Here is a 54919-nt window from a genome sequence, read left to right as displayed (position 1 = left end):
TTCGCCGAGAGTGGGAACGCGGATTTCGGTAGCCATTGTGCCTGTTCCGTTTCTTCTCTGTCTGTTCTGTGTGCCGAGTTCTGTCTTTATGTTTTACGCAATTCCGGACGGAAAACCGCTCACACTTTTCCTGGAATTGCTCTATTCGCCAAGCGCGTCTTCGAGCAGGGCGGCGAGCTGCGCCAAATGCTTCGACATCAACCCGGTCGCCGGAGATGCCGCCGCAGGACGTCCGGTGTAGCGCACCCGCTGATGCTTGGCGTCGATATGCGCCAGCACCCATTCCAGATACGGATCGATGAACGACCAGGCGCCCATGTTCTTGGGCTCTTCCTGGCACCACACCATCTCGGCATTACGGAAACGCGACAGTTCGGTGATCAGCGCCTTGGCCGGGAACGGATAGAGCTGTTCGACGCGCAAGAGATAGATGTCGTTGATGCCGCGCTTCTCGCGTTCCTCGTACAGGTCGTAATAGACCTTGCCCGAGCACAGCACGACGCGGCGGATCTTGGAATCCTTGGTGAGCTTGATCGTCTGGTTCTGCAGCAGCTGGGCATCGTCCCACAAAAGCCGGTGGAACGAGCTTTCGCCCGAAATCTCCGGCAGCGTCGACACTGCCCGCTTGTGGCGCAGCAGCGATTTCGGCGTCATCAGGATCAGCGGCTTGCGGAAGTCGCGCTTCAGCTGCCGGCGCAATATGTGGAAGTAGTTGGCCGGCGTGGTGCAGTTGGCGACTTGCATATTGTCTTCGGCGCAAAGCTGCAGAAAGCGCTCGAGCCGGGCCGAAGAATGCTCCGGACCCTGGCCTTCATAGCCATGCGGCAGCAGGCATACCAGGCCTGACATTCTGAGCCACTTGCGCTCGCCCGACGAGATGAACTGGTCGAACACCACCTGGGCGCCGTTGGCGAAATCGCCGAACTGCGCTTCCCAGAGCGTCAGCGCCTTCGGCTCGGCCAGGCTGTAGCCATATTCGAAGCCAAGCACCGCCTCTTCCGACAGCATCGAGTTGATGACTTCGTAGCCGGCCTGTGCCGCCGACAGATTGTTGAGCGGGATGTAGCGGGTCTCGTCCTTCTGGTCGTAGAGCACGGAATGGCGCTGCGAGAAGGTGCCCCGTTCTGAATCCTGGCCGGAGAGCCGGATCGGATTGCCGTCGAGCAGGATGGCGCCGAAGGCCAGCGCCTCGGCCGTCGACCAGTCGATGCCTTCGCCGGAGTCGATCGCCTGGCGGCGGTTTTCGAGGAAGCGGATGATGGTCTTGTGCGCCTCGAAACCCTTCGGCACCTCGGTCAGTTTCTTGCCGATGTCCTTCAGCACCTTGACCGGCACCGCGGTTTTCCCGCGGCGCTGTTCGTCCTGGTTGTCGGCGGTGCGCAGGCCGGACCAGGCACCGTCCAGCCAGTCGGCCTTGTTAGGCTTGTAGTGCTGGCCGACTTCCCATTCGGATTCCAGATGGGCGCGCCAGTCGGCCTTCATCTTGTCGAGTTCGGCCTGGCTGATGTGGCCCTCGGCGATCAGCCGCTCGCCATAGATCTGCACCGTCGTCTTGTGGTTGCGGATGTTGGCGTACATGATCGGCTGGGTGAAGGCTGGCTCGTCGCCCTCATTGTGGCCGAAGCGGCGATAGCAGAACATGTCCACCACCACCGGCTTGTGGAACTTCATGCGAAATTCGATCGCCACCTTGGTGGCATGCACCACCGCTTCCGGGTCGTCGCCATTGACGTGGAAGATCGGCGCCTCGATCATCTTGGCGACGTCGGACGGATAGGGCGACGAGCGCGAGAAGCGCGGATTGGTGGTGAAGCCGATCTGGTTGTTGATGATGAAATGCAGAGTGCCGGCGACGCGGTGGCCGCGCAACCCCGACAGGCCGAGGATTTCGGCAATCACACCTTGGCCGGCAAAGGCGGCATCGCCATGCAGAAGCAGCGGCAGCACCTTGGCGCGCTCTTCCAGCGGCACGATCTCCTCGCGGCTGCGGCCGAACAGATAGTCCTGCTTGGCGCGCGCCTTGCCCATCACAACCGGATCGACGATTTCCAGATGCGAGGGATTGGCGGTCAGCGACAGATGCACCTTGTTGCCGTCGAATTCGCGGTCCGACGAGGCGCCGAGATGGTACTTGACGTCGCCCGAGCCCTCGACCTCGTCAGGAGCGGCCGAGCCGCCCTTGAACTCGTGGAAGATGGCGCGGTGCGGCTTGGCCATCACCTGGGACAGCACGTTCAGCCGGCCGCGATGCGCCATGCCGAGCACGATCTCCTTCATGCCGAGCTGGCCGCCGCGCTTGATGATCTGCTCCAGCGCCGGGATCAGGCCTTCGCTACCATCGAGGCCGAAGCGCTTGGTACCCTTGTACTTGACATCGATGAACTGCTCGAAGCCTTCGGCCTCGACCAGCTTCTGCAGGATCGCTTTTTTTCCCGTAGCGGTGAAGGAAATCTCCTTGTCGGCACCCTCGATGCGCGCCTGGATCCAGGCCTTCTCCTCGGGATCGGAAATGTGCATGAACTCGACACCTAGCGTCGAGCAATAGGTGCGGGTCAGGATCTCCAGCATCTGCCGGATGGTGCCGAATTCGAGGCCGAGCACATTGTCGAGGAAGATCGGCCGGTCGTAGTCGGCTGCGGTAAAACCGTAATTTTCCGGCGACAGCTCGTTATAGTCCTCAAGCGGCTTGGCGATGCCGAGCGGGTCGAGATTGGCGTGCAGATGGCCGCGCATGCGGAAGGCGCGGATCATCATGATGGCGCGCACCGAATCGCGCGTCGCCTGATGCACGTCGGCATCCGATAGCACGACGCCATTGGTGACCGCCTTGTCCTTGACCTTCTTTTCCAGATGCTTCTCGACGATGCCCCAATTGCCGTCCAGCGCCGACACCAGTTCGCCATTGGCCTGCAGCGGCCAGGACGGCTTTGCCCAGGAAGCGCCCTTGGCGTTCTTGCGCACATCGCCGGCGTCGTCCTTCAGCCCGGCGAAGAAATCCTGCCATTCGGGGTTTACTGACTCTGGATCATCCTCATAGGAGGCATACAACGCGTCGATATAGTCGGCATTGCCGCCATACAGGAAAGAGGTGAGCGAAAATTGGTCGTTGGCCTGATCTTGTCTTGCCATTTTTGTCTGCGGAGCCTGGCTCCGTCTCCTTTTCAAAAGCGAATAGTGAGTAGCGAATAGCGAGTAGGGATTTTTTCCGGGTCGCGCCGTTACTCTCTTTTCCCTATTCGCTATTCACTACTCGCTACTCACTTAGCCTTTGATCGCCTCGACCAGGGTCGTGCCCAGACGCGCCGGCGATGGCGATACCTTGATGCCGGCCGATTCCATCGCCGCGATCTTGTCTTCCGCGCCGCCCTTGCCGCCGGAGATGACCGCGCCCGCATGGCCCATGGTGCGACCGGCCGGCGCAGTGCGCCCGGCGATGAAGCCGGCCATCGGTTTCCTGCGGCCGCGCTTGGCCTCGTCCTTGAGGAACTGCGCGGCGTCTTCCTCGGCCGAACCGCCGATCTCGCCGATCATGATGATCGACTTGGTCTCGTCGTCGGCAAGGAACATTTCGAGCATGTCGATGAACTCGGTGCCTTTTACGGGGTCGCCGCCGATACCGACGGCGGTGGTCTGGCCGAGGCCGACATTGGTGGTCTGGAACACTGCCTCATAGGTAAGCGTTCCCGAGCGCGAAACAACGCCGACCGAGCCCTTGCGGAAGATGTTGCCGGGCATGATACCGATCTTGCATTCGTCGGGGGTGAGCACGCCGGGGCAGTTCGGGCCGATCAGCCGCGAGGTCGAGCGGTCGAGCCGCGCCTTGACCCTAACCATGTCCATCACCGGAATGCCTTCGGTGATGCAGACGATCAGCGGGATCTCGGCTTCGATGGCTTCGAGGATGGCTTCGGCGGCGCCCGCCGGCGGCACATAGACCACCGAGGCATTGGCGCCGGTCTTTTCCTTGCCCTCGGCAACGGAACCGAAGATCGGCAGGTTTTCGCCCTTGGCGCCGGTCCAGGTCTCGCCACCCTTCTTGGGATGGATGCCGCCGACCATCCTGGTGCCGTGATAGGCCAAGGCCTGCTCGGTGTGGAACGTGCCGGTCTTGCCGGTCAGGCCCTGAACCAGCACCTTGGTGTTCTTGTCGATGAGAATGGACATCGGAGCCCTTTTCTAAAAACCGTTGATCGAGGAAGGCGAAACGCGCCGGTAGACGCCGCTCACCATGTCTTGCCAGCTGTCGCTGCCGGCAGGTTTGAAATGCAGTCGCATCCGGTAGGCATCGGGAGTGTCGAAAATATACGTCACGCGCGCTGAGCCGCGCGGCGATGACCGCTCCAGAATCAGTTCTGCGCCGTTCCATGCACCTGTGGCCGGCAAGGCCGGCATAAAACCCATGGAATCGAACTGGTGCATCGTGAAGAGCCTGTTTGGCTGGTCGAAGCCGAACACGCTGTGCGAGCCGAACGAGACCGTGCCGTCGCGGCGCTGGCGATAGCGCTGCACCACGAACAGGCCGCCGAACTGTGGCTCCGCCAGCACTTCCGACGTCGCCGGTCCACCATCGGCCCATTGTGTTTCCGCCACCTCTTCCTCGCCGCGCCACGCGCCGACCAGCGCCTGCAGGCGTTGGTGATCGGCCGAGAGCGAGGAGAAGGCGTTCATGGTCAGAGCCGCTTCAGGTCGGAGACGGTGAGGTCGCTCTTGGCGTTGCCGGTGTTGAGCGTCGTTGCCGGCTCGAACATCAGCACCACCGGCTCGGCGGTCAGCGACCGCGGCCGATGCTCGACGCCCTTCGGCACGACGATGAAATCACCCTCGCCGAGTTCGACCGGACCGTCACGGAAATCGATGGCGATCTTGCCCCGCAGGACGAGGAAGGCTTCGTCCTCATGCTCATGCGCGTGCCAGTCGAAGGTCTCGCCGAACTTGGCGACCTTCGCCTGGCTGTCATTGACGTCGCCGGCGATATGCGGATCGAAGACCTTGGTGATCGTTCGATCCGCCGCCTCGACCAGGTTTATCTTGCGCGGAGGCATTCGCCTTCAGCCCTTCACCGCCGCCACGATCTTCTTGGCTGCGTCGTCGAGATCGTCGGCCGACACGACGTTGAGGCCGCTGTCGTTGATGATCTTCTTGCCGAGTTCGGCGTTTGTGCCTTCGAGGCGCACCACCAACGGCACTTCCAGGCCGACTTCCTTGACCGCGGCAATCACGCCCTCGGCGATGATGTCGCACTTCATGATGCCGCCGAAGATGTTGATCAAAATGCCTTTGACCGCCGGATCCCGGGTGATGATCTTGAACGCCGCCGTCACCTTCTCCTTCGACGCGCCACCGCCGACATCGAGGAAGTTGGCGGGTTCGGCGCCGTAGAGCTTGATGATGTCCATCGTCGCCATGGCAAGGCCGGCGCCGTTGACCATGCAGCCGATATTGCCGTCGAGCGCGACATAGGCGAGGTCGTATTTCGACGCCTCGATCTCCTTCTCGTCCTCTTCGGTGGTGTCGCGCAATTCCATCAGTTCGGGGTGGCGAAACAGCGCGTTGTTGTCGAACGACACCTTGGCGTCCAGCACGCGCAGGCGGCCGTTTTTCATCACGATCAGCGGGTTGACCTCGAGCAGGCTCATGTCCTTCTCGACAAAGGCCTTGTAGAGGATCGGGAACAGCGTGCCGGCATCCTTGGCGGCATCGCCGGTGAGGCCCAGCGCTTCCACCAATATGTCGACGTCGATGGTCGTCACGCCGGCCAGCGGGTCGATGGCGCGGGTGATGATCTTTTCCGGCGTGTCGTGGGCGACGCCTTCAATGTCCATGCCGCCCTCGGTCGAGACGACGAAAGCGATGCGGCCGACCGAGCGGTCGACCAGGATCGACAGATAAAGCTCGCGATCGATGTCGGCGCCGTCCTCGATATAAAGGCGGTTGACCTGCTTGCCGGCCGGGCCGGTCTGCTTGGTGACCAGCGTGTGGCCGAGCATCTCATTGGCGTTGGCGACGACGTCGGCCACCGACTTCGCCAGCCGCACGCCCCCCTTGGCGTCGGGCGACAGTTCCTTGAACTTGCCCTTGCCGCGGCCGCCGGCATGGATCTGGCTCTTCACCACATAGAGCGGACCGGGCAGCGCTTGTGCCGCGGCTTCCGCCTCGCTTGCCTTGAACACCGGCACGCCCTCGGCCACCGGCGCGCCAAAGCTCTTCAGCAGCGCCTTGCCCTGATATTCATGGATGTTCATCTGGATGGTCTCCGGATCGGCTGCTTGGGGGGATCACTTCGAGGCGAGGTGCGGGGCGATCTTGACGCAGGCCTCGGTCAGGCCCTGCACCGTCGCCACCGAGGCGTCGAACATCTTCTGCTCGGCCTTGTTGAGGTCGATCTCGATGATGCGCTCGACGCCGCCGGCGCCGATCACAACGGGAACGCCGACATAGGTGCCCTTGACCCCATACTGGCCCGAGAGATGCGCCGCGCAAGGCAGCACGCGCTTCTTGTCCTTGAGGTAGGATTCGGCCATCGAGATCGCCGAGGCGGCTGGCGCGTAGAAGGCCGAGCCGGTCTTCAAGAGGCCAACGATCTCGGCGCCGCCGTCACGGGTGCGCTGGACGATCTGGTCGAGCTTTTCCTTCGAGGTCCAGCCCATCTTGATGAGGTCCGGCAGCGGAATGCCCGACACCGTGGAATAGCGGATCATCGGCACCATGGAATCGCCGTGGCCGCCGAGCACGAAGGCGGTAACGTCCTCGACCGAGACCTTGAATTCCTCGGCTAGGAAATAGCGGAAGCGCGCGCTGTCGAGCACGCCGGCCATGCCGACGACATGGGTCTTGGGCAGGCCGGAAAACTTCTGGAGCGCCCAGACCATGGCGTCGAGCGGGTTGGTGATGCAGATGACGAAGGCCTTGGGTGCATATTTCTTCAGCCCGGCGCCGACCTGTTCCATGACCTTGAGGTTGATGCCCAGCAGATCGTCGCGGCTCATGCCTGGCTTGCGCGGCACGCCCGCGGTGACGATGCAAACGTCGGCGCCCTCGATGCCGGCATAATCATTGACGCCGGTCAGCCGGGAATCAAAACCGTCGACCGGCGACGACTGCGCGATATCGAGCCCCTTGCCTTGCGGGATGCCCTCGGCAATATCGAACAGCACCACGTCGCCGAGGTCCTTGAGGCCGATCATGTGAGCGAGCGTGCCGCCGATCATGCCGGAGCCGATGAGCGCTATCTTGTTGCGTGCCATGTGAGGAAATTTTCCCTTTGTCTGTGACGACGCCCAAATCCCTGGCGATCTGTTGACGGCGTCGAGGAAGAGGCCGGAATGCTATGGTCTCAGCGAGATTTCGCCGCATCCAGTAGCCCCGGTGGAAAATATATTCAATCGATTATTTTCGAGTGAATGATTTCAATCGGTTAGAAACATTGGGATTTACGTAAACGTCAAAGTTTGTAGGCCAGCTTGGGAGATTTTACACAATGAGCGTGGAAATCAGAAGACTATATCCAGGCGATGACGCCCTTGTGAAGCGCATCGCCGAGGACGTGTTCGACGAGCCGGTCCGGGCAGACAGGCTTGCTGCCTACCTCGCCTCATCATCAGGTCATCTCATGATCGTGGCATTGGCCGACGGCGTCGTCGACCAATGCCCCACAATCATCCACCGCCATCCCGACAAGGTCAACGGACTCTACATCGACGAAGTCGGCGTCTCACCCGCCTACCAGCGCCAAGGCATCGCGCGAAAAATGCTCGACGCGATGTTCGCGCTCGGCCGCGAGCAAAGGTTGCGGCGAAGCCTGTGTTGGAACCGAGCCGGACAATGTTCCATCGCGCGGGCTTTATGAAAAACGCAGGGAGGAGCATGGGCAGGCGGAGGCGTTTGTAATGTATGCGTATGACCTTTAGGCGTCGGCGGGACAGCGCCCCCCTCTGCCTTGCCAGGCATCTCCCCCACGAGGGGGGAGATCGGACGTCACGCGACCTTTCGCCAATCTCCAATGGCCGCAGGAATGAGCGGAGCGCCGAAACCGCCAATCTCCCCCCGTGTGGGGGAGATGTCCGGCAGGACAGAGGGGGGCGCGAAGGATCACTACATAATGACCTCTTCGAACCCTCAGACCTGCACTTCCGCCTTCGCCTTTTGCCGTTCCGCCCAGTCCTCCAGCCAATCCCGGCTCTGCATTTCGATCAGCCGCGAGGCCGTGCGCTCGAATTCGAACACCTCGTTGCCGCGCCTGGCCGTATAGAGCTCAGGGGGCGAGGCATCGGCGCTTACCACCAGCCGCGTGTGATGATCGTAGAGCGTGTCTATCAGGAGGATGAAGCGCTTGGCCTCGTTGCGCTTGCCTTCGCCCAGCACCGGCACGTGATCGATGAAGACGGTCGAGAAGCGGCCGGCAATGGCCAGGAAATCGCGTGCGCCGAGCGGCTTTTCGCAGAGGTCGGCGAAGGAAAACCGCGCTGCATCCCCGGCGGCAGCCGGTATCCTCACTTGCCGCCCCTTGAGCGTCAGCGAGGTCTCGGCCGTCAGCGCTCCACGCGTCATCGCCTGCCAGGCCTCGTCGAGCACACGGTCGGCTTCGGCATCCGCCGGGGTGACATAAACCGGCGTGCGGGCGAGCTTTTCCAGCCTGTAGTCCTTGTCGGCATCAAGCGTCAGCACATGGGCGTGGCGCTCGAGAATGCTGATGAAGGGCAGGAAGAGCTGGCGGTTCAGCCCGTCGCGATAAAGGTCCTGCGGCGCGACATTCGAGGTGGCGACCAGAACCACGCCATTGGCGAACAGCGCCGAAAACAGCCGCGACAGGACCATCGCATCGGCAATGTCGGTGACCGAAAACTCATCGAAGCACAGCACCCAGGCCTGTTCGGCAAGCTGAAGCGCGACCGGCGGGATCGGGTCGTCCTCCTTGACGTCGCCGTTCTTGCGCGCCTGCCGGTGCTTCTGGATGCGGTCCTGCACATCGGCCATGAAGTCGTTGAAATGAACGCGGCGCTTGCGCCTGACCGGCAACAGCTCGAAGAACATATCCATCAGCATGGTCTTGCCGCGACCGACGCCGCCATGAATGTAGAGGCCCTTGACGACCTCGCGCGTCTCGCGCTTGCGGGCAAACAGCCAGCCGAGCGCGCTCGACTTGTGCGCCAGCCGCTTGACCGAGATCTCGTCGGTCAGCCGGTCGAGCGCGGCGGCGATGCGCTCCTGCGCAGGATCGCGCTCGATGGCGCCGGTTGCGACCAGATGGTCGTAGCGCTGCCTGACGGTCGCATGGGTCTGGAGGCCGTCACGCAGATGCATCGGTCACGTCGCTTACTTTGAGCGGATTGCTCCAGGAAAGATCAGGGTGTGTTGAGGTTCAGGTCAGGCCGAGCCGAGAATGGTGGCTCCTGAGAACCGGAGCGGAGCGTACTTAAGTACGCACCTGAAGCGCAGGAAGCCGCCGTTCGCAGGCCGGCCTCACCTGAATATCAGCATACCCTGCCTACCTTGTAAGCGATATCGGCAAGCCGTTGGTAGTCTGGCCGTCGAATTTCGAACCGCCCGAGGAATAGAGCCGCGCCAGCGTGCCGCCACTCTCGTCATAGAGCGTCAGCTGCTTGCCGGCGACGTTCCACGATTTGATGCCGTCGATGGGCGGCGGGCAATGCAGCGGCCCGGCGCGGAAGCCGGCGCCGAATTTGGTCTGCGGCGTCGCCACCTTGCAGCTCTGTCCGGACACGCTGGCGTTCCAGACGCCGGCAACGCTCGCAGCGGTAAGGTCGGAGGCTCCGGCCGGCGCCGATCCGTCCGGCGGCAGCGAGGCGACCTGCGCGCCTGCCGGCGCGGTCGGGAATTGCGATGGGTCGGTGGTGCCCGGCGCTGCCGGGGGCGGCAGTTGGCTTCCGCTCACCGTGCCGGCGGGCGCGGGCTGCAGCGGGGCGGGCTGCTGGTCATCCATCGATGAAAAACGCGAGGTCGAACAGCCGCTCGCAACGAGCGCTGCCAGCGATACGGCCATCAGCCCGCTTCTCGAAAAAATCATTCAAACCTCCGTCGGATCCGGCTGGGGGGAAGCCGTCCGCACAATCTCACCCCTCACCAAGATGGAGAAGGTGGCGAAATTTCAACCCGATATGGTTAAAATAGGGTTTGCACCACGAATTGTTGTAAATTTGTCGCAAAATGGCTGGCGGACAAAAGGCATGTCTTCGCTCTAGCGCGGTTCCAACCGGTACATTGGTTGCGAAAGCGGCACCGGAGCCCGCAGCAGGTCGGCGCATCGGCGGTCGAGCGCAACTGCCGGCGCAAAACTGATTGAAGCGCTTGAGGCGCAAGGCCTGGCGCGTGAGCGGTTTCGCGCCTTGCGTCCGGGCGAGGTTTGGGACGTTCCCGAGATCGAGCGCGGCTGGAGTCTGCATTTGGCCGTTTACGGCACTGCCATTTTAGCCGATGGTCTATCGCAATAGGGGGAACAGATGAAATCAATCTTGGCAGTTTTGATCGCGCTGGTAATTTCGACGCCGGCCGCTTTCGCGGGTGAAATCACCGATCGCGCCGCTGAAGCCGAAAAGGCACTGCAGGCGGGTGATGGCGCCGGCGCGCTGGACAAATTCCGCAGCGCCGAGGACGCTCTGTGGCAAGCGATGCCGCTTGGCGTGCAAAATGTGAAGCATATCCTGTCGGCCAGCGGGTTCGGCGCCTACGCCGAGCGCCCGAACCATGTCTACAAGCCGGGCGAAGAGATTGTGCTTTATATGGAGCCGGTCGGTTACGGCTACGGCTCGGATGGGCTCGGCAACAACCAGATCGCGCTTTACGTTGACCTTACCGTGCTTTCCCAGTCGGGCGAGAAGCTGGGAACCGTCGAAAAGCTTGGTCGGGTCCAGCTCGCCTCGCGCTCGCATAACCGAGAGATGTTCTTCAAATTAAACGTCTCCCTGGATGGCGTTCCCCCCGGCAAATACCGCGCGGATTTCCTCATGCACGACGAGAACTCGCCAAAGACGGCGCCTTTCACGACCGACTTCGAGATTGCCGAATAGCGCGCCCAGTCGGAAAGAGCCTCGCGGCAACGGAACCAGAGCGCCGCAGATGCGTTCTTAAGCCGGCTGCAGGCCAGTCAATTTGCGAGGCATTGTCCATGATCAAATGGATCATCATTCTTCTGATCGTTGCTGCCGCCGCCAGCCTGCTCGGCATGCCGGCGCTGGCCGGTGCCGCCGCCACCGGCGCGCGCCTGCTGATCGGCATCGTTCTCGTCATCTTCCTGCTGATCGTACTCGGCGTTTTCGCGGTAACCTAGACGCAGCCCACACTGGTAATTCCCGCCCGTTTCCGCCATATAGCGGCGAAACGTACAGGAATTACCTCAGATCATGGCAGGCACTGCCCCCTTCGCCAAGATGAACGGCATCGGCAACGAAATCATCGTCGCCGACATGCGTGGCCGTGCCGATAGGGTCACGGCGGCGTCGGCTGTCTCGCTGAACGCCGATGCGGCGACCAGGTTCGACCAGATCATGGCGATCCACGATTCGCGCACGCCGGGCACCGCCTTTTACATCGACATCTTGAATTCCGACGGCTCGGGCGCGCAGGCCTGCGGCAACGGCATGCGCTGTGTCGTCCAGGCGCTGGCTGCCGAAACCGGCCAGAAGACTTTCACCTTCGAGACCCGCGCCGGCATCCTCAACGCCGTCGAACATGCCGACGGCACCATCTCGGTCGACATGGGCACGCCGCGCTTTGGCTGGCAGGACATTCCGCTGGCCGAGGAATTCCGCGACACCCGCATGATCGAGTTGCAGATCGGCCCCATCGACGCGCCGGTGCTGCATTCGCCTTCGGCTCTCTCGATGGGCAACCCGCACGCCATCTTCTGGGTCGACAACGATGTCTGGTCCTACGAACTCGAGCGTTTCGGCCCGCTGCTCGAAAACCATCCGATCTTCCCCGAGCGCGCCAACATCACCATCGCCCAGGTAACGTCGCCGGAGACGATGATCATCCGCACCTGGGAGCGCGGCGCCGGCCTGACTAAGGCCTGCGGCTCGGCCGCTTGCGCTTCCGTCGTCGCCGCTGCCCGCACCCGGCGCACCGGCCGCAGCGTTACGCTGATGACGCCCGGCGGCGGCTCGCTGCATGTGGAATGGCGCGACGACGACCACGTCATCCTGACCGGCGCCGCCGAATGGGAATTTTCCGGCAGTTTCGATCCGTCGACCGGCAGCTGGGCCCGCGACACCGAAAGCGCGGCCTGATGTCTGCACTTGCCGATACCAAGGGCCTCAACTCCCAAGGCATAGACGTCGTCACCTTCGGCTGCCGTCTCAACACCTATGAATCCGAGGTGATGCGGCGCGAGGCCGAAAGTGCCGGCCTCGGCGCGCTCAAAGGCGGCGCCATCATCTTCAACACCTGCGCCGTCACCGCCGAAGCGGTGCGCCAGGCCAAGCAGTCGATCAGAAAGGCCCGCCGCGAAAATCCGGCGGCGCGCATCATCGTCACCGGCTGCGCCGCGCAAACCGAACCGCAGAATTTTGCCGCCATGGACGAGGTCGACCTCGTGCTTGGCAACGAAGAGAAGCTGAAGGCCAACTCCTACCGCGCGCTGCCGGATTTCGGCGTCAACGACACCGAGAAGGCGCGCGTCAACGACATTTTCTCGGTGCGCGAGACCGCCGGTCATATGGTGGACGCCATCGAGGGCCGGGCGCGCGCTTTCGTGCAGGTGCAGAATGGCTGCGACCACCGCTGCACCTTCTGCATCATCCCCTACGGCCGCGGCAATTCGCGCTCGGTGCCGATGGGCGCGGTTGTCGAGCAGGTCAAGCGTCTCGCCGGCAACGGCTATGCCGAGATCGTGCTGACCGGCGTCGACATGACCTCTTTCGGCGCCGACCTGCCGGGCGCGCCGAAGCTGGGAAAGCTGGTGAAGACCATCCTGAAGCAGGTGCCTGATGTGAAGCGGCTGCGGCTGTCCTCCATCGATTCGATCGAGGCGGATGATGATCTGCTCGACGCCATCGCCACCGAACCCAGGCTGATGCCGCATCTGCATCTGTCGCTGCAATCAGGTGACGACATGATCCTGAAGCGCATGAAGCGCAGGCATTTGCGCGACCAGTCGATCCGCTTCTGCGAAGATGTGCGCAAATTGCGCCCGGCAATCGTCTTCGGCGCCGACATCATCGCCGGCTTCCCGACCGAGACCGAGGAAATGTTTCAGAATTCGATAAAGATCGTCGAGGAATGTGGGCTGACGCACCTGCATGTCTTCCCGTTTTCGCCGCGCGAAGGCACGCCCGCCGCGCGCATGCCGCAGGTCCGCCGCGAACTGGCCAAGCAGCGCGCGGCCCAGCTGCGCGCCGCTGGTGAGACTGCGTATCGCCGCCATCTGTCGTCGCTTCCCGGAACGCGCCAAACGATCCTTATCGAGCGCGACGGCCTCGGCCGCACCGAAGGGTTCACGCTTGCCGCGCTCGGCACAGGCGCGCCGGGCGAGATCGTCGAGGCAGACATCACCGGCCATGATGGGGCGCACCTGATAGCCTCGCCCCTCACTGCCCGCGCCGCCTGAGACGATTGAAGCATGGCCGGTTTTTTCAAGAACATATTTTCGTTCGGCAAGAAGGAAGTCGTCGAGGAGCGCATCGACGAAACCGCTCCCCTGCCGCCGATCAAATGGGATGCGCTTGAGGCGCTGAAGCCGGCGGCCGAGCAGGTCGGTCCGGCGTTCTTGAAGCGCGAGAAGCCCGAGCCGCCGACGCCCCACCCTCCCCTCGATGGGGAGGGTCGCCACGAAGTGGCGGGGAGGGGTGAGAGCGCCGACGCCGGCGCGCCTCCCCCCCCCCCCCCCCCGGCCCGTGGGACCTCCCCCATCGAGGGGGAGGTAAAGCCTGCGCCGCAGTCGGCGCCAGAAGAACCGAAGCCCGAACCCGCGCCGACCATCCCGCCCGCGCCGGAACCGGTCGTCCCATCCGAGCCGGAACCGTTGCCGGAGCCCGCGCCGGTAGAAGAACCGCAGCCTGAGCCGGAGACACCCGAGCCGCCTGCACCGGAAGAAGTTCCTGCGCCGCCAGCCGTTCCGGAGCCGGCTCCCGAGCCGCAGCCCCAAGAAGTGCCGCCGGTGCCGGCCGAGCCGGAGATCGAACCATCGCGTCCGGAACCGCAGCTGGAGCCCGCTCCCGTCGAAGTGCCGACGCCTGCCGAGACTCCAGCAGAACCGGCCGCCCCGATCGAAGTGCCGCAATCGTCCGCGCCTCCCGCACAGCCTACCTCAGAGGTCAGCGCCGCCCCTCATCCGCCTGCCGGCACCTTCTCCCCGTATAGCCACGGGGAGAAGGACGAGGCGCCCCACCCTCCCCTCGATGGGGAGGGTCGACGCGAAGCGGCGGGGTGGGGTGATGGCGCCGACGCCAGCGCAAATCATCCCCACCCCCAAGCTTCGCTTGGGACCTCCCCCATCAAGGGGGAGGTAAAGCGCACGTCGGTTGAAGCTGTACCCGCGCCGGTCGAAGCCAAGACCATCGTTGCCGAGCTAGCGCCCGCGCCGGCCCCGCAACCTTCGCCACAGTCAAAACCAGCTCCCGGCAAAGTCACCGTCACCAAAAAGGTCGAGCAGAAAGCCGAGCCGCAAAAGGCGCCCGAACCGGCGCCGCGACGCTCCTGGTTCCAGCGCATGCGCGACGGGCTTGCCCGCTCCTCGAAAGAACTCACCGGCAACATTGCCGGCGTCTTCACCAAGCGAAAGCTCGACGAAGAGACGCTACAGGACCTCGAAGACGTGCTGATCCGCGCCGATCTCGGCATGGAAACAGCCTTGCGCGTCACCGATGCGCTCGCCGCCAGCCGCTATGGCAAGGATGTCTCCGACGGGGATGTCCGCACCATCATGGCGGCCGAGGTGGAGAAGGTGCTAGCCCATGTCGCCATGCCGCTGGAGCTCGACCTCTCGCACAAGCCGCATGTCATTCTGGTGGTCGGCGTCAACGGCACCGGCAAGACCACGACCATCGGCAAGCTCGCCGCCAAACTGACCGATGGTGGCCTGTCGGTGATGCTGGCCGCCGGCGATACCTTTCGCGCTGCAGCCATCGAGCAGCTGAAGATCTGGGGCGAGAGGACGAAGTCTCCGGTCATCGCCTCGAAGATCGGCGCGGATGCCGCCGGCCTCGCCTACGACGCTTTCGAACGCGCCAAGGAGGCCGGCTCCGACGTACTGATCATCGACACCGCCGGCCGGCTGCAAAACAAGACCGAACTGATGGCGGAGCTGGAAAAGATCGTGCGCGTGCTGGGCAAGCTCGATCCGGAAGCGCCGCATACCGTGCTGCAGACGGTCGACGCCACCACCGGCCAGAATGCGCTCAATCAGGTCGAGATCTTCCGCAATGTCGCCGGCGTCAACGGCCTGGTGATGACCAAGCTGGACGGCACGGCGCGCGGCGGTATTCTGGTCGCGATCGCGGCAAAGCACAAACTGCCGGTCTACTTCATCGGCGTCGGCGAACAGGTCGACGACCTCGAACCTTTCTCAGCCAGCGAATTCGCCAGGGCGATCGCGGGCGTAGCGTAAAAAGCACGATCCCGAAGAGCTGCAGGCTTTTTTGGACAAGATCATGCGTCAGAAGGAAGTCATGAACCCTCCCATCCTCGAACGCGACCCGTCCGACCCGCGAAAGAAGAAAGAAAGCGTCAATCCGCTGCTCAAGCTGGTGCTGGAACTCGGGCCGCTGATGGTGTTCTTCTTCGCCAATGCACGCGGCGCCTGGCTGGTGCAGAAATTTCCTGTCCTGGCCGAATTCGGCGGGCCGATCTTCGTCGCCACCGGCCTGTTCATGGCGGCGACCGCGATCGCGCTGATCGCCTCCTGGCTGCTGCTGCGCACCTTGCCGATCATGCCGATGGTCTCGGGCGTCGTCGTCTTCATCTTCGGCGCGCTGACGCTCTATCTGCAGGACGACGTGTTCATCAAAATGAAGCCGACCATCGTCAACACCCTGTTCGGCGGCGTGCTGCTCGGCGGTCTGTATTTCGGCCGATCGCTGCTCGGCTATGTCTTCGATTCGGCCTTTCGCCTCGATGCCGAAGGCTGGCGCAAGCTGACTTTCCGCTGGGGCCTGTTCTTCCTGTTCCTGGCTCTTGCCAATGAAGTGGTGTGGCGGAATTTTTCCACCGACTTCTGGGTTACCTTCAAGGTCTGGGGCATCATGCCGATCACCCTGTTGTTCACCTTCAGCCAGATGCCGCTGATCCTGCACCATTCGATCGAGGATAAGGCCGAGAAGGTGGAAGAAGCCGGCAAGTAGAGCAATTCCAGGAAAAGTGTGAAGCGGTTTTCCGTCCGGAATTGCGTCCGAATAAACGGAGACGGCCATGGAATTCGTCACCACGCGCGACGAACTGAGGACGATCTACAAGACCCCGCGGCCGACCGACGCCTCAATGCGCAAGGAACTCCGGGCGCTCGACGGCCACTGCCGCTCCTTCATCGGCAAGAGCCCCTTCGTGCTGATTGGTTCTTCCGACGGCGCCGGAAATTCCGACGTGACGCCGAAAGGCGACAGGCCGGGCTTCGCCCTTGTCCTAGACGACACGACCATCGCCATTCCCGACCGGCCCGGCAACAACCGGCTGGACACGCTGGAAAACATCCTGCTCAACCCTTCGGTCGGGCTGCTTTTTCTCATCCCCGGCATGAACGAGACGCTGCGCATCAATGGCGACGCCCGCATAACCGTCGATGCCGGTTTGCGCGAGCGCCTCACCGTCGACGGCAAGCAACCGCAAAGCGTCGTCGTGGTGAGCGTCAAGGCCGCTTACATGCACTGCGCCAAGGCCTTCATGCGCTCCGAATTGTGGAAGCCGGACAGCTGGCACGACCGCGCGACATTGCCGACGCTCGGTCAGATCCTGTCCGATCAGATGGCGCATGCCGAAACTGCCGACGATTTCGACCGCTCGCTGGACGAAGCCTACAGCAAGACCCTGTGGTAGATTTCGGGTACGATTCGCCATTGCGGTCCTTGCCGGTTTCCCTAGCCCTGTTTCCCCGTGATCGAACTCCTCGCCATCTCCGGCAGCCTGCGCGCCGCCTCGACCAATTCGGCGCTGCTGGCGGCGCTGTCCGCGAACGCGCCTTCGGATTGCCGCGTAACTGTCTATGACGGGCTCGGCCTGCTGCCGATCTTCAACCCGGATGACGAAGGCGAGCGCACACCGGCCGAGGCCATGCGGCTGATCGAGGCCGTCACCAGCGCCGACGGCATCATCGTCTCCTGCCCCGAATATGCCCATGGCGTGCCCGGCGGCATGAAAAACGCGCTCGACTGGCTGGTCTCGCGCGACGCCGCAGTCGGCAAGCCCGCCATGCTGGCCCACGCCTCCGCGCGCTCGCTCTACGCCCGCGCAGCGCTTGCGGAGATCATGCGGACGATGTCGTTCGCGCTTTGTGAGAATGCGGTTCTGGAGATTGCCTTGCTCGGCAAGAAACCGCCGGAGATAGAAGCGATCCTGGGAGAGGACGAGAACCTGCGGGCCATGCGCGAAGCGGTGCAGGTTTTCGCGAGTTTTATACGCGCAAACGTTGCCTCGTCATCCTAGGGCGGAGCAAGGAGCGAAGCGACGCGGCGCAGACCCTAGGATGACGAACGAAAGGGTGCGGCGCACCCCAACGTGCCGCTGTGCTACCCCTTCCGCAACGTCTCGACATCGGTCACACCGACATACCAGTCGCGCGCGTTGACCTCTTCGAACACCACCCAGACGTCGTCATTGCTAAGCCCGGTGGCGTCCATGATCGCCGCCGTGACCTTTTTGGCAATGTCGGCCTTCTTGCCAGCGGGATCAGCGGCGATCACTTCCTTGACGATGCGGATGTTGACGAATGGCATGACGCCTCCCCTTGAATTGTGTCTGATACCGCCGCCGCTGGGCGGCTTCGAAATCCGCTCCGGCGAACCGCTTGGCGGTGGTTCCGCGGCCGCAGCGCTACAGGCGCCGCCGGCAGGCGCAGAAACGCCATCAAGGGCCGCCAGAGAAGCGTTTCCAGCAGCCTCAATACGTCTTCGCCCCGTTCACCATCAGCCGCACCATGTAGAGCGACGTGGTGCCGGCGATGTAGAGGCAGTTCAGCTTGTTGCCGCCGAACACGCAATTGGCGGTCACTTCCGGCACCTTGACCTTGCCGATCAGCGTGCCGTCGGGATCGTAGCAATGGATGCCGTCGGCGGCACTGGTCCAGATGCGGCCGGCCTCGTCGAGCCGGAAGCCGTCGAATAGACCGGCCGTGCAGTCAGCGAACACCTTCCCGCCCGAGACCTTCTTGCCGTGCTTGCCGACGTTGAAGACCCGCATATGCGCGGGGTTCTGCGCGCCATGGGTGCGGCCGGTGTCGACGACATAGAGCTGGCTTTCATCCAGTGAAAAGGCAAGCCCGTTCGGCCGGACCATGTCGGTGATGACGGCCTCGACCTCGCCCGTATCCGGATCGACCCGGTAGACATTGCAAGCGCCGATCTCGCTTTCGGCCTTGTCGCCCTCATAGTCGGTGTCGATGCCGTAGCTCGGATCGGTGAACCAGATCGAGCCGTCGGATTTCACGACCGCGTCATTGGGCGAATTCAGCCGCTTGCCTTTCCATTCGGCCGCGATGGTGGTGACGGAACCGTCATGCTCGGTGCGGCTGACGCGGCGGCCGGAATGCTCGCACGTCACCAGTCGGCCCTGGCGGTCGACGGTGTTGCCGTTGGAATTGCCGGAGGGCTGACGGAAGACGCTGACATTGCCGTCGGTCTCGTCATAGCGCAGCATGCGGTTGTTGGGGATGTCGGACCAGACGACATAGCGGCCGGCGGCGAACCAGGCCGGCCCTTCCGCCCACTGACATCCGGTAAACAGCTTTTCCACCTGGGCGTTGCCGTTGAACAGCCGCGCGAAACGCGAATCCAGAATTTCGTAATAGTCTGCGGTCGCCATGCATTTCCTCCGGGCATCACGTGACGCGCGGATCAAGCCAGCCTGCGGGCGCGATGGCAAGGTGGCGCAGGCGCAATTTGTAAGACAAAAGGTGCCCGGCCGGCATGGCCCGCCAGCCTGTCCGGCCGTTTATGGTGCTGGAGCGCTGTATTAACCCGCTATGCGCCCTGTGCAATGGTGCATTGCAACATCTTCTTTTTGCATCGCACCATTCCTATGTCATGGTGCGAACGACCAAGGGAGGAACAAATTCACCGCTGATATGCGGCACGAAAGGACCCTTGCTATGGCTTTTGACAACCTCTTCTCCCGCGCGCGCACCTCGATGGCCAAGCGCCGCCACTATAACCGCCTCGTCGCGGAAATCGAAAACCTGACGAGCCGCGATCTGGCCGACCTGCGCGCCGACCGCTCGGAAATGCTCTACCAGGTCCACAGGCAGATCTACGGCTGAGCATTTCAGACCTCAGCGGGGCACCGCCCCCTCACCCGGATTGCCAAACCGAATTGCATGAGCAATTCGGGCAATCCGACCTCTCCCCCCGGGGAGAGGAGCTAGCCTGTGCCGATGCTTCCCTCTTCTCCCCCACGGGGAGGAGGGGGCGCGTAGCGGCCCGATGAGGGGGCATGGCGCCAACGTCAGCTCGGTGCCGCGAGCGCCTTTTCAATCTGCGGCAACAGAACATCCCTCGCCGACTCCCCTGTCAGCGGCCCGACATGCTTGTAGGCAATCTTGCCGTCCTTGCCGATGACGAAGGTTTCCGGCACGCCGTAGACGCCCCAGTCGATGGCCGTGCGGCCGGCCTCGTCGACACCTATCGCCTGGAACGGATTGCCGAGATCACCAAGGAACCGGCGCGCGTTTTGCGCTTGGTCCTTGTAGTTTAGCGCGGCCATGACGAAGCGCTTGTCCTGCGACAGCTGCAAGAGCACCGGATGCTCTTCCCGGCACGGCGCGCACCACGATGCAAAGACGTTGACCAGCGTTACCTTGCCGGCGAAGGCTTTCGAATCCAGCCCGGGCAGGTTTGACCCTTCCAGCGCCGGCAGGTTGGTCTGCGGCGCCGGCAGGCCGATCAGCGCCGACGGCACTGCCGCCTCATCGCGTCCCGACAAAAGCTGCGACAGGAACAATCCGGCGAGGCCGAGAAAAACCAGCAGCGGCAACAGCACGATCAGGCGGCGGCGCGGCGACGCCGTCGTTTCGCTTTCCGTGCTCATGGCTTGCTGGCCCCAGTGCTGGCCCCAGTACCGGCTTTGTCCGAGCGACGCCGCACGCCGGCCGCTTCGAGGTCTGCCAGTTCGCGCTTGCGGGTCCGCTGGTCGAGCAGGATCCAGCCGATCAGCCCGGCCAGCACGATCACCGTGATGCCATAGGCGGCCGCGACATAGAGTGCGTGTGCACTCATGCGCTTCGCTCCCCTTCCACCGTCACTTCGTCGTGCTCGATCATGGCCTTCCCATGGCTTTGCGGCTTTCTTAGCTTTGCGGCTGGGGCTTCGCAATTGATCGTCGCGCCGCAGCGGTCATATCAATCCGTTCCATGCCGCAGCGCCAGTGCTGCCGCCACCGGACCCAGCACGGCAAGAAACAGCGTCAGCGCGGCAAGAATGAGGAAGGGCTGCAGGAACGGATCAGGGTCGGCCACCGCGCCGTAGCTCGCCGACACCCCGAAGATCAGCACCGGGATGGTCAGCGGCAGCACCAGCACCGAGATCAGCAGACCGCCACGCGGCAGCGCCACCGCCACCGCCGCCCCGACCGCGCCGATGAAAGTGATCGCCGGCGTGCCGACCAGCAGCGTGAGCGCGGTGGCGCCGATGCTGAGCGGCTCCATGTTCATGAACAGGCTCAGCAGAGGTGCCGCAACCACCAGCGGCAGAACGCTGCCCGCCCAATGCGCCAGGCACTTCACCAGCACCGTCAACGCCAGCATGTGGCGGTCATTGCCCAGCACCAGAAGATCGAGCGACCCGTCTTCGCGATCGGCCTGAAACAGCCGGTCGAGGCCGAGCAGGCAGGCGAGCAGAGCGCCGATCCAAAGGATCGCCGGACCGATGCGGGCGAGCAGCTTCAGGTCCGGTCCGACACCGAAGGGGATGGTGGCGATGACGGCGAGGAAGAAGATGACGCCGGTGAGCGCCCCGCCCCCGGCACGGATTGAGAGACGGACGTCGCGCAGGAAGAGGGCTAGCATTGCCAAGCCGCGCCTGCGGTTTGATCGCCATCTTGCCGAAGGTGGCGTTCCTTCACACCCCCCTCTGTCCTCCCGGACATCTCCCCCGCAAGGGGGGAGATTGGCAGTTCCACTGCTGACGCCTCTTTTTCAATGCCGGTGATTGGCGAAAGCCGGCATGACATCTGATCTCCCCCCCTGCGGGGGAGATGCCCGGCAGGGCAGAGGGGGGTGGGCGGGAATGCCGACATCACCCTGTTGCTCCCATCCTCAATGCCTGTGCTCCATCCAATCCCAGTGGCAAATGCGTCGCCGCGACAATGATTCCACCTTCTGCGCAATGCCTCGTCATCAGCCCCGCAAACCGCGCCTCCGAGGCCTTATCCAGCCCAGCCGTCGGCTCATCCAGCAGCCACAGCGGCTTATGACTGACCAGCAATTTCGCAATCGCCGCCCGCCGCCTTTGCCCGGTCGACAAATATCCGAAAGGCAGATGGCCGATGCCGCCGAGACCAACCGTCTCCAGCGCCTCTCCGACACCCAACTGCCCATCGCCGTTGAAATCGCGCCAGAAGCGCAGATCCTCCGCCACGCTGAGCGCCGTCTTCATTGCATTGAGGTGGCCGAGATAGTGGACCGCCGAAGCGATCGTCGGAAACCTCTCGCCGCCCTCGATGCGCACATCGCCTTGCGCCTTCGGCAGCAGCCCGGCGATGACCCTGAGCAGCGTCGATTTGCCCGAGCCGTTCGGCCCGGTGACGACCAGCACCTGGCCCTTGTCGAGCGCAAAACCGATGCCGGAAAAGACCGTCTCGCCGCCGCGTTCGCCGCCCAGATTTTCGGCAATCAGCCGCATGCCTGCCCGTCCCGAAAACTTTACCGCGCGATAGCTGCCGCATCGCACAAATTTGCTCCGCAACTGTCTAGAACTATTCCAGAAAATTCTCTATATGCGGGACATCCGTGCCAGCGGTCGGCACGGGAACAGAATTTGCGCCGAACCAGCGCACGCGCCGCCTTGAACGGCTCGGGTTGGCTGGGAACGGACAGCGGAAATGGCCGTACCCGCACCTTTGCGCGTGATTGCATGCCCATCGGCGTCCGTTCCCTTTCAGGCTGAACAGACAAGGACGGACCGCACGTGTCAAAATCCCTCGACAGTTTCAATTGCCGCCGCACCCTCACCGTGGGTGGCGCGGACTATGTCTATTACAATCTGGTCGAGGCCGAGAGGAACGGCCTCACCGGCATTGCCCAGCTGCCTTATTCGATGAAGGTGCTGCTGGAAAACCTTTTGCGCAATGAAGACGGCCGCTCCGTCACCAAGGACTCTATCCAGGCTGTTGCCGGCTGGCTGACCGACAAGGGCACCGCCGGCGTCGAGATCGCCTATCGCCCCGCGCGTGTCCTGATGCAGGATTTCACCGGCGTCCCGGCGGTGGTCGACTTGGCCGCCATGCGCGACGGCCTCAAGGCGCTCGGCGGCGATCCGCAGAAGATCAATCCGCTGGTGCCGGTCGACCTCGTCATCGACCACTCCGTCATCGTCGACGAATTCGGCACGCCACTGGCCTTTGCCAGGAATGTCGAGCTCGAATATGAGCGCAACGAAGAGCGCTATAAATTCCTGAAATGGGGCCAGCAGGCGTTCCGCAATTTTCGCGTCGTGCCGCCCGGCACCGGCATCTGCCATCAGGTCAACCTCGAATATCTCGGTCAGGTCGTCTGGACCAACACGGAAGACGGCGGAACGACCGCCTATCCCGACACCTGCGTCGGCACCGATTCGCACACCACTATGATCAACGGCCTTGGCGTGCTCGGCTGGGGCGTCGGCGGTATCGAGGCCGAGGCGGCGATGCTCGGCCAGCCGGTTTCCATGCTGTTGCCCGAAGTCATCGGCTTCCGCCTTACCGGCAAGCTCAGGGAGGGCATCACCGCCACCGACCTCGTACTGACCGTCACCCAGATGCTGCGCAAGAAGGGCGTCGTCGGCAAGTTCGTCGAGTTCTTCGGCCCGGGCCTGTCCAACATGACGCTGGCCGACCGCGCCACCATCGGCAACATGGCGCCCGAATATGGCGCCACCTGCGGCTTCTTCCCGGTCGACGGCGAGACCATCCGCTACCTCACAATGTCGGGCCGCGAGGAAAGCCGCATCGCCCTGGTCGAGGCCTATTCCAAGGCGCAAGGCATGTGGCGTGACGCCGGCTCGGCCGACCCTGTCTTCACTGACCTGCTCGAACTCGAGCTCGACAGCGTCGTGCCGTCGATGGCAGGTCCCAAGCGCCCCGAAGGCCGCGTTCCGCTCGAAGGCATTCCGGCCGGCTTCGCAAAGGCGATGGAAACCGAGTACAAGAAGGCTGCCGAAATCCACAAGCGCTATGCCGTCGAAGGCACCGACCATGATCTCGGTCATGGCGATGTCGTCATTGCCGCCATCACGTCCTGCACCAACACCTCCAACCCGAGCGTGCTGATCGGCGCCGGCCTTTTGGCGCGCAACGCCAACCGGCTCGGCCTCAAGCAGAAGCCGTGGGTGAAGACCTCGCTGGCGCCGGGCAGCCAGGTGGTCGCCGAATATCTGGAAAAGTCCGGCCTGCAGAAGGAGCTCGACCAGATCGGCTTCAACCTGGTTGGTTTCGGCTGCACCACCTGCATCGGCAATTCCGGCCCGCTGCCGGCGCCGATCTCCAAGACCATCAACGATAAGGGCCTGATCGCCGCCGCAGTGCTCTCCGGCAACCGCAACTTCGAAGGCCGTGTTTCACCTGACGTGCAGGCGAACTATCTGGCGTCGCCGCCGCTGGTGGTAGCCCATGCTTTGGCCGGCACCGTCACCAAGGACCTGACCACCGAGCCACTCGGCGAAGGCCGCGACGGCAAGCCGGTCTATCTCAGGGATATCTGGCCGAGTTCGGCCGAGATCCAGGAGTTCATCGAGAAGAACGTCACACGTGAGCTATTCGCCCGCAAATATGCCGACGTCTTCAAGGGCGACGAATACTGGCAGAACGTCAAGGCGCCGGAAGGCCAGACCTATGCCTGGGACGACAACTCGACCTATGTGCAGAACCCGCCCTATTTCGCCGGCATGACCTCCGGTTTCGGCAGGATCGGCGACATCAAGGGCGCGCGCGTGCTCGGCCTGTTCGGCGACAAGATCACCACCGATCACATCTCACCGGCGGGTTCGATCAAGGCCGCTTCCCCGGCCGGCAAATACCTCACCGACCATGGCGTCGGCGTTGCCGACTTCAACCAGTACGGCACAAGGCGCGGCAACCATGAGGTGATGATGCGCGGCACCTTCGCCAACATCCGCATCCGCAACCACATGCTGGGCGAGAACGGCCGCGAGGGCGGCTACACCATCCACTACCCGTCGAAGGAAGAGGAATCGATCTACGACGCGGCGATGAGATACAAAAAGGAAGGCGTGCCGCTGGTCATCTTCGCCGGCGTCGAATACGGCAACGGCTCCTCGCGCGACTGGGCAGCTAAAGGAACGAATCTCCTCGGTGTCCGTGCCGTCATCGCCCAGTCCTTCGAGCGCATCCATCGCTCCAACCTAGTCGGCATGGGCGTCATCCCCTTCGTCTTCGAGGAAGGCACCTCATGGGCCTCGCTCAACCTCAAGGGTGACGAGCTGGTCGAGATCGACGGCATAAGCACCATCAAGCCACGCCAGACGATGATCGCCAAGGTGACCTATGGCGACGGCACCGTGAAGAACGTGCCGATCATCTGCCGCATCGATACGCTGGACGAACTCGACTACTTCAAGAATGGCGGCATTTTGCAATACGTGCTGCGCGATCTGGCCGCGTAGCGGCCAGGGCTTAGGCAGTAGGGATTGGGCGGTAGCGGGGAACGACATCCCCCACTCCCTACTCCCTACTCCCTACTCCCTACTCCCAGTCTTTCCAAAGCATTGCCCGATCCGATCGAAGCCCCGCCCTGTACGACAGGAGTAAAAACCGGCTGGGCTCAGCAAGATCTGCCCCACGCTCCTGATGCCATGCTCCCGATCGAACCGGGCGGTGAAGTGCTCCCCCTGTGATGGCCATACCCATGGTTGCGGCAGCAAAAATTTCACCGCAACGTGACTTCCCGTTGACTGTCGCTTCTGCCACAAATCTGGGCAACCAGAACAAGGCCGGCGTCACCGGCGGGAATCGGAACGATCATGGCACCTCGACACCCTCTGCGGCTTGCGGCTTTTGCGCTGGCCTTCTCGGCGCTTGCCGGGACCGGGTTCGCCGAGGAATCGGGAACGACCCAGACCGACAAACCGCAGATTGACAGGCCCTTGGGCGTGGTCGAGCTGTTCACCAGCCAGGGCTGCAATTCCTGCCCGCCGGCGGACGCGTTCTTTGCCGAGCTGGCGGCCAAGGACAACGTCGTCGCGCTCGCCTACCACGTCAATTACTGGGACTATCTCGGCTGGCAGGACACGCTGAGCAGCAAGGACAATACCGACCGGCAATATGACTATATGCGCGCCTTCGGCACCCGCTCCGTCTACACGCCGCAAGCCGTCATCAATGGTCGCAGCCATGTCAACGGCGCCAGCCGCAAGGAGGTCGACGGCGCGCTTGCCCGCATGGAGAAATCCGGTGAAGGCATGCGGGTCAGCGTCAAGGTCAGCCGCACCAGCGATCGCGTCATGATCGATGCCGGCGACGCCGGTAGCGGCCCGAGCGACGCCCATGTCGTCATCGTCTATTTCGAACCACCGCAGACGGTGACCATCGCCAAGGGCGAGAACACCGGCCGCAGCATGACCTACTGGAACGCCGTCACCGGCATCCAGACCGCCGGCATGTGGCACGGCAAGGCGCAGCGCTACGAATTGCCGATGACGGAGATCGCCAAGAAAGGCGGCTGCGCCGTGCTGCTGCAGTCGGTCGGCAAGGACGGCCTGCCGGGCCCTATTCTGGGCGCTGCGTTTATTCACAAGCCTTAAGAGGCCCCCTCATCCGGCCGCTCTCGGCCACCTTCTCCCCGAGGGGAGAAGGGGCTGAATCAGCGCTGGCGCGAACTCCTCTCCGCTCGGGGGAGGTCGGATTGGCCCGAATTGCTGTTGCAATTCGGCTGGCAATCCGGGTGAGGGGATGCGCCCGCAAACTGGGCACCGCAGCCTCCAGCAAATTCTTCAAGCAGCCAAAAACAAAAAAACCGACGTCAGCTTGCTTCTGACGTCGGTCATTTAGGTTTTGGGATCGTCGCACCCGGTCTCTCCCTGAGGAAAGTCCGAGGTTGGTTCGATCCGACGCAGACCCGTGGGCGGGGGGCTTGGGGTTTACGAGCCGGTGCCGGACCGAACCGTCTCAGGCAACGCCGGTAAATTCGTCGGACATTGGGGCATGAGCGCGGATAAAAAAAGGCGGAAATGTGGCGAGGCATCACCAATTCAAACACCGCGTTTTATAAAAGTGACTGGACGTTGCGAAAACAGCGCAGTCCCGGGATGGTTAGCCGGGCCTTGCAATTCCACGGCGAACACGCCAACTTCTGCAAGCGAGATTCATTTTCAAAGGGATCGCGGGATGACCGATCGCAGCGGTGGGACGGAGGATGGGGACGCATCCGCAATATTGATCCCGCTGCACGAGGCGCGACGCGAACGCCTCGACCAGCCGGTCCGTTTCGACCGGCGTGAACTCGACGAGATCCTGAGGCTGTACGGACGCATGGTCGCCGCCAACGAATGGCGCGACTATGCCATCGATCATCTGTCTGATCGGGCTGTGTTTTCAGTCTTCCGCCGGGCCAGCGAAGTGCCGCTGTTCCAGATCGTCAAGGATCCGAAACTGGCACGCCGGCAAGGCGCCTTCGCCGTCATCGCCGCCGGCGGCCGAATCCTCAAGCGCGGCCAGGAACTCGGTCGCGTGCTCAACGTCTTCGATGCTAAGCTGAAGATTGTCCAGGCCTAATTGAGAATTGGGGAATTGAAGAACTGAAGAACTGAAGAATTGAAGAAAGAGGATGTAACGGTCGAAATACCGCCGGGTTTGTTCTCAGCTATTCAAATCCTCAATTCTTCAGTTCTTCAACTCCTCAATTCCCCCTCCTCAGGCTCTCACGAAACTTCCGCTCCGGCAGCGAATGCGGATCGGGCGGAACCGTTACGCCGCCATTCAGCGACAGCTGCATGAACACCGTGTCAAGCCAGCGCCCATGCTTGTAGCCGGAGCCTTCCAGGCGACCGGAATGGCGAAAGCCGAGCTTTTCATGCAGCCGCACCGAGGCGCTGTCTGGATGGCCGTCGCCGATCACCGCGACGATCTGGCGAAAGCCCGCCATACGGCAGGCTTCAATCAGCGCCTGCATCAGCAGCAGCCCGACGCCCTGGCCCTTCGCATCAGGCGCGACATAGACGGAATCCTCTACGATGAAGCGGTAGGCCGGGCGCGGCCGGAACGCGCCGGCATAGGCGTAGCCGAGCAGCGCGCCATCTCGTTCCGCCACCAGATAGGGAAAGCCCCCCGCCGTCAGGCTGTCGAAGCGCCCACCCATCTCAGTGCGGCTGGGCGGCTCCAGCTCATAGCTCGCGGTGCCATGCGTCACGGCATCGCCGTAGATCTCGGTGATTCGGCCGAGGTCGCCTTCCAAGGCCGCGCGGATGGAAATAGTGCTCATGATTTATGCAGACGATTCATCTGCCTCCATGACAGCAAAGGCCGGCACAAAAGAAAAGGGCGGCCGTTGGCCGCCCCCTTGATATCAGCTGGTCCAGTTGCCTGATGGGAAGACCGCCTAGCGGCGATCGCCCATGAACTGCAGCAGGAACATGAACAGGTTGATGAAGTCGAGATATAGCCTCAACGCGCCCATGATCGCCTTGCGGCCGGCAACGTCGGCCTGATCGCCTTCGTAGTACATTTCCTTGATGGTCTGCGTGTCATAGGCGGTGAGCCCGGCGAAGATCAGCACGCCGATCGCCGAGATGGCGAAGCCGAGCGCCGACGATTGCAGGAAGATGTTGATCAGCATGGCGATCACCAGGCCGACCACGCCCATGACCAGGAACGAGCCGAACGCCGAAAGGTCGCGCTTGGTCGTGTAGCCGTAGAGCGACAGCGCGCCGAACGCGGCCGCCGTGGCGAAGAAGGTCTGAGTGATCGAGGCGCCGGTGTAGACCAGGAAGATGGTCGACAGCGACAGGCCGACCAGGCCCGAATAGACCCAGAAGGTGGTTTGCGCCGCGGCCACGCTCATCGACTGGATCCTGAACGACAGGAAGAAGACGGCGGCGAGCGGAGCCAGGATGACCACCCAGCGGAAGCCGCTGGCATAGATCAGCGTGCCGAAAGCGGTCAGCTGTCCGTCGCCGGTGACGGCGAGCTGGAAAGCGCCCCAGGCGGCGACGCCGGTGATGAGGAGGCCAAGCCCCATCAAATTGTAGACCTTGAGCATGTAAGTGCGCAGGCCTTGGTCGATGTCGGCGCGCGCGCCCGGCACGGCCGAAGTCTGGTAGTTGCGAATGGGCTCAGCCATTGGAATCCTCTGTTGCTTCTGCCCCGTACGGTGTCAGGCCCTTTCGGACCTGGGCGCCGCTGGCGGGGCTCCAGCATGCCTGTGGCGAAATATGATGGTTCTTGACGTCAAGAACAAGACCGCAACGGGCTGCAACGCTTGGTGAATCTCCGGAAGCCGGTTTTCTTGGGCTTCCATGACTGCACATTACCAAGATTTAATCGGAAACGGCAGATTCGGCCAACCTTGCCGTTTGGGGCCTAGAGGTCGCGCAGCACCGGCGCCGCCTTGTGCCCGAGCACCCGCCAGGTGCCGGCAAGGCCGATGCCGACCGTGATCACCAGCGCAAACACCAAGGTCGCCACTGCCACCTCCGGCATGAAATGCGACGGCAACGTCATGATGCGGGCAACGACGTACCAGGCGGCGATGCCGCCGGCAGCCAACGCAAACACCGCGGTGGCCAGGCCGATCAGCATGTATTCCAGCGAAAACGCCGCGATCAGCGTGCGCCTCGTGGCGCCCAGCGTCTTCAGCACCACGGCATCGTGGATGCGGGCGCGATTTCCCGCGGCGAGCGCGCCGGCCAGCACCAGCACCGAAGCGATCAGCGCCACGCCGGCCGCCGCCCGGATCGCCGTGCCGAGCTGGCCGACCAGCCGGTTGACGACATCGAGCGCGTCCTTGACCCGAACTGTCGTCACCGCCGGGAGGGCGCGGGTGACGGCGTTAAGCAGGCGGGCATCCTCTGCTGCCGTGGCATCCTTTTCGGTCAGCGTCGCCAGCCAGCCATGGGGCGCGCCTGCAAAAGTATTAGGCGAGAACACCATGACGAAGTTGATGCCCATCGTCTCCCATTGCACCTCTCGGAAATTGGCGATCCTGGCCGTCACATTGCGTCCGAGCACATTGACGGTGACGGTATCGCCGAGCTTCAGGCCGAGCGCCTTGCCTTCATCGTTGGAGAACGAGACCAGCGGTTCGCCGCTGTAGTTCTCCGGCCACCAGCTGCCCTCTGTCAATGTCGCATTGGCCGGCTGTTTGGCGTGGTAGGTCAGGCCGCGATCGCCGCGCAGCACCCAGGCGCCTTCCGATGGCACATTGGCCTTGTCGACACTAACGCCGTTCAGCGCCATCACCCGGCCGCGCAGCATCGGCACCTTGACCAGCGTTCCCTTCGGCGCCTCTTTGCCGATCAGTGTCGAGAAGGCATCGACCTCGCTATTCTGGATGTCGACGAAGAAGAAATTCGGCGCCCGTTCCGGCAGACTGCCGGAGATCTGCTGCCTGAGATTGCCGTCGATCAGCGCCAGCGTCACCAAAAGCGTCAGCCCGAGGCCCAGCGACAGCACGACGGACGGCGTCAGCGCGCCGGGCCGGTGGATATTGCCGATGGCGAGCCTGAGCGCGACCGAGCGCACACGCGGGCTTTTGCGCGCCACCCACTGCACCAGCGCACCGACCAGGCGCAACACCAGAAAGGCAAAGATCGTCGCGCCGACGAAGATCAAGGCGATGCGCCGGTCGCCGGAAAACAGGATGGCGAGCGCCGCCAAAGCGAGCGCGATGCCGACCGCCGTGGCAAGATAGGGCAGGCGTGGAAAGCCGCGGCCCTCAAAACCCATTTCGCGAAACAGCGCGGTCGCCGGCACATCGCGGGCGCGGCCGAGCGGCAACAGCGCGAAGGCAAGCGTCACCAGCAGCCCGAACAGCGCCGCCATAGCCAGCGCGTCCGGATAGAGACCGCCTTGCGCCGGCACCGGAATGACCGACTGAAGCGCCGCACTCGCCGCAAACGGCATGGCGGCGCCGAGGATGAGGCCAAGCGCGATGCCGAGGCCGGCGATCATCAGGATTTGCACGAGATAGACGGTGAAGACGAAGCCGCCCGAGGCGCCAAGGCTCTTGAAGGTGGCGATGACGCCGCGCTTGCCGTCGAGATAGGCGCGCACCGCATTGGCAACGCCGACGCCGCCGACCACCAGCGCCGTCAGCCCGACCAGCGTCAGGAATTGCGAGAAGCGCTCGATGTTGGCCGACAGCGCCGGCGCCGCATTGGAACGCGTGCGGATCGACCAGCCGGCTTCAGGGAAATCGCTCGCCGCCCGATCCTGGATGGTCTTGAGATCGGCCTCGCTGGCGCCGGCCGGCAGCCGAACCTTGTAGGCATTCTCGACCAGGCTGCCCGGCTGGATCAGGCCGGACGCGGCAAGCCCCGCGGTCGAGACCATCAGCCGTGGCGCGAAGCCGAAACCGTCCGACACCGCATCCGGTTCGCTCACCAGCCTGGCCCGCAATTCGAATGTCGCGCTGCCGACCTTCAGCCGGTCACCGATCTTCACATTCAGCCGGTCGAACAACAGGTCGGGCGCGGCGGCGCCAAAGACGCCTGATTTCTCGTCGAACAAATCCTTTCTGCCAAGCTGCGGCGCGGTATCGAGCGCGCCATAGAGCGGATACGCGTCGTCGACGGCCTTGGCCTCGACCAACGCCTGGTCGGAGCCGTCATCCAGCCGCGCCATCGAGCGCATATTGGCGCTGTGCGACACAGTGCCGAGGCGGTCGAGGAAGGTGCTTTCGGCTGGCGTCGCATCGCGCTGGTTGAGCTGGAAGCGCAAGTCGCCGCCAAGCAGCGTCTGGCCCTGGTCTGCAACGCCTGCGGTGATCGCCTGCGCCACCGAATTGACCCCGCCGATTGCAGCGACGCCGAGCGCAATGCAGGCAAGGAAGATCAGGAAACCCGACAACCCGCCGCGCATCTCGCGCAGCGAGAAGCGGAACGCGAGCTTCAGCGTCTGCGACAGTGGCATCAGGCCGGCACCTTGACCTGCGCTACCGGCGCATCCTCGATGCGGCCCGAGCGCATCGACACCTGGCGCGAGCAGCGCGCCGCAAGGGCCGGATCGTGCGTGACCAGCACCAAGGTCATGCCGCGCTCGGCCGCCTTGGCGAACAAAAGGTCGGCAACCTGCCGCCCCGTCGCCTGGTCGAGATTGCCGGTTGGCTCGTCGGCGATGAGAATGCGCGGCGACGGCGCCAGCGCGCGGGCGATCGCCACGCGCTGCTGTTCGCCGCCGGACAGCTCGCCCGGATAGTGGGTGACGCGGTCGCTCAAGCCCACCGCTGCCAGCTCGCGCGCCGCGACACCGAACGGATCGGCATGGCCGGCCAGTTCCAGCGGCACCGCGACATTTTCGAGCGCCGTCATGTTGGGAATGAGATGGAACGACTGGAAGACGATGCCGATGTTTCGGCCCCGAAACGATGCGATCTCGTCCTCGCTTTTGCCGTTCAGCAATTCGCCGGCGATCCGCACCGTCCCCGAATCGACCTGCTCCAGCCCGGCAAGCACCATCAGCAAGGTCGACTTGCCGGAACCCGAAGGGCCGACAACGCCGGTCGCCTCGCCGCGCGTCACGTCAAGGCTGACGCCTTTCAGCACATGCACAGACGAAGCCCCTTGGCCCAGGGTCAGGGATATGTCTTTAAGCGCGATGACGGCTTCTGTCACAATTAAAGCGTCCTATATCAGGATGAAGGCTCTGCTTGCCGGAAGCCGTCGCCGGAAGAATTCCTCGGGTATATGGGGGCTGCCACATGTCTTTCAAACGCTTGAATGCCGCAGGGCTCGTCCTTTTCGTCACCCTTTGCGGCGCCATTTCGTCTGTGCGCGCCGAGACGTTCACCATCGTCGGCTTCGGCGACAGCCTGATGGCCGGTTTCGGCCTCGGGCCTGGCGATGGCTTTACCGACAAACTGCAAGCTGCGCTGCGCGCCAAAGGCCATGACGTCACCGTCGCCAACGCCGGCGTTTCAGGCGACACCTCGAGCGGCGGCTTGGCGCGGCTTGACTGGTCGGTGCCGGATGGGACAAGGCTGGTTATCCTCGAACTCGGCGCCAACGACATGCTGCGCGGCGTCTCGCCCAGCATTACGGAAAAGAACCTGGACGACATGCTGGCGAAGCTGAAAGCGCGCAAGATCGCGGTGCTTTTGGCCGGCATGCGCGCCGCTCCCAATCTCGGCGCCGACTACCAGAACGCCTTCGATGCGATCTACCCAAAGCTGGCCGCGAAATACGATGTGCCGCTCTATCCGTTTTTTCTCGATGGCGTCGCCGGGCAGTCCGGCCTGCAGTTGGAGGATGGCCTGCATCCCAATCCGAAGGGCATCGCAGCGATGGTCGAGCGCATCATGCCCGCCGTGGAGAAGGCGATTGCGGCAGTTGAGGGTGGCGGTTGAACGCCGGTCTGACGAGAATAACGCGGCGTTCGCCTCGCGCGAACTTTGAAACAAAAGACCGGGCTGCCGATGACCCGAGTCATCCATGCTGCGCTCGAAGAGCATATGCAGCATCTGGGTAATGCAAGCGCCGAGGCGGCACGGCAATAGTGCTTATTCATCGCTTGGAGGCGCCTGTTCGTAAAAATGCCTGCAACCAACAAACCACTTGCCCCGTTTGACTATCGATGATTCGCTAGGGGCACAGTTCGATTCGAGGAAGGGAGGCTCACCATGCCGCGTCTTTTCACCGCCCTCGAAATACCCCGTGACGCCGCTCTTTCGCTGTCCCTGCTCAGGGGCGGCCTGCCCGGAGCCCGCTGGATCGATGTCGAAAACTACCATCTGACGCTGCGCTTCATCGGCGACGTCGAAGGCCATATCGCCGACGAAATCGCCAACGCGCTCGACCGGGTGCACCGCCCATCCTTCTCGCTCACCCTGTCCGGAGTTGGCGCTTTCGGCCAGAAGAAGCCGCACGCCGTCTGGGCCGGCGTCTTCGCCTCGCCCGACCTTTCGGCGCTGCAGAGCGAAATCGACCGCATCTGCCAGCGGCTCGGCCTGCCCGCCGACCCGCGCAAGTTCACCCCGCATGTTACGCTGGCACGCTTGCGCAATTCGAGCCCGCTCGACGTCGCCCAGTACCTGTCGGCGCGCGGCAATTTTGCGACGCTACCGTTTCGCGTCGGCCGCTTCGTGCTGATGTCGTCGCGCGATTCGGTCGGCGGCGGTCCCTACATTGTCGAGGAGGCGTGGCCGCTCTCCGGCGTCGACGCCCGCGCCACCAATCTCGTCGCCAGCGCCTCCGACGCTTCGCGGATCATGCGGTAGACCGAAGCGAACGCTTCGGCCCCGTCATAATAGGGATCCGGCACGTCGCGGGTTTTGCCCTGCGCAAACTCTGCCAAGAGATGAATACGTTCCCGCGCACCGGCCGGCGCCAACGCCTTGAGGTCGCGGACATTTTGCCGATCCATGCCGAGGATCAGGTCGAAGCGCGAAAAATCCTCCGGCCTGACCTTGCGTGCCCGCTGCCCTGATATGTCGAGGCCGTGGCGGGCCGCAATCGCGATCGAGCGCGGGTCGGGCGCTTCGCCGAGGTTCCAGCCGCCGGTCGCCGCAGAGTCCAGCACGATATCGTCCAGCACCATGTCGCGGCCGCGTTCCGCCAGCACGGCGCGGAACACGCCTTCGGCCAGGGGTGAGCGGCAGATGTTGCCGAGGCAGACGAAGAGTATGGAATTTATCGGCTTTACGCTCATTCGATATGCGCCGTTCGTGCATTTGGAAGCCCAAAACGCAAAGGACTTTTGGGCGACTTGCATTATGGTGAGGGTCGATATCTGGGATAGCACGGGAAATCATCATGACGAGAGAGAAACTCAGCAAGGACGCCATCGCCGCCGCACTGGCCGAACTGGCCGGCTGGTCGCAGGCAGCCGATGGCGCCTCCATCAAGCGCAGCTTCGACTTCAAGAATTTTTCCGAAGCCTTCGCCTTCATGACCCGCGTCGCGCTGGCCGCCGAGAAGATGGACCATCATCCCGACTGGTCGAACGTCTACAAGACTGTCGACGTGACGCTCAACACCCATGATGCCGGTGGTGTCACTGCGCTCGACATCGCGCTGGCCAAGAAGATGAATGGGTATGCTGGCGGCTGAACGCTGGGGCGGCAACGCCAAATCGGCGCCATCCTCTTGCAGTGGACCGGGACTTTCACCACATTTTCCGTGGCGGCCGCGCGCAACGCGTAGCGCGACGGCCGGCAAGGAGAGGATTGATGGCGCAGCAGCCCGGTTTTGATTTCTTCGGCTTCGGCAGCAAGCTCGGCGACGAGAGTGAAGTGCGCGCCAAATTCTGGCGCACGGCCAAGAAGGCCGCCCGGCAGATTCCGTTCATGGAAGAGGTCGTCGCCGGCTATTATTGCGCGCTCGACAGGAAGACGCCTTTGCGTGCCAAGGGCATATTGCTGGCAGCGCTTGGCTATTTCGTGCTGCCGGTCGACGTCATACCCGATTTCGTCTTCGGCCTCGGCTTCACCGACGACATCGCCGTGCTGACCGCCGCGATCTCCGCGGTAAGCGCCCATATCACCCCTGCGCACCGCAAGGCCGCCAAGGAGGCGATCGCCGGCAAGAGCTGAATCGGCGTCGCGTTGGCAACTTGGTTCAGAAGAAATCCTCCGCTCAAACAGGACGATAGCGGCTGGGCTTCGGGTTCCGCTGCGGCCGTTGGAAAAGTCAAACTCTTGCCGCTTTCGTGGCCTCCAAGTCGCCGCAGGGACATTGCGAAAGCCGTTTTTTCAAGAAGCGGCGCGGAAATGGCGGTGGTTTCCATGGGTGAATGTCCTTTTCCGAGGGAAATTCACCGTTTGGTAACCCAGATTAAATCAAAATGAAGCGACGGGCAGGACGCCAAGCCGGCCTGCCCCGCACCATTTGGAATACGGGAAAAGCGATGCGCGGATTGATTGCACTAGTCTCGAGCCTGGTCCTGGTGGCTTTTGCCGCGCCGGCGCTGGCGCAGCAGGCGACCAAGATCGGCCAGCACAATGCCTGGGGCACCTACAGCTACCAGGCGCAGGGCGGCAAGGTCTGCTATGTGCTCACCGTGCCGACCGACAAGCAGCCGCCGACGCTCGATCACGGCGACATGTTCTTCTTCGTCAGCCAGCGGCCGGGCCAGCAAGTGTCCTACGAGCCGCAATTCATCGCCGGCTACACATTCCAGGAAGGCTCCAAGGCCACCGTCACCATCGACAAGAAGACGTTCTCGATGTTCACCCGCGGCAAGTCGGCCTGGGTCGAGAACGCCGCCGAAGAGCCGGTGCTGATCGCCGCCATGAAGACCGGCACCGACATGAAGGTCTCGGCGAAGTCTGGCCGCGGCAATCCGACGACCTATGTGTTTTCGCTGAAAGGCATCTCGGCCGCGCTGACGTCGATCGCCAAGTGCAAGTAGGCTAGCGCGGTTCCCGCCGCATGACTCTCGCCGCAACCTGTGCTATGCGCCGCGCTTCTTTTCGGCACGATGGATGAAATCGGCCGCAATTCGCTTATATTGGCGCTGATATGACCCTTTCCTTCGATCTCACCACTGAGGGCGCACGCGACGCGTTGCGCGCTCGCGCCACGCCCGAGAAGCCGTCGCTGATCGGCCTGACCCGGGCCGAGCTCGGTGAAGCCCTTGTCAGTGCCGGCATCGTGCCCGAGCGCCAGGCGAAAATGCGCGCCCAGCAGCTCTGGCACTGGATGTATGTGCGCGGCGTCTCCGATTTTGCCGGCATGTTCAACATCTCCAAGGATCTGCGCGCCGAACTCGACAAGCATTTTACCGTCGCCCGGCCCGAAATCGTCGAGGAGAAGATTTCCTCCGACGGCACGCGCAAGTGGCTGTTCCGCTTTCCGCCGCGCGGTGCCGGCCGTCCCGTCGAGATCGAGACCGTCTACATCCCCGAAGAAGGCCGCGGCACGCTCTGCATCTCCTCGCAGGTCGGCTGCACGCTGACCTGTTCGTTCTGCCACACCGGCACGCAGAAGCTGGTGCGCAATTTGACGGCGGAAGAGATCCTGGCGCAATTGCTCACCGCCCGCGACCGGCTCGGCGATTTCCCCGACCGCGACACACCCGACGGCGCCATCGTCCCTGCCGAGGGCAGAAAAGTCTCCAACGTCGTCATGATGGGCATGGGCGAGCCGCTCTACAATTTCGAGGCGGTGAAGAAGGCGCTGCTGATTGCCTCCGACGGCGACGGACTGTCGCTGTCGAAGCGCCGCATTACGCTCTCGACCTCCGGCGTGGTGCCCGAGATCTTCCGCACCGGCGAGGAGATAGGGGTCATGCTGGCGATCTCGCTGCACGCCACCAATGACGATCTGCGCGACCTGCTTGTGCCGATCAACAAGAAGTATCCGCTGAAGGAACTGATCGAGGCCTGCCGCGCCTATCCCGGCCTGTCCAACGCCAAGCGCATCACCTTCGAATATGTGATGCTGAAGGACGTCAACGATTCCATCGAGGACGCCAAGGGGCTGATCAAGCTGCTCAAAGGCATTCCAGCCAAGATCAATCTGATCCCGTTCAACCCGTGGCCGGGCACCAACTATCAGTGCTCGGACTGGGAGACGATCGAGAAGTTTGCCGACTACATCAACAATGCCGGCTATGCCTCGCCGATCCGCACGCCGCGCGGCCGCGACATCCTGGCCGCCTGCGGGCAGCTCAAATCCGACTCCGAACGCATGCGCAAGGTCGACCGCCTGGCGCTGGAAGCCATGATGATTGCGGGGCATGGCGAGGCGTGAGCCGCCTCTTCGCCTATATCCTCCGTTTCGCTGTCATCCTGTTCGGCTATGTCGTCGCCTCATTGGCGGCGAGCGCCTTTCTCAACGTGCTGTTCCTGGCTTCCGTCGGTTATATGCCGGACGATGCGCACCCAGCGGCGGCCGCGGCGCTGTATTTTTCGATCCCGTTCGTGGCGCTGTTTGTCGCCTATTTCGCTTTCATACCGGCGGTGGTCGCAATCCTGATCTCCGAGGTCCTCAGCCGCCGCGACTGGCTGTTCTATGCACTCGCGGGCGGCTTGGTGGCCGCGGCCTTCCTCGGCTTCGTCCACCAGAACGTGGATTTCGACGTCACCGAACCGCGCGCCATCGCCGCGGTGATCGGCTGCGGCATGGTCGGCGGCATCTTCTACTGGCTAAGCGCCGGCCGATGGGCCGGAAGCTGGTGGCAGGCCGCTACTTCGCCTGAGCGGTCAGGATCTTGAGCGCGAAGGCCGAAAACACACCGGCAAAGAGATAGTCGACGACCCGCGTTACGCGCGGGCTGGCCTTCATCGCCGCCGAAAACCTTTCCGCGGCAAACACCATCGGCGCCGTCACAGGGATCGACAGCACGATGAACATGAGGCCGAGGGAGAACAGTTTTCCCGGCGCGTTCGGATCGTGAGCCGAGACGAACTGCGGCAGAAACGTCATGAAGAACAGGATGATCTTCGGGTTGAGCAGGTTGACGCCGAGTCCGGCGGCCCAGCTGCGGAACAGCGAAATCTGCGGCCCGTTCTTCTTCTGCGGTGAAAACGCCGAGCCCTTGGTCATCGCCTGCCAGGCCAGGAACACCAGATAGGCGGCGCCGAAGATTTTCAGCACCAGGAAGGCCATTGGCGAGGCGACGATCAGCGCCGAGATGCCGACCGCCACCAAAGTTGTATGGATCAGCGTTCCGAACAGAGCACCCGCCAGCGAGGCAAAGCCGGCGGCGCGGCCCTGGCTCAGTGTTCGCGAGACGAACAGCGTCATATCCGGCCCCGGCGTGATCGCCAGGATCATGGTGGCGATGGCGAACTGGATCAGTGTTGTGGTGTCGGGAATGAAGGACATCGGTGGCCCCTGGCGAATGATCGTCGGTCTATAACGCAGCCTCCCCGCTCACGCCAGCAACTGACTGGCGTCGCATCTGGTCCAGCGGCTGCGGCGGCCGGCGCCCGTTCATCCCTTGCGCTGGCCGGAAATGCCGTGATACCTCGCCCGCGAAACTCACGCGCGGAACCGCCAAAATGTCCCCAGCAATGCCCAAGACAAAAGACGTCAAGAAGGTCGTGCTCGCCTATTCCGGCGGTCTCGACACCTCCATCATCCTGAAATGGCTGCAGACCGAGCTCGGCGCCGAAGTCGTCACCTTCACCGCCGATCTCGGCCAGGGTGGCGAGCTGGAGCCGGCGCGCCAGAAGGCTGAGATGATGGGCATCAAGGATATCCGCGTCGTCGATGTGCGCGAGGAATTCGTCTCGGATTTCGTCTTCCCGATGTTTCGCGCCAACGCCGTCTATGAAGGCACCTACCTGCTCGGCACCTCGATCGCCCGCCCGTTGATTTCCAAGCACCTGGTCGAGATCGCCCAGGAGGTCGGCGCCGATGCCATTGCGCACGGCGCCACCGGCAAGGGCAACGACCAGGTGCGTTTCGAGCTGTCGGCCTATGCGCTGAATCCCGACATCAAGGTCATCGCGCCGTGGCGCGACTGGTCGTTCAAGTCGCGCACCGACCTGATCAACTTCGCCGAGCAGCACCAGATCCCGGTGGCCAAGGACAAGCGGGGGGAGGCGCCGTTCTCGGTCGACGCCAACCTTCTGCACTCCTCTTCCGAGGGCAAGGTGCTGGAAGACCCGTGGAGCGAGCCGCCGGAATTCGTCCATCAGCGCACCGTCTCGCCGATGGAGGCGCCGGACAAGGTCACCGAGATCGAGATCGAATTTTTGAAGGGCGATCCGATTGCACTGAACGGCAAGAAGCTGTCGCCGGCCGCCATTCTGACGGCGCTTAACGATCTTGGCCGCGACAATGGCATCGGCCGGCTCGATCTGGTCGAGAACCGCTTCGTCGGCATGAAATCGCGCGGCGTCTACGAGACCCCCGGCGGCACCATCCTGATCGTCGCCCACCGCGCCATCGAATCGATCACGCTCGACCGCGGCGCCGGCCACCTCAAGGACGAGTTCATGCCGCGCTACGCCGAGCTGATCTACAACGGCTTCTGGTTCTCGCCCGAGCGGCTGATGCTCCAGGCGATGATCGACAAGAGCCAGGAAGACGTCGAAGGCACGGTGCGCCTGAAACTCTACAAGGGCAATGTCATGGTCACCGGCCGCAAATCCAAGAAGACGCTCTATTCCGACGCGCTGGTCACCTTCGAGGATGACCGCGGCGCCTACGACCAGAAGGACGCCGCCGGCTTCATCCGCCTCAATGCGCTGCGGCTGAGGACGCTGGCGGCAAGGAGCCGCAAGGGTGAACCAAACTAGTGTTCAGGAAAACCCGGCGGTCACGCAGGGTTTTTATTTGATACCTCTAATATAAGAGGCCAAGCTGGCTGACATGGTTTCCGTTTGACCTTTTAAAAGCCTCATCTAAATTCCTTCGCGGGACGAGGGATTCCGATCGTGAAAAACGCCATTTTTCTCATGCTTGCGGCGGCCATCGTCTTTACCGGATGCCAGTCCTCGCAGGCGGCCGCGAAACGCGAGCAGGACGGGTGCATCTCCGCAGTCCATTTGTGGAGCATCACGTTCAAGCACGAAATCGCCTCTTTCATGGGCGTCTCGCAGGAGCGCATGCCGGCCCTGTTCTGCCAGCGTATCACCGAAGGCGTACGCAGCGGGGGGATCAGCTACTCCGATTTGAACAGAGTGCAGCTAGACCTGCCGACCGAGATATGGCTGGTCATCAAGGGCAAGTCAAAGGCGGCTGCCAGGGCCGCGCCGGTGCTGCGCAACTCCAAATTCCGGAGCTGCAAAGGTACTGAAGGCGCCTTCGAGGTTCCTATTTCCCAGAAGTGCCCGTTGAGCGGCTACGCACATTATTGAGAGCCCAGTCGCTCAGCCGGCATTTGCGCCAACGATCGAGCAATTCGAGAAAGAGCATGCCCGACTTCGTCCGTAACTGCGTAAAAACAAAGAAATAGAGCGGCGGCAAAGAACTCAGTGCTTTTCCTGCTTGATCTTTTCGGGCCCTTATCTAGCCTCCTCACAATCGATGGGGGCAGCTGACAATGAAGCCGTGGTTTGTGGCCCTGCCTGCAATGGTCGTCATGCTGGCCGGTTGCCAGACTGGGCAGGAGCAAGTGAGACAGGATCCCGAGGCGGCATTCGATCGCTGCGTCAGCAAGGTGGCCATATCGAATATATCGGCCAAACACGAGATCGCCGCTTTTATGGGCGTTTCCCTGGAGCGCATGCCGCCACTGCTGTGCCGCCGCCTTGTCGATGCCATGAAGACCGGCCGGCTGACCTTCTCCGACATAAACCGCCTCCAGTTCGACCAGTCCACGGACATCTGGAAGGTCATAAAAGGCGGGTAGCCGCTCGGCTGCTGAACGGTTTGAACGCCAAAAGCTCCAGTCCTTGCAGAAAAGCCCGGCGCATGGCCGGGCTTTCCGTTCTTCGATCTGGATATTTCTATCAGCCGCCGTCGATCGCGTCGGCGATCTGGGCGATGGCCTGCTGGTAGACGCTGGCGGAATTCCAGCCGGCGATGGCCCCCATATTCGCACTCGCGCTCGCACCCGCCCGCCAGCCATGAGCCTTGAGAAAGTTGGCCGTCGAAGCCAAGGCCGTCGCCTTGTCGCGCAGATTTCCGTTGCCGACGCCATACTTCAGGACATTGCCGGGCAGGAACTGCGTATGGCCGATCTCGCCATGCGCAGCGCCGACCGACGAGGCGCTCAGCGCGCCGCGATCGACCAGCTTCAGCGCCGCAATGGCATGCGGGTAAAAGAAGCCCGGGCGACGGCAATCATAGGCAAGCGTCAGAATGGCGGAGACCGTGTTCTGGTTGCCCAGGGAGGCTCCGAAGCCGGTTTCCATGCCCCAGATGGCCAGCAACACGCCCGGCGACACGCCGTAATTGCTCTCGATCCTGTCGAACATCGCCGCATTCGACTTCTTCAGCGCACGGCCCCTGGAAATGATCGCAGCTCCGCCACGGCGCTTCATGAAGGCGTCCACCGAACCGCTGAAAGCCTTGTGGATGGCGCGGTCGACGGAGATTGTCTTTGTCGCGTAGCTGGCACCGGCCAGAGCAGCCAGACCCTTCCCGCCGACACCTTCGGACCTGGCCTGCGCGGCAAAGTCCTGCTTCCACGCCTCGAAGCCCGCGCCGGTCTTGCCGCAGCTGGCCGCCGCCTGCGCGCCCGTCGCCAGCGCAAGTACCGCGACCACCGCGGCAGCAATAATCTTTCCCTTGGCAAGCAATGCCATGCTTTTTCTCCTGATTGCCTGAATCACGTCCCGGTTGCGAACTTGCCAGCGAAACGCGCCATTGTCACCGTACCCCCGGCGCTACGCTGGCCAATGCAGCGGAATTTGCTTACGATCAAGTGCTTATTGTGGCCGAAACGCCCGGGCGCCGGGCAGGCGAATTCGCTGCTCGGGTAAAAAGAGGTGACGGGGGCATGGAACGGCGGCCCGTGGCGGGCGTTTGGGCGAGGCGCCGCTCCGCACCATATTCCTCCTCTGACGCCATACGCCAACGCCTGACGCATCGAGATCGACATGAAACTGTTCGACTGCCCGCATTGCGGCCACCGCCTCTACTTCGAGAATGCGCAGTGCCTGAATTGCGGGAGTCTCGTGCTTTACGATCCCGAGCATGCGCGCTTTGCCTTGTCTGACGTCGACGGCATCTTCCACTGCACCAATGCGGATGAATGCGCCTGCAACTGGATGGCCGAACCGGGCCATACCTACTGCCGCGCCTGCTTGCTGAACCAGCTGATCCCCGACCTCTCCGTCGACGGCAACCGCCGCCGCTGGATTCGCGTCGAGGCGGCCAAGAAGCGCGCCGTCTATTCGCTGCTCGCCTTCGGCCTTCCGGTCGCGCCCAAGCACAAGCACGGCGACGAAATCGGCCTCGCCTTCGACTTCATTGCCGATCCGATCGGCGGCGGTCCCGGCGGCGAACGCATCCTTACCGGCCACGACAACGGCCTGATCACGCTCAACGTCGCCGAGGCGGACTCGGCCGAGCGCGAGCGGCGTCGCGTCGAGATGGGCGAAAATTACCGCACGCTGCTCGGTCATTTCCGTCATGAGCTTGGCCATTACTACTGGGACCGGCTGATCCGCGACGAGCCGCAACGGCTCGATGCCTTCCGGGCGCTGTTCGGCGACGAACGCCCCGACTACGAGCAGGCGCTGAAGGCCTATTACGCCAATGGCGCTGCGCCCGACTGGCAGCAGAACCACATCTCCGCCTATGCGACGTCGCATCCATGGGAAGACTGGGCCGAGACCTGGGCGCACCATCTCCACATCACCGACACGCTGGAGATGGTGCACGCGCTGAATTTTCCACTCGGCCAGCTTGAGACGATGGAGACCAATGTGCTGCCGCAAGGCGACACCGGCGGCCGGTTGCAGGCGGCGCCCGCGGAACCTGACGCCGTGCCCGAGCCGTTCGAAAAGATTCTCGCCCGCTGGCTGGTACTCTCGGAAGCCTCCAACTCGATCAACCGCTGCATGGGCCTGCCCGACCTTTATCCCTTCGTCATTTCGGACGTGACGGCGCAGAAACTCAGCTTCGTGCATGAGCTTTTGACCGGTTTGCCGAAAGAAACCGGAACAAATCGTGAGCTGGCGTCGGTATTTTAGCCGGAACGCATGCGTTCTGGTTTCGTTTGGTGTCGCGAGGGACCATGAAAGGGAGAGAAACCATGAGACGCATATTGTTTCCGGCCGTCGCCGGGGCGCTTGTCGCGATGTCGGGTGCGGCACTTGCCGATACCGCCGTCTCGGCCGTCACCGATCTTAATGTGCGCGCCGGCCCCGGCCCGCAATATCCTGTGATCGGCGTGCTCGCCGCCGGCCAGTCGGCGACGCTCAATGGCTGCATCGAAAACAGCAAATGGTGCACCATTGCCGAAGCCGGAGGCCAGGGCTGGGTCTATTCCGACTATGTCACGGCCGATTTCGGCGGCAACCGGGTCGTTCTGACACGCCGCCCCGCCAACGCCGCCATCACCGTGGTTACACCGCCGCAGGATGATTATCCCGATACCTATACCGGTGCGATTCTGTCCGACGACGGCCCCGTCGACGCCATCGACAGGCCACCGGCGGAAGTCGGCACCTATGTCAGCACGCACCGGCTCGATCCTGTCTATCTCGAAGGCGAGGTGGTGACCGGTGCCACCTTGCCCGACACGGTCGAACTGCGCGAAATCCCCGACTACCGCTACCGCTACGTCTATGTGAATGGCCAGCAGGCGCTGGTCGACCCGCAGACACGGCGCATCATGTACGTCGTGCGCTGATTTTGCCTGGAAAGAATGACAAGTGAACTCGTGCCGCCCTCCTGCCGAGGCTGAGGGCGGCAAAAGGGTCGCTGAACAGCAGCAATTGCGCGAGAGCCGACGATCCCCTAGATCATGCGACCCGATGCGTTCGGCAGAGGAACTCGCGTGATATCAGATTCAGCCGCCTTCGAGCGCTATAGCAACACGGCCACCGAAAAGACGAACCTGCCGCGGCTGATAATTGGAACGGCAGTCGTCGTCCTGTTCTGGGTGGCGATCACCCTGGTTGTGGTGCTTGGCGGCACCTATGTCGCGATCGTCTGGCATGTATTGCCGGACGATCCGCGCGGGCCGCTTCAGGGCTTTCTGGCCTCGCCCATCGGCATACTCGCCGCACTCACCTCGTTTACCGGCATCTGGCTCGGCCTCTGGCTTGCCATGCGTTTCGTCCATGGCGAGCCGCTCTCGGCGCTTTTCGGCGCCAGTCGCCGCGTGTCCTTGTCGGGCTTCCTCAAGGGCCTGGTCGCGGTGCTGATCACATCGGCGCTTTCCGAAATCCTGCTCTACTGGCTACAGCCCGAAATCGCCCGCGGCACGATCAACCTGTCGACCTGGCTGCTGTTCCTGCTCCCGATCGTGGCGCTGACCCTGCTGCAGACCTCGTCCGAGGAGATGCTGTTTCGCGGCTATCTGCTGCGCGGCCTGGCCAGGCGCTTCGAGAGCCCTTACGTGTGGGCGCTATTGCCCGCTTTGCTGTTCACCTCCTTGCATTGGAGCCCGGGCTCGACCCCCGCCATCAACGCCTGCGTGCTGGCCTCGATCGCCGCCTTCGCCTTGCTGTTGACGCTGGTGGTTTATGTCACCGGCAATCTCGGCGCCGCCTTCGGCGCCCATCTCGGCAACAATCTCACCGGCTTCCTGCTGATCTCGCATCAGGAGAACTACAATTCCTTCGCCCTGTTCAACGCCAAGCCGCTGGAAGGTCCGGACTGGACGACGACGGATGCCGTCATCATCGCCGCCATCGGTATCGTCTGCACCTTGCTGACGATCCTGCTGCTTCTGCACCCGCGCTCGCCGCTGAAGGTTACGGCCGACCCTCGGGATGCAGGGTGAACTAAACAGGGACCGATCCAGAGACCGGGAAGCCGCCCTTGTCTTGACTCTTCGGCCGATTTCCTGTCTACAGCCCCGAAATCCGCGACGAGTATCCCTCCGAGCAAGCCGACCAGGACGCCAAAACCTTTTGAGGTGGGTGCTGTAAACAGATCCTGGAGGCCAACACCCGGCAGCGCTGAGCGCCCCCGGGTGCTTTTTGGTTTTGAGCTTTGCTTGGATGAGCGGCGCGAACGCACTACCTCTCGGGCACCATCGGGGTGCCTGAGAAAAAGGAAACGGAATGTTTGAATCGCTGCAGGAGCGCACAAGAGGCGTGGAGGGCCATCGGCCCGACAGGGATCACCATGAATCCAAGGCGCTCTCGCGCGGCGGGTTGACCAATGTTTGAATCACTTCAGGAGCGCCTTGGCTCCATCCTGAACGGCCTGACCGGCCGCGGCGCGCTGTCGGAGGCTGATGTCTCGGCGGCGTTGCGCGAGGTGCGCCGTGCGCTGCTCGAAGCCGACGTTGCGCTGGAAGTGGTGCGTTCCTTCACCGACAAGGTGCGCGAGAAGGCCGTCGGCGCGGCTGTCGTCAAGTCGATCAAGCCCGGACAGATGGTCGTCAAGATCGTCCATGACGAGTTGGTCGACATGCTCGGCGCCGAGGGCGTCGCCATCGACCTCAATGCGCCGGCGCCGGTCGTCATCATGATGGTCGGCCTGCAGGGCTCCGGCAAGACGACGACCTCCGCCAAGATCGCCAAGCGCCTGACCGAGCGCCAGAACAAGAAGGTTCTGATGGCCTCGCTCGACACGCGGCGGCCCGCGGCACAAGAGCAGCTGCGCCAGCTCGGCGAGCAGGTCAAAGTCGCGACGCTGCCTGTCATTGCGGGCCAGAACCCGGTCGACATCGCCAGGCGCGCCGTCCAGGCAGCCAAGCTCGGCGGTCATGACGTCGTCATCCTCGACACCGCCGGCCGCACCCATATTGACGAGCCGCTGATGGTGGAGATGGCCGACATCAAGAAGGTGTCGAGCCCGCACGAAATCCTGCTGGTCGCGGATTCGCTGACCGGCCAGGACGCCGTCAACCTTGCCAAAAGCTTCGATGAGCGCGTCGGCATCACCGGCCTGGTGCTGACTCGCATGGACGGCGATGGCCGTGGCGGTGCCGCGCTTTCGATGCGCGCCGTCACCGGCAAGCCGATCAAGCTGATCGGCACCGGCGAAAAGATGGACGGGCTGGAGGAATTCCACCCCAAGCGTATTGCAGACCGCATCCTCGGCATGGGCGACATCGTCTCGCTGGTCGAAAAGGCCGCCGAAAACATCGACGCCGAGCAGGCGGCGGCGATGGCCAAGAAGATGCAGTCGGGCAAGTTCGACCTGAACGACCTTGCCGGCCAGCTTCAGCAGATGTCGAAAATGGGCGGCATGGGCGGCATCATGGGCATGATGCCCGGCATGGGCAAAATGAAGGACCAGATGGCGGCCGCCGGCCTCGACGACAAGATGTTCGGCCGCCAGCTCGCCATCATCTCGTCGATGACCAAGGCCGAGCGCGCCAATCCGGACATGCTGAAACATTCGCGCAAGAAGCGCATCGCCGCCGGCTCAGGCACGGATGCGGCCGAGATCAACAAGCTCTTGAAAATGCATCGCGGCATGGCCGACATGATGAAGGCGATGGGCGGCAAGGGCAAAGGCGGCGGCCTGATGCGCGGCATGATGGGCGGCCTTGCCTCCAAGATGGGCCTCGGCGGCATGATGCCGGGTGGCCCCGGCGGCATGATGGGTGGCGGCATGCCCGACCTCTCCAAGATGGATCCCAAGCAGCTCGAAGCCTTGCAGAAGCAGATGCCCGGCCTTGGCGGCATGAAGGGCCCGCCCACCCCGAGCGGCGGTGGCCTGCCCGGTCTGCCCGGCGGCATGAAGCTTCCCGGCCTTGGCGGCGGTGGTCTGCCCGGCCTCGGAAAGAAGAAGTGAGGACGCTATGAACGAAGAAAAAGACATGGCCGACGCACGCACCATCCTGGCCGGCTATCGCGCCTCGATCGACAACATCGACGCCGCCCTCATTCATATGCTGGCCGAGCGCTTCCGCTGCACCAAGGCGGTCGGCGTGCTCAAGGCCGAGCATGGCCTGCCGCCCGCCGACCCGGCGCGCGAGCAGGAGCAGATCACCCGCCTTCGCCAGCTGGCGAAGGACGCTCATCTCGACCCCGATTTCGCGGAAAAATTCCTCAACTTCGTCGTCCGCGAAGTGATCCGCCATCACGAGCAGATCGCCGCGTCCAACGGCGCAAGCAAAACCGGCTAACAAAGTGCATGTCGCCCAAAAGTGCGCAGCGGTTTTGGGACAACGACCTGCACCAGACAAAGCCATTAACCCAACACTGAAATCAGAAATTTAGGAGAAATGAAATGCCCTTGAAGATCAGACTGGCCCGTGCGGGCTCGAAGAAGCGCCCTTACTACCACGTCGTCATTGCCGACGCCCGTTCGCCGCGCGACGGCCGGTTCATCGAGTCGATCGGCTCGTGGAACCCGCTGCTGCCCAAGGACGGCGAGCGCGTCAAGGTCGACGCCGACCGCGTCAAGCATTGGCTGTCGCACGGCGCTCAGCCGACCGACCGCGTGCTGCGCTTCCTCGATGAGGCCGGCCTCCTCAAGCGCGAAGCCCGCTCCAACCCGAAGAAGGCCGAGCCCGGCAAGAAGGCGCAGGAACGCGCCTCTCTGCTGAAGAAGGCCCAGGAAGACGCTGCCGCCGCCGTTGCCGCCGCTGCTGCAGCCCCGGCCGAAGCGGAAGCCGCCACCGCCGAATAAGCATCGCGTCATCGCATCGACAAAACGGCGGGCCTGTGCCCGCCGTTTTGCTAATGTGCGGCGATGTCATATGCGTTCGAACGAAAGATGACTGAGCGGACCGTCACGGAAGAGACCCTTTTCGGCGGCGTAGCCGGAACGCTGTTGCGATGCGCCGGCGCCACGACAGGCGTCGTCGTGCTCAGCGGATCGAGCGGCCGCATCGACGTCACCCGCGCCCGGCTCTTTGCCAAGGAAGGAGCATCCGCTCTCGCGCTGCAATGGTTTGGCGGCGAAGGTCAGGTGCCCGGCATTTGCGAGATCCCGCTCGAAACGTTTTTCGCGGCGACCGACTATCTTGTCCAGATGGGATGCCGGCGCATCGTCTATGTCGGGACCTCGAAAGGCGCCGAGGCCTCCCTGCTTGCGGCGGCTCACGATCCACGCATCGGCCTCGTGGTTGCGATCAGCCCGACATCGGTGGTCTGGGGCAATATCGGGCCGGGCCGCGACGGCGTCAGCTGGCCGGAACGATCGTCGTGGACGCTCGAGGGGATTCCTTTGCCGTTTGTCCCAAGCAATCCCGCTTGGAACGCTGAGTATGTCGATGGTCTGGTGTCCTACCGGGGGCTCTTCCTACGTGCCTTGCAAACCTTCAAGGACGCAGCGGCCAAGGCTGCCATTCCCGTCGAAGCTATTTCAGCCGACATTGTTCTGGTTGCGGGCGGCGACGACGCGCTATGGCCATCGCTGGATTTTGCCCAGTCGATCGTTCGGCGTCGCCAGGACACCGCAATGACCACCTGCCTCGTCTCAGTGCCCGACGCCGGCCACCGCATTCTGCTGCCGGGCGAAATCACGCCGCGCTCGAGGCTGCATGCCCATGGCGGCAATGACGACGCCGACACGCGCCTGGGCCGCCTGGCTTGGGAGCATATCCGGGGATTGCTGTAGCGCAGGCAGCCATGGTCCAGCTGCCTTGGGCAACAGCGAAACCGGCGATCTATAGCCGCCGGTTTCCGATGTTGGATCTGGCTGTGTTCAATAACCGTCGGGGCAGCTGGCGATATAGGTGCGCCCGTTGCGGCCGCGGTAGCGACATTGACCGCTTTCGCTGGCACGGCCGATCAGCGCGCCGGCTACGGCGCCGACGGCGCCGCCGACGACGGCGCCCTGAACCGGATCATTTGCCACAGCTGCGCCAACCGCCGCGCCGCCGAGACCGCCGACCGCGGCACCCTTTTCGGTTTGCGAGCACGCACCCAGTGCGGTCGCCAGTACCAGAATGATCATCGCTTTTTTCATTGTCGTTCCTCTCTCACGCGGATCGCCGTCCTCGCCGCCACGGCTCTAACTCCCAGACAGCTGATTTGATCCCGAAGACGTGAGAGATCCCGGTGCGCCCGCCTGTCACATTCGTAACGACCGCCGCCGAGCTTGTTGAAAATGCAGGACGTTTTACCTTTCAGTGGCCTTCTTCAGATTGGCGAGGCCAGCCTCGAAATCCTTGCCGATCAGCGTATCGAAATTCATGAAGAGGCCCAAAAGCTTGGCAATGAAGGGCCGGCTGCCGCGCATTGCCCAGGTGACTGCGGTGGTGTCGCCCGAGGGCTTCAGGATGAAGTCGACGCTGTTGTTGGCCCGGAACGGCTTCTCGAAGTCGAGCTTCAGCGACACCAGCGAGGATGGCACGGAATTGACGATCTCCATGCGTCCCTTGCCGGCCTTGGCATTGCCTTCCCAGGCGTAGGCGGCGCCCTTGCCGGCATCAGCGCCCGACAGCGTGCGCTTCATCTCGGGGTCGAGCTTTTCGTAGGGTGACCACTCCGGCCAGTGCTTGAAATTGTTGATCAGCGGAAAAATCGCTTCCGGCGCGGCCTTGATGCTGGCGGTGCGGGCGGTGACGAAATCATTCGACCTCGTCGCCGCATAGATGAGCACGGCGGCGATGATGACGACTAGGATGATGAGAATGGTGCTGGGCATGTTTTTCTCCTCGCTTAACGGCTGAACGGGATCAGGGCGCGCACGCTTGGGTCGCGCAGATAGAGACCGCCCCACAGGATGATGCCGAGATAGACGCTAAACAGCGTGTGCGAAAACAACGGGCTGCCGACGCGCATGTTTGTGGCGATGGCGCCGCCGAGATAGCCGGTGAGCAGGATGGCGCCGAGCACCGAGGTGCGGGGCAGCGCATAGAGCGCGGTCGAGATCAGCCCGATAATGCCGAGCGTGCGCGCGACATTGACATCGGCCGGCCAGCCGAGCGGCACCATGGTCTGGGTGACGACATCGAGCGGCGGCAGCTTGATGACGCCGTCGAAGATCATGAACAGGATGATGAGGCCGCTGAGCACGCGGCCGGTCCACAGGGCGCCCGATGAGACGGGCATGGTTTGAGAAATACTCACGGGTGTTCCCTCCTAAGCGGGTCGAGCCGTTTGCTGGCTTCGGACCAAGGACGAGCGATGGGGCGGCGATCCTACAGGGTGCGGATTCTTTTTGGGTAGCAGCAAGCAAAAGCCGCTGCGTGGCGATCCTTCACACCCCCCTCTGGCCCGCCGGCCATCTCCCCCGCAAGGGGGGAGATTACACGCTCGACCGCTTCGGCAATGTTCCATGAATGAGCGGAGCATCGAAACCGCCGATCTCCCTCCTTGCGGGGGAGATGCCCGGCAGGGCAGAGGGGGGTGCTGTCCCTTGACGGACTATCGACATCCACCAGTCACGGCTATTGATAGGGCTGGGAGAGAGACGAGCGAATGGCCGGCGAGACTGATCTGAAAAAGCTGCTGGCGGCGATGACGCCGGAACTGCTTCCCGGCGTCCATGTCTTCGCCACCCTGGTCCCCGGTGCACCGGTTCCCGAGACGCTCAATCCGGTGATGTGGTTTCGCGAGAAGGAGGGCACGACGCTGATCTTGCCCGAAGACCAGGCCGCCGGGCTGCAGTCCGCCTTCGGCTGCCGCATGATCACCCTGAACGTCCACTCCTCGCTGGAAGCCGTCGGCTTCCTCGCCGCCATCACCGCCCGGCTGGCTGCCGCCGGCATGGGCGTCAATCCGGTCTCTGCTTTCTATCATGACCATCTGTTCGTGCCCGCTGAGCGGGCCGAGGAAGCGATGGAGTTATTGCGCCAACTGGCCAAGGATAGCGCCGGCTGAGTATCAAGCTCGACGCACGTAGAGAATATCCGGCAGGCCTTCTTCATTGGTGGTGCCGTCGCCGAACGCCTCGGGGCGAAAGCCATGGCGCTCGTAGAAGCGACGCGCGCCGGTGTTGGCCTGGAAACAATGCAGTTTAACGATCCGCAGTGCCGCCGTCGCTTGCACCAGCAACCGGCTGCCTATGCCTTGCCCAATCCAGGCGGGGTCGAGATAGAGCTGTTCCACCCAATCGCCGCTGAGGGCAATGAAGCCGACAATGCCGGTGCCGACCTCGGCGACCGTCACCTGCTGCCGGGACAGCACGATCTCGCGGATGAAGGCAATATCCTCATCCGGCGTGTGGATGACCGGCATCCAGGAGAACGAGCCAAGTGCGGCCCGCATGACAATGGCGATGGTCGCGGCATCCAAAGCCGTGGCGGGGAGCAGCACGATTTTGGTGGGATCGTTCAAAGGCGTTTCTCAACAGAGGTCAGCGCTGCCCCTCATCCCCCTGCCGGGACCTTCTCCCCGAGGACGGGGAGAAGGAAGGCTTCGGCCGAAGGCCGAGCCCGCGACTGCGGGTCGCCGGCTTTCCGGCGCCCCCGCGGAGGGCCCGCCGCGGCAGCGGCGATACGGCCCGTGAGCGATAAACGGAATCGGCCGAAGGCCGAACCCCGTGAGCGAAAACAAACCAGCCGTCAGGCCGCCTTCTTCTTCGGCTGGATCAGGCCGCGCTCGACCAGAAGCTCGGCGATCTGCACCGCGTTCAGCGCCGCGCCCTTGCGCAGATTATCGGAGACGATCCACATCGACAGGCCGTTGTCGATGGTCGAGTCCTCGCGGATGCGCGAGATGAAGGTGGCGTCCTCGCCGGCCGATTCCAGCGGCGTGATATAGCCGCCATCCTCGCGCTTGTCCAAGACCTGGCAGCCCGGCGCCTCGCGCAGGATGTCGCGCGCCTCGTCGGCGGTGATCGGCTTTTCGAACTCGATGTTGACGGCTTCGGAATGGCCGATGAACACCGGCACGCGCACACAGGTCGCCGTCAGCTTGATCTTGGGGTCGAGCATCTTCTTGGTCTCGGCGACCATCTTCCACTCTTCCTTGGTCGAGCCGTCGTCGAGGAAGACGTCGATATGCGGAATGACGTTGAAGGCGATGCGCTTGGTGAACTTCTTGACCTCGACGCCATCGGCGACGAACACCGCGCGGGTCTGTGTAAAGAGTTCGTCCATGCCTTCCTTGCCGGCGCCGGATACCGATTGATAGGTGGCGACGACGACGCGCTTGATGGTGGCGACATCGTGCAGCGGCTTCAGCGCCACGACCAGCTGCGCCGTCGAGCAGTTCGGATTGGCGATGATGTTCTTGCGGGTGAACAGCGAGATCGCATCCGGGTTCACTTCCGGCACGATCAGCGGCACGTCCTGGTCATAGCGGAAGGCCGACGAGTTATCGATGACGACGCAGCCCTGCTTGCCGATCTTCGGCGACCACTCCTTCGAGACGTTGCCTCCGGCCGACATGATGCAGATGTCGGTGTCGGAAAAATCATACTGGTCGAGCGTCTTGACCTTCAGCGAACGGTCGCCGAACGACACTTCGGTGCCCTGGCTGCGCCGCGAGGCCAGCGCCACGACTTCGCTTACCGGAAAGCCGCGCTCTTCCAGTATGTTGAGCATTTCGCGACCCACATTGCCCGTGGCGCCGACTACCGCAACCTTGAAACTCATCAGAAATCTCCTGTCCCTCTCCGCTTGGTTTTTGGAGAAAACCCGCCGGCCAATGCGGGTTCCGTCCCCCGGGCCGGACCCGGGAGAGGGTGGTTAGGCCAAGGGAATCACACCGTGGTGGTGGTTTTTTTGGCCATGGTTTTGCTGGAACGGTGAGACGCGCCGACGCGCCCGGCCCCATGATTGTGGCCGGGGAAGTCGAACGCAAGAAGAGCCATCAGAAGGCCGCGCATCGAAAATGATCCCGTTCGATGCCGGCTTTTACGCGGTTTGCGTCAGGAGTCAATTGCGGCCAGGCACACGCCTGCCCTGTACAATAGCGGCCGCAAGAAGTACGAACGCCCAAATAGTGTTTGGCTGGCGTGCGTCAGCCCCGGCATGTGCTCCATGATGAGCCCAGACCCTGAATTCCGAAAGAGTGAGATGTCCAATTTCGAAGCTATTGTTCCTGCGCTGGCAGAAGCGCTGGAAAAACGCGGCTATACCGAGCTGACGCCAGTGCAGAAGGCCGTGCTGGAGCTCGGCGAGTCCGACGCTCTGGTGTCGGCGCAGACCGGCTCAGGCAAGACCGTCGCCTTCGGCCTCGCTTTGGCGCCGACCCTTCTTGGAAGTGCCGAACGTTTTGACCAGGCTGGCGCACCGCTGGCGCTGGCCGTGGCGCCGACGCGCGAGCTCGCTCTGCAGGTGATGCGCGAATTGCAATGGCTCTACGCGCCGACCGGCGCCACCGTCGCGTCCTGCGTCGGCGGCATGGACATGCGCTCCGAACGGCGCGTGCTGGAGCGCGGCGCCCACATCGTCGTCGGCACGCCCGGCCGCCTGCGCGACCACATCACCCGCAACTCCCTCGACATGTCGGCGCTGAAAGCCGTGGTGCTGGACGAGGCCGACGAGATGCTCGACCTCGGCTTTCGCGAGGACCTCGAATTCATCCTCGATGCCGCACCGGCTCAGCGCCGCACGCTGATGTTTTCGGCCACCGTGCCGCGCTCGATCGCCACGCTGGCGCAAGGCTATCAGCGCGACGCCTTACGCATCTCGGCCGGCGGCGAGGAAAAGCAGCATCTCGATATCGAATACCGGGCGCTGAATGTCGCCTATCCCGACCGCGAGAACGCCATCATCAACGTGCTGCGCTTTTACGAGGCGAAGAACGCGCTGGTGTTCTGCAACACCCGCGCCGCCGTCAATCATCTGACGGCACGCTTCAACAACCGCAATTTTTCCGTCGTCGCACTGTCGGGCGAGCTCAGCCAGAACGAACGCACCCACGCGCTGCAGGCGATGCGCGACGGACGCGCCAAAGTCTGCATCGCCACGGATGTCGCCGCGCGCGGCATCGACCTGCCCAATCTCGAACTGGTCATCCATGCCGATCTGCCGACCAATCCCGAAACGCTGCTGCATCGCAGCGGCCGTACCGGCCGCGCCGGCCGCAAGGGTGTCAGCGCGCTGATCGTGCCCAACGGCGCCCGCAAGCGCACCGAGCGCCTGCTGCAGAATGCAGGGCTGAAGGCGACATGGGCGAGCCCGCCCTCGGCCGACGACGTGATCAAGCGCGACGACGAGCGCATCCTTGCCGATCCAGCCTTCGACGAGCCGGTGGCCGAGGACGAGCGCGGCTTCATCGACGCGCTTCTGGCCAGGCATGGCGCCGAACAGATTGCGGCCGCCTTCGTGCGCCAATGCCGCGCCAGCCGCTCGGCGCCCGAGGAGCTTACGGATGTCGCACCGTTCACGCCTTCGCGTGACAAACCGGCGGGCGAAAAATTCGAGCGCCGCGATGAAGCGCCAGGCCGGCGCGACGATTTCGGCGACAGTGTCTGGTTCTCGCTGTCGATCGGGCGCAAGCAGAATGCCGAGCCGCGCTGGCTGATCCCGATGCTGTGCCGCACCGGCAACATCTCCAAGCGCGAGATCGGCTCCATCAAGATGCAGCAGGATGAGACCTACGTGCAGATCGCGGCCGACTGGGCCGATCGCTTCCTCGCCGCCATCGGCCCCGACAAGAAGCTGCAGGGCAACATCGTGGTGAAGCGGCTGGACGGCACGCCCGACCTGTCGCGGGCCGGCTACCAGGCGCCGAAGCCCGACAAGAAGCCGCATCGCGGCAAGCGCCCGTTCGAGGCGCCGCAAAGCGCACACAAGCCGAAATTCGAGAAGCGGGAACGGCCCGCCGGCGATGCAAAGCCTTGGGCCGGGAAACCGAAATTCGACAAGGCTGGACCGCCGAAGAACAAGAAACCGAAGAAGCGGCCGGTTTGAGGCTCTTATCGGCCAATTACAGATGTAGGCGCTGCCCCTCATTGCCCTGCCGGGCGTTTCTCCCCGTATAGTGACGGGGAGAAAGGGCTGATGTCCGAACCGGATAGATAGGTAACAGAATGGACCGATAGCATGGGTGACAGTTTTCTTGTCCGCCGGAGGACCGGCGATGGTT

60 protein-coding genes (1 of these 60 cut by a window edge) are annotated in these 54919 nt (G+C 63.2%); 32 read left to right on the top strand and 28 right to left on the bottom strand.

Annotated features, from left to right (window positions below; genetic code table 11):
• From odhB to mdh, 7 genes are all read right to left on the bottom strand, one after another.
• Positions 1–36 carry the 5' end (the start) of a 2-oxoglutarate dehydrogenase complex dihydrolipoyllysine-residue succinyltransferase gene (odhB, locus tag NKJ64_RS26875; RefSeq protein ID WP_023670535.1) on the bottom strand. The gene continues 1257 nt to the left of window position 1, outside the view, so the window shows 36 of its 1293 coding nt (coding positions 1–36); the start codon lies at positions 34–36; its stop codon lies beyond the left edge, outside the window.
• A gap of 105 nt (positions 37–141) precedes the next feature.
• Entirely contained in the window at positions 142–3129 is a 2988-nt protein-coding gene (locus tag NKJ64_RS26870; protein ID WP_031197134.1) for a 2-oxoglutarate dehydrogenase E1 component, read from the bottom strand.
• Between the two features lie 132 nt (positions 3130–3261).
• A complete protein-coding gene (sucD, locus tag NKJ64_RS26865; protein ID WP_352463607.1) occupies positions 3262–4164 on the bottom strand; it encodes a succinate--CoA ligase subunit alpha in 903 nt (300 codons plus the stop codon).
• A gap of 12 nt (positions 4165–4176) precedes the next feature.
• On the bottom strand, positions 4177–4668 hold the full coding sequence (locus tag NKJ64_RS26860; protein ID WP_023687694.1) for a DUF1579 family protein: 492 nt from the start codon (positions 4666–4668) through the stop codon (positions 4177–4179).
• A gap of 2 nt (positions 4669–4670) precedes the next feature.
• Positions 4671–5042, bottom strand: a complete 372-nt coding sequence (locus tag NKJ64_RS26855; protein ID WP_023706740.1) for a cupin domain-containing protein — start codon at positions 5040–5042, stop codon at positions 4671–4673.
• A gap of 6 nt (positions 5043–5048) precedes the next feature.
• Entirely contained in the window at positions 5049–6242 is a 1194-nt protein-coding gene (sucC, locus tag NKJ64_RS26850; protein ID WP_023706741.1) for an ADP-forming succinate--CoA ligase subunit beta, read from the bottom strand.
• A 33-nt stretch (positions 6243–6275) separates the two neighbouring features.
• Positions 6276–7244 carry a malate dehydrogenase gene (gene mdh, locus NKJ64_RS26845; protein ID WP_023670541.1) on the bottom strand — a complete coding sequence of 323 codons (969 nt, stop codon included), beginning with the start codon at positions 7242–7244 and terminating at the stop codon, positions 6276–6278.
• A 233-nt stretch (positions 7245–7477) separates the two neighbouring features.
• Between mdh and NKJ64_RS26840 the strand changes: the two genes are divergently transcribed.
• Positions 7478–7846, top strand: coding sequence for a GNAT family N-acetyltransferase (locus NKJ64_RS26840; RefSeq protein ID WP_245264522.1), 369 nt, complete (start codon positions 7478–7480; stop codon positions 7844–7846).
• Between the two features lie 269 nt (positions 7847–8115).
• On the opposite strand, the gene zapE is transcribed toward NKJ64_RS26840, so the two are convergent.
• Together zapE and NKJ64_RS26830 are read right to left on the bottom strand one after the other, a co-directional pair.
• Positions 8116–9300 (bottom strand): cell division protein ZapE, encoded by a 1185-nt coding sequence (zapE, locus tag NKJ64_RS26835; RefSeq protein WP_352463606.1) that lies wholly within the window; start codon positions 9298–9300, stop codon positions 8116–8118.
• A 184-nt stretch (positions 9301–9484) separates the two neighbouring features.
• On the bottom strand, positions 9485–10024 hold the full coding sequence (locus NKJ64_RS26830; protein WP_352463605.1) for an AprI/Inh family metalloprotease inhibitor: 540 nt from the start codon (positions 10022–10024) through the stop codon (positions 9485–9487).
• 433 nt (positions 10025–10457) lie between these two features.
• On the opposite strand from NKJ64_RS26830, the gene NKJ64_RS26825 reads away from it, so the two are divergent.
• From NKJ64_RS26825 to NKJ64_RS26790, 8 genes are all read left to right on the top strand, one after another.
• A complete protein-coding gene (locus tag NKJ64_RS26825) occupies positions 10458–11024 on the top strand; it encodes a hypothetical protein (RefSeq protein ID WP_023732882.1) in 567 nt (188 codons plus the stop codon).
• A gap of 98 nt (positions 11025–11122) precedes the next feature.
• Positions 11123–11284, top strand: coding sequence for a DUF1328 family protein (locus tag NKJ64_RS26820; protein WP_023671746.1), 162 nt, complete (start codon positions 11123–11125; stop codon positions 11282–11284).
• A gap of 73 nt (positions 11285–11357) precedes the next feature.
• Positions 11358–12242, top strand: coding sequence for a diaminopimelate epimerase (gene dapF, locus NKJ64_RS26815; RefSeq protein ID WP_352463604.1), 885 nt, complete (start codon positions 11358–11360; stop codon positions 12240–12242).
• Entirely contained in the window at positions 12242–13561 is a 1320-nt protein-coding gene (mtaB, locus tag NKJ64_RS26810) for a tRNA (N(6)-L-threonylcarbamoyladenosine(37)-C(2))-methylthiotransferase MtaB (RefSeq protein ID WP_352463603.1), read from the top strand. The genes dapF and mtaB overlap by 1 nt, the downstream gene beginning before the upstream one ends.
• A gap of 12 nt (positions 13562–13573) precedes the next feature.
• Positions 13574–15559, top strand: coding sequence for a signal recognition particle-docking protein FtsY (gene ftsY, locus NKJ64_RS26805; RefSeq protein WP_352463602.1), 1986 nt, complete (start codon positions 13574–13576; stop codon positions 15557–15559).
• A 61-nt stretch (positions 15560–15620) separates the two neighbouring features.
• A complete protein-coding gene (locus tag NKJ64_RS26800; RefSeq protein WP_023687683.1) occupies positions 15621–16292 on the top strand; it encodes a septation protein A in 672 nt (223 codons plus the stop codon).
• 67 nt (positions 16293–16359) lie between these two features.
• Entirely contained in the window at positions 16360–16980 is a 621-nt protein-coding gene (locus NKJ64_RS26795; protein ID WP_023831872.1) for a pyridoxamine 5'-phosphate oxidase family protein, read from the top strand.
• Between the two features lie 57 nt (positions 16981–17037).
• Positions 17038–17586 (top strand): NADPH-dependent FMN reductase, encoded by a 549-nt coding sequence (locus tag NKJ64_RS26790; RefSeq protein ID WP_023683853.1) that lies wholly within the window; start codon positions 17038–17040, stop codon positions 17584–17586.
• 83 nt (positions 17587–17669) lie between these two features.
• Here the strand turns inward: NKJ64_RS26790 and NKJ64_RS26785 are convergent, their stop codons facing one another.
• Positions 17670–17876, bottom strand: a complete 207-nt coding sequence (locus NKJ64_RS26785; RefSeq protein WP_023683852.1) for a tautomerase family protein — start codon at positions 17874–17876, stop codon at positions 17670–17672.
• A gap of 163 nt (positions 17877–18039) precedes the next feature.
• Positions 18040–18960 carry an SMP-30/gluconolactonase/LRE family protein gene (locus NKJ64_RS26780; RefSeq protein WP_352463601.1) on the bottom strand — a complete coding sequence of 307 codons (921 nt, stop codon included), beginning with the start codon at positions 18958–18960 and terminating at the stop codon, positions 18040–18042.
• A 286-nt stretch (positions 18961–19246) separates the two neighbouring features.
• On the opposite strand from NKJ64_RS26780, the gene NKJ64_RS26775 reads away from it, so the two are divergent.
• Positions 19247–19414 carry a hypothetical protein gene (locus NKJ64_RS26775; protein WP_023671737.1) on the top strand — a complete coding sequence of 56 codons (168 nt, stop codon included), beginning with the start codon at positions 19247–19249 and terminating at the stop codon, positions 19412–19414.
• A 185-nt stretch (positions 19415–19599) separates the two neighbouring features.
• Here NKJ64_RS26775 and NKJ64_RS26770 read toward each other — a convergent pair whose 3' ends face one another.
• The 4 genes from NKJ64_RS26770 to ccmA form a co-directional block, all read right to left on the bottom strand.
• Positions 19600–20181: a DsbE family thiol:disulfide interchange protein gene (locus NKJ64_RS26770; RefSeq protein ID WP_023671736.1), complete on the bottom strand. Its 582-nt coding sequence runs from the start codon at positions 20179–20181 to the stop codon at positions 19600–19602.
• Positions 20178–20369: a heme exporter protein CcmD gene (gene ccmD / locus NKJ64_RS26765; RefSeq protein WP_023671735.1), complete on the bottom strand. Its 192-nt coding sequence runs from the start codon at positions 20367–20369 to the stop codon at positions 20178–20180. Before ccmD ends, NKJ64_RS26770 begins: the two co-directional genes overlap by 4 nt.
• Positions 20370–20491: 122 nt before the next feature.
• Positions 20492–21157: a heme exporter protein CcmB gene (ccmB, locus tag NKJ64_RS26760; protein ID WP_023828742.1), complete on the bottom strand. Its 666-nt coding sequence runs from the start codon at positions 21155–21157 to the stop codon at positions 20492–20494.
• A gap of 229 nt (positions 21158–21386) precedes the next feature.
• Positions 21387–21992 carry a heme ABC exporter ATP-binding protein CcmA gene (gene ccmA / locus NKJ64_RS26755; protein WP_023828743.1) on the bottom strand — a complete coding sequence of 202 codons (606 nt, stop codon included), beginning with the start codon at positions 21990–21992 and terminating at the stop codon, positions 21387–21389.
• A 285-nt stretch (positions 21993–22277) separates the two neighbouring features.
• Here ccmA and acnA point away from each other — a divergent pair, with 285 nt between their 5' ends.
• The 3 genes from acnA to NKJ64_RS26740 all read left to right on the top strand — a co-directional run bounded on the left by acnA (position 22278) and on the right by NKJ64_RS26740 (position 27075).
• A complete protein-coding gene (acnA, locus tag NKJ64_RS26750; RefSeq protein ID WP_352463600.1) occupies positions 22278–24968 on the top strand; it encodes an aconitate hydratase AcnA in 2691 nt (896 codons plus the stop codon).
• 357 nt (positions 24969–25325) lie between these two features.
• Complete coding sequence (locus tag NKJ64_RS26745; RefSeq protein ID WP_023683845.1) at positions 25326–26105, top strand: DUF1223 domain-containing protein; 780 nt, start codon at positions 25326–25328, stop codon at positions 26103–26105.
• A gap of 583 nt (positions 26106–26688) precedes the next feature.
• On the top strand, positions 26689–27075 hold the full coding sequence (locus NKJ64_RS26740) for a DUF2794 domain-containing protein (protein WP_023683844.1): 387 nt from the start codon (positions 26689–26691) through the stop codon (positions 27073–27075).
• A 124-nt stretch (positions 27076–27199) separates the two neighbouring features.
• Here the strand turns inward: NKJ64_RS26740 and NKJ64_RS26735 are convergent, their stop codons facing one another.
• From NKJ64_RS26735 to NKJ64_RS26720, 4 genes are all read right to left on the bottom strand, one after another.
• Positions 27200–27781, bottom strand: a complete 582-nt coding sequence (locus NKJ64_RS26735) for a GNAT family N-acetyltransferase (RefSeq protein WP_023747387.1) — start codon at positions 27779–27781, stop codon at positions 27200–27202.
• 117 nt (positions 27782–27898) lie between these two features.
• The gene (locus tag NKJ64_RS26730; RefSeq protein WP_352463599.1) at positions 27899–28639 is read right to left on the bottom strand and encodes a Bax inhibitor-1/YccA family protein; all 741 of its coding nucleotides are present in this window, start codon (positions 28637–28639) and stop codon (positions 27899–27901) included.
• A gap of 239 nt (positions 28640–28878) precedes the next feature.
• Positions 28879–31428, bottom strand: coding sequence for an ABC transporter permease (locus NKJ64_RS26725; protein ID WP_352463598.1), 2550 nt, complete (start codon positions 31426–31428; stop codon positions 28879–28881).
• The gene (locus NKJ64_RS26720; RefSeq protein ID WP_352463597.1) at positions 31428–32129 is read right to left on the bottom strand and encodes an ABC transporter ATP-binding protein; all 702 of its coding nucleotides are present in this window, start codon (positions 32127–32129) and stop codon (positions 31428–31430) included. The genes NKJ64_RS26725 and NKJ64_RS26720 overlap by 1 nt, the downstream gene beginning before the upstream one ends.
• Before the next feature lie 86 nt (positions 32130–32215).
• Here NKJ64_RS26720 and NKJ64_RS26715 point away from each other — a divergent pair, with 86 nt between their 5' ends.
• Positions 32216–32860 carry an arylesterase gene (locus tag NKJ64_RS26715; RefSeq protein ID WP_023702600.1) on the top strand — a complete coding sequence of 215 codons (645 nt, stop codon included), beginning with the start codon at positions 32216–32218 and terminating at the stop codon, positions 32858–32860.
• Positions 32861–33133: 273 nt separating this feature from the next.
• Complete coding sequence (gene thpR, locus NKJ64_RS26710) at positions 33134–33730, top strand: RNA 2',3'-cyclic phosphodiesterase (RefSeq protein WP_023671722.1); 597 nt, start codon at positions 33134–33136, stop codon at positions 33728–33730.
• Here the strand turns inward: thpR and NKJ64_RS26705 are convergent.
• Positions 33634–34161: a low molecular weight protein-tyrosine-phosphatase gene (locus NKJ64_RS26705; protein WP_023702599.1), complete on the bottom strand. Its 528-nt coding sequence runs from the start codon at positions 34159–34161 to the stop codon at positions 33634–33636. The two genes, thpR and NKJ64_RS26705, sit on opposite strands and share 97 nt — an antisense overlap.
• Positions 34162–34265: 104 nt before the next feature.
• Here NKJ64_RS26705 and NKJ64_RS26700 point away from each other — a divergent pair, with 104 nt between their 5' ends.
• The 5 genes from NKJ64_RS26700 (at position 34266) to NKJ64_RS26680 (ending at position 37669) form a co-directional block, all read left to right on the top strand.
• Positions 34266–34562 (top strand): 4a-hydroxytetrahydrobiopterin dehydratase, encoded by a 297-nt coding sequence (locus NKJ64_RS26700; RefSeq protein WP_023671720.1) that lies wholly within the window; start codon positions 34266–34268, stop codon positions 34560–34562.
• Between the two features lie 119 nt (positions 34563–34681).
• A complete protein-coding gene (locus NKJ64_RS26695) occupies positions 34682–35044 on the top strand; it encodes a YkvA family protein (RefSeq protein WP_352463596.1) in 363 nt (120 codons plus the stop codon).
• Between the two features lie 314 nt (positions 35045–35358).
• A complete protein-coding gene (locus NKJ64_RS26690; RefSeq protein WP_023671718.1) occupies positions 35359–35862 on the top strand; it encodes an invasion associated locus B family protein in 504 nt (167 codons plus the stop codon).
• A gap of 110 nt (positions 35863–35972) precedes the next feature.
• Entirely contained in the window at positions 35973–37205 is a 1233-nt protein-coding gene (gene rlmN / locus NKJ64_RS26685) for a dual-specificity RNA methyltransferase RlmN (protein WP_023826868.1), read from the top strand.
• Positions 37202–37669 (top strand): hypothetical protein, encoded by a 468-nt coding sequence (locus NKJ64_RS26680; protein WP_023694539.1) that lies wholly within the window; start codon positions 37202–37204, stop codon positions 37667–37669. Before rlmN ends, NKJ64_RS26680 begins: the two co-directional genes overlap by 4 nt.
• On the opposite strand, the gene NKJ64_RS26675 is transcribed toward NKJ64_RS26680, so the two are convergent.
• Positions 37641–38282, bottom strand: a complete 642-nt coding sequence (locus tag NKJ64_RS26675) for a LysE family translocator (RefSeq protein ID WP_023706760.1) — start codon at positions 38280–38282, stop codon at positions 37641–37643. The two genes, NKJ64_RS26680 and NKJ64_RS26675, sit on opposite strands and share 29 nt — an antisense overlap.
• Positions 38283–38470: 188 nt before the next feature.
• On the opposite strand from NKJ64_RS26675, the gene NKJ64_RS26670 reads away from it, so the two are divergent.
• From NKJ64_RS26670 to NKJ64_RS26660, 3 genes are all read left to right on the top strand, one after another.
• Positions 38471–39703, top strand: coding sequence for an argininosuccinate synthase (locus NKJ64_RS26670; RefSeq protein ID WP_023745437.1), 1233 nt, complete (start codon positions 38471–38473; stop codon positions 39701–39703).
• 138 nt (positions 39704–39841) lie between these two features.
• The gene (locus tag NKJ64_RS26665) at positions 39842–40264 is read left to right on the top strand and encodes a hypothetical protein (protein ID WP_023834707.1); all 423 of its coding nucleotides are present in this window, start codon (positions 39842–39844) and stop codon (positions 40262–40264) included.
• 215 nt (positions 40265–40479) lie between these two features.
• On the top strand, positions 40480–40758 hold the full coding sequence (locus NKJ64_RS26660) for a hypothetical protein (RefSeq protein WP_023671712.1): 279 nt from the start codon (positions 40480–40482) through the stop codon (positions 40756–40758).
• A 100-nt stretch (positions 40759–40858) separates the two neighbouring features.
• Here NKJ64_RS26660 and NKJ64_RS26655 read toward each other — a convergent pair whose 3' ends face one another.
• Complete coding sequence (locus tag NKJ64_RS26655; protein ID WP_023671711.1) at positions 40859–41656, bottom strand: lytic murein transglycosylase; 798 nt, start codon at positions 41654–41656, stop codon at positions 40859–40861.
• Between the two features lie 294 nt (positions 41657–41950).
• Here NKJ64_RS26655 and NKJ64_RS26650 point away from each other — a divergent pair, with 294 nt between their 5' ends.
• The 7 genes from NKJ64_RS26650 to NKJ64_RS26620 all read left to right on the top strand — a co-directional run bounded on the left by NKJ64_RS26650 (position 41951) and on the right by NKJ64_RS26620 (position 48551).
• Complete coding sequence (locus tag NKJ64_RS26650; protein WP_023726017.1) at positions 41951–43048, top strand: zinc-binding metallopeptidase family protein; 1098 nt, start codon at positions 41951–41953, stop codon at positions 43046–43048.
• A gap of 62 nt (positions 43049–43110) precedes the next feature.
• On the top strand, positions 43111–43710 hold the full coding sequence (locus tag NKJ64_RS26645; protein WP_023671709.1) for a DUF1236 domain-containing protein: 600 nt from the start codon (positions 43111–43113) through the stop codon (positions 43708–43710).
• Positions 43711–43857: 147 nt separating this feature from the next.
• The gene (locus tag NKJ64_RS26640; protein WP_023736747.1) at positions 43858–44808 is read left to right on the top strand and encodes a CPBP family intramembrane glutamic endopeptidase; all 951 of its coding nucleotides are present in this window, start codon (positions 43858–43860) and stop codon (positions 44806–44808) included.
• Between the two features lie 383 nt (positions 44809–45191).
• The gene (gene ffh / locus NKJ64_RS26635) at positions 45192–46778 is read left to right on the top strand and encodes a signal recognition particle protein (RefSeq protein ID WP_023826865.1); all 1587 of its coding nucleotides are present in this window, start codon (positions 45192–45194) and stop codon (positions 46776–46778) included.
• A gap of 7 nt (positions 46779–46785) precedes the next feature.
• A complete protein-coding gene (locus NKJ64_RS26630) occupies positions 46786–47112 on the top strand; it encodes a chorismate mutase (protein WP_023671706.1) in 327 nt (108 codons plus the stop codon).
• 104 nt (positions 47113–47216) lie between these two features.
• Positions 47217–47618, top strand: coding sequence for a 30S ribosomal protein S16 (rpsP, locus tag NKJ64_RS26625; RefSeq protein ID WP_023671705.1), 402 nt, complete (start codon positions 47217–47219; stop codon positions 47616–47618).
• An 87-nt stretch (positions 47619–47705) separates the two neighbouring features.
• Entirely contained in the window at positions 47706–48551 is an 846-nt protein-coding gene (locus NKJ64_RS26620) for an acyl-CoA thioester hydrolase/BAAT C-terminal domain-containing protein (RefSeq protein WP_023687658.1), read from the top strand.
• Between the two features lie 87 nt (positions 48552–48638).
• Here NKJ64_RS26620 and NKJ64_RS26615 read toward each other — a convergent pair whose 3' ends face one another.
• The 3 genes from NKJ64_RS26615 to NKJ64_RS26605 form a co-directional block, all read right to left on the bottom strand.
• The gene (locus NKJ64_RS26615) at positions 48639–48902 is read right to left on the bottom strand and encodes a YMGG-like glycine zipper-containing protein (protein ID WP_023683830.1); all 264 of its coding nucleotides are present in this window, start codon (positions 48900–48902) and stop codon (positions 48639–48641) included.
• 153 nt (positions 48903–49055) lie between these two features.
• Positions 49056–49583, bottom strand: coding sequence for an SRPBCC family protein (locus NKJ64_RS26610; RefSeq protein WP_352463595.1), 528 nt, complete (start codon positions 49581–49583; stop codon positions 49056–49058).
• Positions 49584–49597: 14 nt separating this feature from the next.
• Positions 49598–50008, bottom strand: coding sequence for a DoxX family protein (locus NKJ64_RS26605; RefSeq protein ID WP_023687655.1), 411 nt, complete (start codon positions 50006–50008; stop codon positions 49598–49600).
• Between the two features lie 351 nt (positions 50009–50359).
• On the opposite strand from NKJ64_RS26605, the gene NKJ64_RS26600 reads away from it, so the two are divergent.
• Positions 50360–50761, top strand: coding sequence for an ACT domain-containing protein (locus NKJ64_RS26600; RefSeq protein WP_352463594.1), 402 nt, complete (start codon positions 50360–50362; stop codon positions 50759–50761).
• Between the two features lie 3 nt (positions 50762–50764).
• Here the strand turns inward: NKJ64_RS26600 and NKJ64_RS26595 are convergent, their stop codons facing one another.
• The 3 genes from NKJ64_RS26595 to NKJ64_RS26585 form a co-directional block, all read right to left on the bottom strand.
• Entirely contained in the window at positions 50765–51217 is a 453-nt protein-coding gene (locus NKJ64_RS26595; protein ID WP_352463593.1) for a GNAT family N-acetyltransferase, read from the bottom strand.
• A gap of 227 nt (positions 51218–51444) precedes the next feature.
• Complete coding sequence (locus NKJ64_RS26590; protein WP_023671698.1) at positions 51445–52479, bottom strand: aspartate-semialdehyde dehydrogenase; 1035 nt, start codon at positions 52477–52479, stop codon at positions 51445–51447.
• Between the two features lie 107 nt (positions 52480–52586).
• Positions 52587–52712 carry a hypothetical protein gene (locus NKJ64_RS26585; protein WP_352463592.1) on the bottom strand — a complete coding sequence of 42 codons (126 nt, stop codon included), beginning with the start codon at positions 52710–52712 and terminating at the stop codon, positions 52587–52589.
• Between the two features lie 190 nt (positions 52713–52902).
• Between NKJ64_RS26585 and NKJ64_RS26580 the strand changes: the two genes are divergently transcribed.
• On the top strand, positions 52903–54744 hold the full coding sequence (locus NKJ64_RS26580) for a DEAD/DEAH box helicase (RefSeq protein WP_352463591.1): 1842 nt from the start codon (positions 52903–52905) through the stop codon (positions 54742–54744).
• Positions 54745–54919 lie beyond the last annotated feature (175 nt).

Source organism: Mesorhizobium sp. M0062, assembly GCF_040323125.1.
Taxonomy (GTDB): Bacteria; Pseudomonadota; Alphaproteobacteria; order Rhizobiales; family Rhizobiaceae; genus Mesorhizobium.
The sequence above is the reverse complement of the archived record's forward strand: the minus strand, read 5'-3'. Positions and strand labels throughout refer to the sequence as shown.

Bases quoted from the DNA above. Each gene is read 5' to 3' on its own strand.
- NKJ64_RS26780 (WP_352463601.1), bottom strand. From the start codon at position 18,960: ATGGCGACCGCAGACTATTACGAAATTCTGGATTCGCGTTTCGCGCGG.
- NKJ64_RS26775 (WP_023671737.1), top strand. From the start codon at position 19,247: ATGGCTTTTGACAACCTCTTCTCCCGCGCGCGCACCTCGATGGCCAAG.
- ccmA (WP_023828743.1), bottom strand. From the start codon at position 21,992: ATGCGGCTGATTGCCGAAAATCTGGGCGGCGAACGCGGCGGCGAGACG.
- NKJ64_RS26600 (WP_352463594.1), top strand. From the start codon at position 50,360: ATGGCCGGCGAGACTGATCTGAAAAAGCTGCTGGCGGCGATGACGCCG.
- NKJ64_RS26630 (WP_023671706.1), top strand. From the start codon at position 46,786: ATGAACGAAGAAAAAGACATGGCCGACGCACGCACCATCCTGGCCGGC.
- NKJ64_RS26590 (WP_023671698.1), bottom strand. From the start codon at position 52,479: ATGAGTTTCAAGGTTGCGGTAGTCGGCGCCACGGGCAATGTGGGTCGC.
- ccmD (WP_023671735.1), bottom strand. From the start codon at position 20,369: ATGAGTGCACACGCACTCTATGTCGCGGCCGCCTATGGCATCACGGTG.
- NKJ64_RS26855 (WP_023706740.1), bottom strand. From the start codon at position 5,042: ATGCCTCCGCGCAAGATAAACCTGGTCGAGGCGGCGGATCGAACGATC.
- zapE (WP_352463606.1), bottom strand. From the start codon at position 9,300: ATGCATCTGCGTGACGGCCTCCAGACCCATGCGACCGTCAGGCAGCGC.
- NKJ64_RS26690 (WP_023671718.1), top strand. From the start codon at position 35,359: ATGCGCGGATTGATTGCACTAGTCTCGAGCCTGGTCCTGGTGGCTTTT.
- NKJ64_RS26795 (WP_023831872.1), top strand. From the start codon at position 16,360: ATGGAATTCGTCACCACGCGCGACGAACTGAGGACGATCTACAAGACC.
- NKJ64_RS26830 (WP_352463605.1), bottom strand. From the start codon at position 10,024: ATGATTTTTTCGAGAAGCGGGCTGATGGCCGTATCGCTGGCAGCGCTC.
- NKJ64_RS26740 (WP_023683844.1), top strand. From the start codon at position 26,689: ATGACCGATCGCAGCGGTGGGACGGAGGATGGGGACGCATCCGCAATA.
- NKJ64_RS26615 (WP_023683830.1), bottom strand. From the start codon at position 48,902: ATGAAAAAAGCGATGATCATTCTGGTACTGGCGACCGCACTGGGTGCG.
- NKJ64_RS26735 (WP_023747387.1), bottom strand. From the start codon at position 27,781: ATGAGCACTATTTCCATCCGCGCGGCCTTGGAAGGCGACCTCGGCCGA.
- mtaB (WP_352463603.1), top strand. From the start codon at position 12,242: ATGTCTGCACTTGCCGATACCAAGGGCCTCAACTCCCAAGGCATAGAC.
- NKJ64_RS26580 (WP_352463591.1), top strand. From the start codon at position 52,903: ATGTCCAATTTCGAAGCTATTGTTCCTGCGCTGGCAGAAGCGCTGGAA.
- NKJ64_RS26785 (WP_023683852.1), bottom strand. From the start codon at position 17,876: ATGCCATTCGTCAACATCCGCATCGTCAAGGAAGTGATCGCCGCTGAT.
- thpR (WP_023671722.1), top strand. From the start codon at position 33,134: ATGCCGCGTCTTTTCACCGCCCTCGAAATACCCCGTGACGCCGCTCTT.
- NKJ64_RS26645 (WP_023671709.1), top strand. From the start codon at position 43,111: ATGAGACGCATATTGTTTCCGGCCGTCGCCGGGGCGCTTGTCGCGATG.
- NKJ64_RS26700 (WP_023671720.1), top strand. From the start codon at position 34,266: ATGACGAGAGAGAAACTCAGCAAGGACGCCATCGCCGCCGCACTGGCC.
- NKJ64_RS26730 (WP_352463599.1), bottom strand. From the start codon at position 28,639: ATGGCTGAGCCCATTCGCAACTACCAGACTTCGGCCGTGCCGGGCGCG.
- NKJ64_RS26620 (WP_023687658.1), top strand. From the start codon at position 47,706: ATGACTGAGCGGACCGTCACGGAAGAGACCCTTTTCGGCGGCGTAGCC.
- mdh (WP_023670541.1), bottom strand. From the start codon at position 7,244: ATGGCACGCAACAAGATAGCGCTCATCGGCTCCGGCATGATCGGCGGC.
- NKJ64_RS26745 (WP_023683845.1), top strand. From the start codon at position 25,326: ATGGCACCTCGACACCCTCTGCGGCTTGCGGCTTTTGCGCTGGCCTTC.
- ftsY (WP_352463602.1), top strand. From the start codon at position 13,574: ATGGCCGGTTTTTTCAAGAACATATTTTCGTTCGGCAAGAAGGAAGTC.
- NKJ64_RS26715 (WP_023702600.1), top strand. From the start codon at position 32,216: ATGTCTTTCAAACGCTTGAATGCCGCAGGGCTCGTCCTTTTCGTCACC.
- NKJ64_RS26670 (WP_023745437.1), top strand. From the start codon at position 38,471: ATGCCCAAGACAAAAGACGTCAAGAAGGTCGTGCTCGCCTATTCCGGC.
- sucC (WP_023706741.1), bottom strand. From the start codon at position 6,242: ATGAACATCCATGAATATCAGGGCAAGGCGCTGCTGAAGAGCTTTGGC.
- rpsP (WP_023671705.1), top strand. From the start codon at position 47,217: ATGCCCTTGAAGATCAGACTGGCCCGTGCGGGCTCGAAGAAGCGCCCT.
- sucD (WP_352463607.1), bottom strand. From the start codon at position 4,164: ATGTCCATTCTCATCGACAAGAACACCAAGGTGCTGGTTCAGGGCCTG.
- NKJ64_RS26705 (WP_023702599.1), bottom strand. From the start codon at position 34,161: ATGAGCGTAAAGCCGATAAATTCCATACTCTTCGTCTGCCTCGGCAAC.
- dapF (WP_352463604.1), top strand. From the start codon at position 11,358: ATGGCAGGCACTGCCCCCTTCGCCAAGATGAACGGCATCGGCAACGAA.
- NKJ64_RS26800 (WP_023687683.1), top strand. From the start codon at position 15,621: ATGAACCCTCCCATCCTCGAACGCGACCCGTCCGACCCGCGAAAGAAG.
- NKJ64_RS26870 (WP_031197134.1), bottom strand. From the start codon at position 3,129: ATGGCAAGACAAGATCAGGCCAACGACCAATTTTCGCTCACCTCTTTC.
- rlmN (WP_023826868.1), top strand. From the start codon at position 35,973: ATGACCCTTTCCTTCGATCTCACCACTGAGGGCGCACGCGACGCGTTG.
- NKJ64_RS26650 (WP_023726017.1), top strand. From the start codon at position 41,951: ATGAAACTGTTCGACTGCCCGCATTGCGGCCACCGCCTCTACTTCGAG.
- ffh (WP_023826865.1), top strand. From the start codon at position 45,192: ATGTTTGAATCACTTCAGGAGCGCCTTGGCTCCATCCTGAACGGCCTG.
- NKJ64_RS26655 (WP_023671711.1), bottom strand. From the start codon at position 41,656: ATGGCATTGCTTGCCAAGGGAAAGATTATTGCTGCCGCGGTGGTCGCG.
- NKJ64_RS26660 (WP_023671712.1), top strand. From the start codon at position 40,480: ATGGTCGTCATGCTGGCCGGTTGCCAGACTGGGCAGGAGCAAGTGAGA.
- NKJ64_RS26825 (WP_023732882.1), top strand. From the start codon at position 10,458: ATGAAATCAATCTTGGCAGTTTTGATCGCGCTGGTAATTTCGACGCCG.
- NKJ64_RS26695 (WP_352463596.1), top strand. From the start codon at position 34,682: ATGGCGCAGCAGCCCGGTTTTGATTTCTTCGGCTTCGGCAGCAAGCTC.
- ccmB (WP_023828742.1), bottom strand. From the start codon at position 21,157: ATGCTAGCCCTCTTCCTGCGCGACGTCCGTCTCTCAATCCGTGCCGGG.
- NKJ64_RS26860 (WP_023687694.1), bottom strand. From the start codon at position 4,668: ATGAACGCCTTCTCCTCGCTCTCGGCCGATCACCAACGCCTGCAGGCG.
- NKJ64_RS26585 (WP_352463592.1), bottom strand. From the start codon at position 52,712: ATGCGCGGCCTTCTGATGGCTCTTCTTGCGTTCGACTTCCCCGGCCAC.
- NKJ64_RS26840 (WP_245264522.1), top strand. From the start codon at position 7,478: ATGAGCGTGGAAATCAGAAGACTATATCCAGGCGATGACGCCCTTGTG.
- NKJ64_RS26610 (WP_352463595.1), bottom strand. From the start codon at position 49,583: ATGCCCAGCACCATTCTCATCATCCTAGTCGTCATCATCGCCGCCGTG.
- NKJ64_RS26725 (WP_352463598.1), bottom strand. From the start codon at position 31,428: ATGCCACTGTCGCAGACGCTGAAGCTCGCGTTCCGCTTCTCGCTGCGC.
- NKJ64_RS26675 (WP_023706760.1), bottom strand. From the start codon at position 38,282: ATGTCCTTCATTCCCGACACCACAACACTGATCCAGTTCGCCATCGCC.
- NKJ64_RS26820 (WP_023671746.1), top strand. From the start codon at position 11,123: ATGATCAAATGGATCATCATTCTTCTGATCGTTGCTGCCGCCGCCAGC.
- NKJ64_RS26770 (WP_023671736.1), bottom strand. From the start codon at position 20,181: ATGAGCACGGAAAGCGAAACGACGGCGTCGCCGCGCCGCCGCCTGATC.